The organism is Exiguobacterium sp. s192 (assembly GCF_018618795.1).
Classification (GTDB): Bacteria; Bacillota; Bacilli; order Exiguobacteriales; family Exiguobacteriaceae; genus Exiguobacterium_A; species Exiguobacterium_A undae.
Map to the genome: position 1 here is coordinate 115,344 of NZ_JACSMS010000003.1, position 54,135 is coordinate 169,478.

The 54,135-nt window shown below is 43.4% G+C and carries 78 protein-coding genes and 1 pseudogene (2 of these 79 running past the window's edge); 57 read left to right on the plus strand and 22 right to left on the minus strand.

The window, feature by feature from the left end; translation table 11 throughout:
• Both tnpB and KNP87_RS07745 read right to left on the minus strand, forming a co-directional pair.
• Positions 1-17 carry the start of an IS200/IS605 family element RNA-guided endonuclease TnpB gene (gene tnpB, locus KNP87_RS07740; protein ID WP_214721446.1) on the minus strand. 1,156 nt of this gene lie to the left of the window's left edge, so only the first 17 of its 1,173 coding nucleotides appear in the window; its start codon is at positions 15-17; the stop codon falls past the left edge of the window.
• A 653-nt stretch (positions 18-670) separates the two neighbouring features.
• On the minus strand, positions 671-1,639 hold the full coding sequence (locus KNP87_RS07745; RefSeq protein WP_214721322.1) for a DUF2268 domain-containing putative Zn-dependent protease: 969 nt from the start codon (positions 1,637-1,639) through the stop codon (positions 671-673).
• Positions 1,640-1,884: 245 nt separating this feature from the next.
• Between KNP87_RS07745 and KNP87_RS07750 the strand changes: the two genes are divergently transcribed.
• The 3 genes from KNP87_RS07750 (at position 1,885) to KNP87_RS07760 (ending at position 3,045) form a co-directional block, all read left to right on the plus strand.
• Positions 1,885-2,184 carry a hypothetical protein gene (locus KNP87_RS07750; RefSeq protein WP_214721323.1) on the plus strand — a complete coding sequence of 100 codons (300 nt, stop codon included), beginning with the start codon at positions 1,885-1,887 and terminating at the stop codon, positions 2,182-2,184.
• Between the two features lie 91 nt (positions 2,185-2,275).
• Positions 2,276-2,494: a hypothetical protein gene (locus tag KNP87_RS07755; RefSeq protein WP_214721324.1), complete on the plus strand. Its 219-nt coding sequence runs from the start codon at positions 2,276-2,278 to the stop codon at positions 2,492-2,494.
• Positions 2,495-2,568: 74 nt separating this feature from the next.
• Complete coding sequence (locus KNP87_RS07760; protein WP_214721325.1) at positions 2,569-3,045, plus strand: glutathione peroxidase; 477 nt, start codon at positions 2,569-2,571, stop codon at positions 3,043-3,045.
• 84 nt (positions 3,046-3,129) lie between these two features.
• On the opposite strand, the gene KNP87_RS07765 is transcribed toward KNP87_RS07760, so the two are convergent.
• Positions 3,130-3,594 carry a hypothetical protein gene (locus tag KNP87_RS07765; protein WP_214721326.1) on the minus strand — a complete coding sequence of 155 codons (465 nt, stop codon included), beginning with the start codon at positions 3,592-3,594 and terminating at the stop codon, positions 3,130-3,132.
• Positions 3,595-3,608: 14 nt separating this feature from the next.
• On the minus strand, positions 3,609-4,514 hold the full coding sequence (locus tag KNP87_RS07770) for an EamA family transporter (RefSeq protein WP_214721327.1): 906 nt from the start codon (positions 4,512-4,514) through the stop codon (positions 3,609-3,611).
• A gap of 171 nt (positions 4,515-4,685) precedes the next feature.
• Between KNP87_RS07770 and KNP87_RS07775 the strand changes: the two genes are divergently transcribed.
• The 4 genes from KNP87_RS07775 to lysS all read left to right on the plus strand — a co-directional run bounded on the left by KNP87_RS07775 (position 4,686) and on the right by lysS (position 8,669).
• On the plus strand, positions 4,686-5,627 hold the full coding sequence (locus KNP87_RS07775) for an SMI1/KNR4 family protein (protein ID WP_214721328.1): 942 nt from the start codon (positions 4,686-4,688) through the stop codon (positions 5,625-5,627).
• Positions 5,628-5,701: 74 nt separating this feature from the next.
• A complete protein-coding gene (locus tag KNP87_RS07780; RefSeq protein WP_214721329.1) occupies positions 5,702-6,118 on the plus strand; it encodes a hypothetical protein in 417 nt (138 codons plus the stop codon).
• Between the two features lie 24 nt (positions 6,119-6,142).
• Entirely contained in the window at positions 6,143-6,406 is a 264-nt protein-coding gene (locus KNP87_RS07785; RefSeq protein ID WP_251135500.1) for a hypothetical protein, read from the plus strand.
• Positions 6,407-7,109: 703 nt separating this feature from the next.
• The gene (gene lysS, locus KNP87_RS07790; protein ID WP_214721330.1) at positions 7,110-8,669 is read left to right on the plus strand and encodes a lysine--tRNA ligase; all 1,560 of its coding nucleotides are present in this window, start codon (positions 7,110-7,112) and stop codon (positions 8,667-8,669) included.
• Positions 8,670-8,673: 4 nt separating this feature from the next.
• Here lysS and KNP87_RS07795 read toward each other — a convergent pair whose 3' ends face one another.
• A complete protein-coding gene (locus tag KNP87_RS07795; protein ID WP_214721331.1) occupies positions 8,674-9,315 on the minus strand; it encodes a DUF3885 domain-containing protein in 642 nt (213 codons plus the stop codon).
• Positions 9,316-9,465: 150 nt separating this feature from the next.
• Here KNP87_RS07795 and KNP87_RS07800 point away from each other — a divergent pair, with 150 nt between their 5' ends.
• Positions 9,466-9,687, plus strand: coding sequence for a DUF2188 domain-containing protein (locus tag KNP87_RS07800; protein ID WP_214721332.1), 222 nt, complete (start codon positions 9,466-9,468; stop codon positions 9,685-9,687).
• Between the two features lie 159 nt (positions 9,688-9,846).
• Here KNP87_RS07800 and KNP87_RS07805 read toward each other — a convergent pair.
• A pseudogene (locus KNP87_RS07805) lies at positions 9,847-10,101 on the minus strand (GNAT family N-acetyltransferase); the annotation flags it as partial.
• A 4-nt stretch (positions 10,102-10,105) separates the two neighbouring features.
• Positions 10,106-10,510 carry a hypothetical protein gene (locus KNP87_RS07810; protein WP_214721333.1) on the minus strand — a complete coding sequence of 135 codons (405 nt, stop codon included), beginning with the start codon at positions 10,508-10,510 and terminating at the stop codon, positions 10,106-10,108.
• Between the two features lie 151 nt (positions 10,511-10,661).
• Between KNP87_RS07810 and KNP87_RS07815 the strand changes: the two genes are divergently transcribed.
• Positions 10,662-10,997: an NUDIX domain-containing protein gene (locus KNP87_RS07815; protein WP_214721334.1), complete on the plus strand. Its 336-nt coding sequence runs from the start codon at positions 10,662-10,664 to the stop codon at positions 10,995-10,997.
• Here the strand turns inward: KNP87_RS07815 and KNP87_RS07820 are convergent.
• A complete protein-coding gene (locus KNP87_RS07820) occupies positions 10,988-11,566 on the minus strand; it encodes a histidine phosphatase family protein (protein ID WP_214721335.1) in 579 nt (192 codons plus the stop codon). The two genes, KNP87_RS07815 and KNP87_RS07820, sit on opposite strands and share 10 nt — an antisense overlap.
• A gap of 231 nt (positions 11,567-11,797) precedes the next feature.
• Between KNP87_RS07820 and KNP87_RS07825 the strand changes: the two genes are divergently transcribed.
• From KNP87_RS07825 to KNP87_RS07835, 3 genes are all read left to right on the plus strand, one after another.
• Entirely contained in the window at positions 11,798-12,691 is an 894-nt protein-coding gene (locus tag KNP87_RS07825) for a Cof-type HAD-IIB family hydrolase (protein ID WP_214721336.1), read from the plus strand.
• Positions 12,675-13,646, plus strand: coding sequence for a LacI family DNA-binding transcriptional regulator (locus tag KNP87_RS07830; protein ID WP_214721337.1), 972 nt, complete (start codon positions 12,675-12,677; stop codon positions 13,644-13,646). Before KNP87_RS07825 ends, KNP87_RS07830 begins: the two co-directional genes overlap by 17 nt.
• A 76-nt stretch (positions 13,647-13,722) precedes the next feature.
• Positions 13,723-14,073 carry a cupin gene (locus KNP87_RS07835; protein ID WP_214721338.1) on the plus strand — a complete coding sequence of 117 codons (351 nt, stop codon included), beginning with the start codon at positions 13,723-13,725 and terminating at the stop codon, positions 14,071-14,073.
• A gap of 285 nt (positions 14,074-14,358) precedes the next feature.
• Here the strand turns inward: KNP87_RS07835 and KNP87_RS07840 are convergent, their stop codons facing one another.
• Together KNP87_RS07840 and KNP87_RS07845 are read right to left on the minus strand one after the other, a co-directional pair.
• Positions 14,359-14,985: an ATP-binding cassette domain-containing protein gene (locus KNP87_RS07840; RefSeq protein WP_214721339.1), complete on the minus strand. Its 627-nt coding sequence runs from the start codon at positions 14,983-14,985 to the stop codon at positions 14,359-14,361.
• A gap of 19 nt (positions 14,986-15,004) precedes the next feature.
• Complete coding sequence (locus KNP87_RS07845; RefSeq protein ID WP_214721340.1) at positions 15,005-16,882, minus strand: hypothetical protein; 1,878 nt, start codon at positions 16,880-16,882, stop codon at positions 15,005-15,007.
• Positions 16,883-17,870: 988 nt separating this feature from the next.
• On the opposite strand from KNP87_RS07845, the gene KNP87_RS07850 reads away from it, so the two are divergent.
• The gene (locus KNP87_RS07850) at positions 17,871-19,160 is read left to right on the plus strand and encodes a histidine--tRNA ligase (RefSeq protein WP_285801230.1); all 1,290 of its coding nucleotides are present in this window, start codon (positions 17,871-17,873) and stop codon (positions 19,158-19,160) included.
• 58 nt (positions 19,161-19,218) lie between these two features.
• On the opposite strand, the gene KNP87_RS07855 is transcribed toward KNP87_RS07850, so the two are convergent.
• Positions 19,219-19,440, minus strand: coding sequence for a hypothetical protein (locus KNP87_RS07855; RefSeq protein ID WP_028106489.1), 222 nt, complete (start codon positions 19,438-19,440; stop codon positions 19,219-19,221).
• Between the two features lie 140 nt (positions 19,441-19,580).
• Here KNP87_RS07855 and KNP87_RS07860 point away from each other — a divergent pair, with 140 nt between their 5' ends.
• From KNP87_RS07860 to KNP87_RS07880, 6 genes are read left to right on the plus strand one after another with little or no spacing between them, the layout of a single operon-like run.
• A complete protein-coding gene (locus tag KNP87_RS07860) occupies positions 19,581-20,264 on the plus strand; it encodes a hypothetical protein (protein WP_214721341.1) in 684 nt (227 codons plus the stop codon).
• A gap of 48 nt (positions 20,265-20,312) precedes the next feature.
• The gene (locus KNP87_RS07865) at positions 20,313-20,633 is read left to right on the plus strand and encodes a hypothetical protein (protein ID WP_214721342.1); all 321 of its coding nucleotides are present in this window, start codon (positions 20,313-20,315) and stop codon (positions 20,631-20,633) included.
• A 46-nt stretch (positions 20,634-20,679) separates the two neighbouring features.
• The gene (locus tag KNP87_RS07870) at positions 20,680-20,955 is read left to right on the plus strand and encodes a hypothetical protein (RefSeq protein WP_214721343.1); all 276 of its coding nucleotides are present in this window, start codon (positions 20,680-20,682) and stop codon (positions 20,953-20,955) included.
• A gap of 26 nt (positions 20,956-20,981) precedes the next feature.
• A complete protein-coding gene (locus tag KNP87_RS07875) occupies positions 20,982-21,638 on the plus strand; it encodes an SMI1/KNR4 family protein (protein ID WP_353049360.1) in 657 nt (218 codons plus the stop codon).
• A 48-nt stretch (positions 21,639-21,686) separates the two neighbouring features.
• Positions 21,687-21,851, plus strand: coding sequence for a hypothetical protein (locus KNP87_RS17260; RefSeq protein WP_251135501.1), 165 nt, complete (start codon positions 21,687-21,689; stop codon positions 21,849-21,851).
• Between the two features lie 12 nt (positions 21,852-21,863).
• On the plus strand, positions 21,864-22,451 hold the full coding sequence (locus KNP87_RS07880; RefSeq protein ID WP_214721344.1) for a hypothetical protein: 588 nt from the start codon (positions 21,864-21,866) through the stop codon (positions 22,449-22,451).
• 180 nt (positions 22,452-22,631) lie between these two features.
• Here the strand turns inward: KNP87_RS07880 and KNP87_RS07885 are convergent, their stop codons facing one another.
• Positions 22,632-23,039: a hypothetical protein gene (locus KNP87_RS07885; RefSeq protein ID WP_214721345.1), complete on the minus strand. Its 408-nt coding sequence runs from the start codon at positions 23,037-23,039 to the stop codon at positions 22,632-22,634.
• Between the two features lie 203 nt (positions 23,040-23,242).
• Here KNP87_RS07885 and KNP87_RS07890 point away from each other — a divergent pair, with 203 nt between their 5' ends.
• The 18 genes from KNP87_RS07890 to KNP87_RS07975 all read left to right on the plus strand — a co-directional run bounded on the left by KNP87_RS07890 (position 23,243) and on the right by KNP87_RS07975 (position 33,988).
• Entirely contained in the window at positions 23,243-23,812 is a 570-nt protein-coding gene (locus KNP87_RS07890; RefSeq protein ID WP_214721346.1) for a suppressor of fused domain protein, read from the plus strand.
• Between the two features lie 57 nt (positions 23,813-23,869).
• Positions 23,870-24,451 (plus strand): hypothetical protein, encoded by a 582-nt coding sequence (locus KNP87_RS07895; RefSeq protein ID WP_214721347.1) that lies wholly within the window; start codon positions 23,870-23,872, stop codon positions 24,449-24,451.
• Positions 24,452-24,621: 170 nt separating this feature from the next.
• The gene (locus KNP87_RS07900; RefSeq protein WP_214721348.1) at positions 24,622-25,161 is read left to right on the plus strand and encodes a hypothetical protein; all 540 of its coding nucleotides are present in this window, start codon (positions 24,622-24,624) and stop codon (positions 25,159-25,161) included.
• 30 nt (positions 25,162-25,191) lie between these two features.
• Entirely contained in the window at positions 25,192-25,848 is a 657-nt protein-coding gene (locus tag KNP87_RS07905) for a hypothetical protein (RefSeq protein WP_214721349.1), read from the plus strand.
• A 38-nt stretch (positions 25,849-25,886) separates the two neighbouring features.
• Positions 25,887-26,609 carry a DUF2750 domain-containing protein gene (locus KNP87_RS07910; protein ID WP_214721350.1) on the plus strand — a complete coding sequence of 241 codons (723 nt, stop codon included), beginning with the start codon at positions 25,887-25,889 and terminating at the stop codon, positions 26,607-26,609.
• 116 nt (positions 26,610-26,725) lie between these two features.
• Positions 26,726-26,962, plus strand: coding sequence for a hypothetical protein (locus KNP87_RS07915; RefSeq protein ID WP_214721351.1), 237 nt, complete (start codon positions 26,726-26,728; stop codon positions 26,960-26,962).
• 18 nt (positions 26,963-26,980) lie between these two features.
• Positions 26,981-27,373: a DUF5412 family protein gene (locus KNP87_RS07920; RefSeq protein ID WP_214721352.1), complete on the plus strand. Its 393-nt coding sequence runs from the start codon at positions 26,981-26,983 to the stop codon at positions 27,371-27,373.
• A gap of 29 nt (positions 27,374-27,402) precedes the next feature.
• Entirely contained in the window at positions 27,403-27,969 is a 567-nt protein-coding gene (locus KNP87_RS07925; RefSeq protein ID WP_214721353.1) for a hypothetical protein, read from the plus strand.
• Positions 27,970-27,995: 26 nt separating this feature from the next.
• Positions 27,996-28,682: a hypothetical protein gene (locus KNP87_RS07930; protein ID WP_214721354.1), complete on the plus strand. Its 687-nt coding sequence runs from the start codon at positions 27,996-27,998 to the stop codon at positions 28,680-28,682.
• The gene (locus tag KNP87_RS07935; RefSeq protein ID WP_214721355.1) at positions 28,679-28,849 is read left to right on the plus strand and encodes a hypothetical protein; all 171 of its coding nucleotides are present in this window, start codon (positions 28,679-28,681) and stop codon (positions 28,847-28,849) included. Before KNP87_RS07930 ends, KNP87_RS07935 begins: the two co-directional genes overlap by 4 nt.
• A 34-nt stretch (positions 28,850-28,883) precedes the next feature.
• A complete protein-coding gene (locus KNP87_RS07940) occupies positions 28,884-29,330 on the plus strand; it encodes a DUF4304 domain-containing protein (RefSeq protein ID WP_214721356.1) in 447 nt (148 codons plus the stop codon).
• Between the two features lie 68 nt (positions 29,331-29,398).
• Positions 29,399-29,923: a hypothetical protein gene (locus tag KNP87_RS07945; protein WP_214721357.1), complete on the plus strand. Its 525-nt coding sequence runs from the start codon at positions 29,399-29,401 to the stop codon at positions 29,921-29,923.
• Between the two features lie 153 nt (positions 29,924-30,076).
• Positions 30,077-30,556: a hypothetical protein gene (locus KNP87_RS07950; RefSeq protein WP_214721358.1), complete on the plus strand. Its 480-nt coding sequence runs from the start codon at positions 30,077-30,079 to the stop codon at positions 30,554-30,556.
• Between the two features lie 100 nt (positions 30,557-30,656).
• The gene (locus KNP87_RS07955) at positions 30,657-31,043 is read left to right on the plus strand and encodes a hypothetical protein (RefSeq protein WP_214721359.1); all 387 of its coding nucleotides are present in this window, start codon (positions 30,657-30,659) and stop codon (positions 31,041-31,043) included.
• Positions 31,044-31,077: 34 nt separating this feature from the next.
• A complete protein-coding gene (locus KNP87_RS07960) occupies positions 31,078-31,632 on the plus strand; it encodes a hypothetical protein (protein WP_214721360.1) in 555 nt (184 codons plus the stop codon).
• Positions 31,625-32,854: a DUF2716 domain-containing protein gene (locus KNP87_RS07965; protein WP_214721361.1), complete on the plus strand. Its 1,230-nt coding sequence runs from the start codon at positions 31,625-31,627 to the stop codon at positions 32,852-32,854. The genes KNP87_RS07960 and KNP87_RS07965 overlap by 8 nt, the downstream gene beginning before the upstream one ends.
• A 74-nt stretch (positions 32,855-32,928) precedes the next feature.
• Positions 32,929-33,546 (plus strand): hypothetical protein, encoded by a 618-nt coding sequence (locus tag KNP87_RS07970; RefSeq protein WP_119922729.1) that lies wholly within the window; start codon positions 32,929-32,931, stop codon positions 33,544-33,546.
• A gap of 46 nt (positions 33,547-33,592) precedes the next feature.
• A complete protein-coding gene (locus KNP87_RS07975; RefSeq protein ID WP_214721362.1) occupies positions 33,593-33,988 on the plus strand; it encodes a hypothetical protein in 396 nt (131 codons plus the stop codon).
• Positions 33,989-34,032: 44 nt separating this feature from the next.
• Here KNP87_RS07975 and KNP87_RS07980 read toward each other — a convergent pair whose 3' ends face one another.
• Positions 34,033-34,389 carry a hypothetical protein gene (locus KNP87_RS07980; RefSeq protein ID WP_119922731.1) on the minus strand — a complete coding sequence of 119 codons (357 nt, stop codon included), beginning with the start codon at positions 34,387-34,389 and terminating at the stop codon, positions 34,033-34,035.
• Positions 34,390-34,410: 21 nt separating this feature from the next.
• A complete protein-coding gene (locus tag KNP87_RS07985) occupies positions 34,411-34,833 on the minus strand; it encodes a hypothetical protein (RefSeq protein ID WP_119922732.1) in 423 nt (140 codons plus the stop codon).
• A gap of 103 nt (positions 34,834-34,936) precedes the next feature.
• Here KNP87_RS07985 and KNP87_RS07990 point away from each other — a divergent pair, with 103 nt between their 5' ends.
• The 16 genes from KNP87_RS07990 (at position 34,937) to sstT (ending at position 45,991) form a co-directional block, all read left to right on the plus strand.
• Positions 34,937-35,647 (plus strand): hypothetical protein, encoded by a 711-nt coding sequence (locus KNP87_RS07990; RefSeq protein WP_251135502.1) that lies wholly within the window; start codon positions 34,937-34,939, stop codon positions 35,645-35,647.
• Between the two features lie 70 nt (positions 35,648-35,717).
• The gene (locus KNP87_RS07995) at positions 35,718-36,419 is read left to right on the plus strand and encodes a hypothetical protein (protein ID WP_214721363.1); all 702 of its coding nucleotides are present in this window, start codon (positions 35,718-35,720) and stop codon (positions 36,417-36,419) included.
• Positions 36,420-36,451: 32 nt separating this feature from the next.
• Positions 36,452-37,144 (plus strand): hypothetical protein, encoded by a 693-nt coding sequence (locus KNP87_RS08000; RefSeq protein WP_119922734.1) that lies wholly within the window; start codon positions 36,452-36,454, stop codon positions 37,142-37,144.
• Positions 37,145-37,201: 57 nt separating this feature from the next.
• Positions 37,202-37,687: a DUF2691 family protein gene (locus KNP87_RS08005; RefSeq protein ID WP_214721364.1), complete on the plus strand. Its 486-nt coding sequence runs from the start codon at positions 37,202-37,204 to the stop codon at positions 37,685-37,687.
• Between the two features lie 66 nt (positions 37,688-37,753).
• A complete protein-coding gene (locus tag KNP87_RS08010; protein WP_119922736.1) occupies positions 37,754-38,323 on the plus strand; it encodes a suppressor of fused domain protein in 570 nt (189 codons plus the stop codon).
• A 319-nt stretch (positions 38,324-38,642) separates the two neighbouring features.
• The gene (locus KNP87_RS08015; protein WP_214721365.1) at positions 38,643-38,900 is read left to right on the plus strand and encodes a hypothetical protein; all 258 of its coding nucleotides are present in this window, start codon (positions 38,643-38,645) and stop codon (positions 38,898-38,900) included.
• A gap of 107 nt (positions 38,901-39,007) precedes the next feature.
• Entirely contained in the window at positions 39,008-39,634 is a 627-nt protein-coding gene (locus KNP87_RS08020; protein WP_214721366.1) for a hypothetical protein, read from the plus strand.
• Positions 39,624-40,307, plus strand: coding sequence for a hypothetical protein (locus KNP87_RS08025; protein WP_214721367.1), 684 nt, complete (start codon positions 39,624-39,626; stop codon positions 40,305-40,307). Before KNP87_RS08020 ends, KNP87_RS08025 begins: the two co-directional genes overlap by 11 nt.
• A 127-nt stretch (positions 40,308-40,434) precedes the next feature.
• Entirely contained in the window at positions 40,435-40,743 is a 309-nt protein-coding gene (locus KNP87_RS08030; RefSeq protein ID WP_214721368.1) for a hypothetical protein, read from the plus strand.
• Positions 40,744-40,836: 93 nt separating this feature from the next.
• Positions 40,837-41,004 carry a hypothetical protein gene (locus tag KNP87_RS08035; protein ID WP_214721369.1) on the plus strand — a complete coding sequence of 56 codons (168 nt, stop codon included), beginning with the start codon at positions 40,837-40,839 and terminating at the stop codon, positions 41,002-41,004.
• Positions 41,005-41,331: 327 nt separating this feature from the next.
• Entirely contained in the window at positions 41,332-42,081 is a 750-nt protein-coding gene (locus KNP87_RS08040) for a hypothetical protein (RefSeq protein ID WP_214721370.1), read from the plus strand.
• Between the two features lie 205 nt (positions 42,082-42,286).
• Positions 42,287-42,517 (plus strand): hypothetical protein, encoded by a 231-nt coding sequence (locus KNP87_RS08045; protein ID WP_235183976.1) that lies wholly within the window; start codon positions 42,287-42,289, stop codon positions 42,515-42,517.
• A 127-nt stretch (positions 42,518-42,644) separates the two neighbouring features.
• Complete coding sequence (locus KNP87_RS08050) at positions 42,645-43,496, plus strand: hypothetical protein (RefSeq protein WP_214721371.1); 852 nt, start codon at positions 42,645-42,647, stop codon at positions 43,494-43,496.
• Between the two features lie 113 nt (positions 43,497-43,609).
• Entirely contained in the window at positions 43,610-44,029 is a 420-nt protein-coding gene (locus tag KNP87_RS08055; protein ID WP_214721372.1) for a hypothetical protein, read from the plus strand.
• A gap of 16 nt (positions 44,030-44,045) precedes the next feature.
• Entirely contained in the window at positions 44,046-44,222 is a 177-nt protein-coding gene (locus KNP87_RS08060; RefSeq protein WP_167331060.1) for a DUF6440 family protein, read from the plus strand.
• Positions 44,223-44,719: 497 nt separating this feature from the next.
• On the plus strand, positions 44,720-45,991 hold the full coding sequence (gene sstT / locus KNP87_RS08065) for a serine/threonine transporter SstT (protein WP_214721373.1): 1,272 nt from the start codon (positions 44,720-44,722) through the stop codon (positions 45,989-45,991).
• A 138-nt stretch (positions 45,992-46,129) separates the two neighbouring features.
• Here the strand turns inward: sstT and KNP87_RS08070 are convergent, their stop codons facing one another.
• Entirely contained in the window at positions 46,130-47,035 is a 906-nt protein-coding gene (locus KNP87_RS08070; RefSeq protein ID WP_214721374.1) for a TerC family protein, read from the minus strand.
• Positions 47,036-47,192: 157 nt separating this feature from the next.
• On the opposite strand from KNP87_RS08070, the gene KNP87_RS08075 reads away from it, so the two are divergent.
• Both KNP87_RS08075 and KNP87_RS08080 read left to right on the plus strand, forming a co-directional pair.
• Entirely contained in the window at positions 47,193-47,456 is a 264-nt protein-coding gene (locus KNP87_RS08075) for a hypothetical protein (protein ID WP_214721375.1), read from the plus strand.
• Positions 47,362-47,895 (plus strand): class I SAM-dependent methyltransferase, encoded by a 534-nt coding sequence (locus tag KNP87_RS08080; protein WP_214721376.1) that lies wholly within the window; start codon positions 47,362-47,364, stop codon positions 47,893-47,895. Before KNP87_RS08075 ends, KNP87_RS08080 begins: the two co-directional genes overlap by 95 nt.
• Before the next feature lie 14 nt (positions 47,896-47,909).
• Here KNP87_RS08080 and KNP87_RS08085 read toward each other — a convergent pair whose 3' ends face one another.
• Genes KNP87_RS08085 through KNP87_RS08095 form a run of 3 tightly spaced genes read right to left on the minus strand, consistent with a single transcriptional unit; the run spans position 47,910 to position 50,367 of the window.
• Positions 47,910-48,188, minus strand: coding sequence for a winged helix-turn-helix transcriptional regulator (locus tag KNP87_RS08085; RefSeq protein ID WP_214721377.1), 279 nt, complete (start codon positions 48,186-48,188; stop codon positions 47,910-47,912).
• Between the two features lie 13 nt (positions 48,189-48,201).
• Entirely contained in the window at positions 48,202-49,152 is a 951-nt protein-coding gene (locus KNP87_RS08090) for a TIGR03571 family LLM class oxidoreductase (RefSeq protein ID WP_214721378.1), read from the minus strand.
• Between the two features lie 12 nt (positions 49,153-49,164).
• Entirely contained in the window at positions 49,165-50,367 is a 1,203-nt protein-coding gene (locus tag KNP87_RS08095; RefSeq protein WP_028106459.1) for an MFS transporter, read from the minus strand.
• 343 nt (positions 50,368-50,710) lie between these two features.
• Here KNP87_RS08095 and KNP87_RS08100 point away from each other — a divergent pair, with 343 nt between their 5' ends.
• Complete coding sequence (locus tag KNP87_RS08100; RefSeq protein WP_012370213.1) at positions 50,711-51,040, plus strand: winged helix-turn-helix transcriptional regulator; 330 nt, start codon at positions 50,711-50,713, stop codon at positions 51,038-51,040.
• An 81-nt stretch (positions 51,041-51,121) separates the two neighbouring features.
• Here the strand turns inward: KNP87_RS08100 and KNP87_RS08105 are convergent, their stop codons facing one another.
• Both KNP87_RS08105 and KNP87_RS08110 read right to left on the minus strand, forming a co-directional pair.
• Positions 51,122-51,415, minus strand: a complete 294-nt coding sequence (locus tag KNP87_RS08105) for a hypothetical protein (protein ID WP_214721379.1) — start codon at positions 51,413-51,415, stop codon at positions 51,122-51,124.
• 157 nt (positions 51,416-51,572) lie between these two features.
• The gene (locus tag KNP87_RS08110; protein WP_214721380.1) at positions 51,573-52,148 is read right to left on the minus strand and encodes a LysE family transporter; all 576 of its coding nucleotides are present in this window, start codon (positions 52,146-52,148) and stop codon (positions 51,573-51,575) included.
• A gap of 131 nt (positions 52,149-52,279) precedes the next feature.
• Here KNP87_RS08110 and KNP87_RS08115 point away from each other — a divergent pair, with 131 nt between their 5' ends.
• Positions 52,280-53,188 (plus strand): LysR family transcriptional regulator, encoded by a 909-nt coding sequence (locus KNP87_RS08115; protein ID WP_214721381.1) that lies wholly within the window; start codon positions 52,280-52,282, stop codon positions 53,186-53,188.
• On the opposite strand, the gene KNP87_RS08120 is transcribed toward KNP87_RS08115, so the two are convergent.
• Both KNP87_RS08120 and KNP87_RS08125 read right to left on the minus strand, forming a co-directional pair.
• Complete coding sequence (locus KNP87_RS08120) at positions 53,159-53,941, minus strand: phosphatidylserine decarboxylase (protein ID WP_251135503.1); 783 nt, start codon at positions 53,939-53,941, stop codon at positions 53,159-53,161. The genes KNP87_RS08115 and KNP87_RS08120 overlap by 30 nt on opposite strands.
• 172 nt (positions 53,942-54,113) lie before the next feature.
• Positions 54,114-54,135, minus strand: partial view of a PLDc N-terminal domain-containing protein gene (locus KNP87_RS08125; protein WP_214721382.1) — the 3' portion only. The gene runs 308 nt beyond the window's last position; 22 of the gene's 330 nt are visible here — the last part of the coding sequence; the start codon falls outside the window, past its right edge — the gene reads right to left on this strand; it ends in the stop codon at positions 54,114-54,116.

Below are 54,135 nucleotides of genomic sequence, written 5' to 3' on the forward strand. Positions count from 1 at the left end.
GCCTTGTGCTTCAACACCATTTTTCACCTCCTTTAAGGAAAATATACCCGAAAAGCAGGCTGGCGATTCCTTTCCCACTTTCACTTGGTTTAGAAGTGGAAGTATTCTCGCCTAATTTTGATAAATGTCATCGTTCATTGTTATGGTGAACGATGCTTCGATTGAAAGAATGGCTGGGATATCCTTTGCAGAACGATTTGAAAGAGCGGCAGGTTGATTTAAAAATGTATAAGTAAACATTACTTCATTAGGGGGACTACTCATATTTTACTGTCAGATCCTTTCAAAGACGCTTTAGTTACTTCCTGAATCGTTTGTCTTCTGACGTGGCTTGAAGGACATCGAGAAAACGATATTGCGTACGATTTCAGAGATGATAGACGTACAGATTTCGATAATCAATTGAATCTCTCCTCGTTTGTATTGATTTCTTCTTCAGTATAGTCATTTCGCTTAATCAATTTTTGATAATTATTGCTAACTTGTGATCACAGGATTTAAAAAAAGAAGTCCACACTTGAGGAATGATGTGGATTTCTTTCTATAGTAGTAAGTTGTGATGCTTGCTGCGTTAGAAATCAGTATCCTTCATGACAATCTTTAACTCAATGGTGAATCCGTTCGAAACAGCCTGATTATCATCAGATTTCGGAACAATACAAAATTGTCATCATTCAAGAAGATTTTGGTACTTGTAGCCCTTTAAAATGTCTTGTTGATCGGCAAATGTCCATTCCGATATGGAACGGTCAGGATTCGTTTTAAAGTAGTGATCCATGATATCCCGTCCTAAGATATAGTTACTCCATTGAGGAATATCCTTTTGTTGGTTACCGCCTGCAACTTCTTCATAAGTAGCTTCACCGCTCTCGATCAGACTTGCTACATGTTTCTTGATCTTGTCATCCATCGGTACGTTCCACGGCGTTGAAACACCCTTGACGACACGATCGGCAAAGGCATCCGCCTTGCCTTCGGTGATGATGGAATCAAGAATCGCATTCATTTTATATTCAGGTGTATCATGAAGGACCAAGTGATGGTATTCATGCGCGATTGAATAGGCAAGTATATTTTTATCAAAGTTTGTATCGAGATACAGAATGAACGTATCTTTATATGCTCCGGCAAATACTCCCTTCATGGATTCACTCATAGAAAAATACTCCGAGTTGGTAGGTGCGATGAAAATCGTACTTTTCTTTTTAGGAAGTATCTTATTTGCAGCGGTGTAGTTTTTTATAATGATATCTTTGATTTCGTCATGATGTTTCATCAACTCGTTTGTCCGATCCACCAGTTCTTGCTCGTAAGCAGTTGATTGCAACAAAAAGTAGCCTTTTAAACTGGTTGTATCAAAGTTTTCTTTCTTTCCGATCTCATCTATGTAACCAAGAACGTGTTTCGCGTAATTTTTTACATCCATTTCTGAAGTATCGGCTTTAAGAGATGCCTTCAAATACGTTTGATAGGGCGCATAAAGAGGGACGATATTTAATTCACTATCCTTACCGATCTTCACAGTTTCCGGTTTAAATTCTTTACTTTCGGAATGCGTCACTGCTTTTTCTTTTTCATCTGAACATGCGGATAACAGAAGGAACGGGACACAAAGCAAAGGAACGATTACTTTTTTCAACTGGATGACCTCCATTGTTTTTTAATTTTATGTAAAAATACACCATGTTTTCAATGCATATTCTCATCGTAAACGCAGGATTGAAGACTTCTGCGGTAAGCCTTTTGCTAAAGTGATACATTGTTATATTTTTTACGTTCACTATCGGATGAGGTTTCATATATTCCGTTTTTTTACAAAAAAGAAACGGGAAATAACAAATTCACGATACAATCCAAAAAGAATGCTCAGTAGGAGTTGGTGTCATGGAGAACGTTCAAATCAGTGAAATCATCACAAAGTTGGAAATGGTTTTAGAAAATCAGCTGACACGGGAAGAAGTGTCGGATTGGGCGTATGAACAGATGACGGCGATGGAATGGAGGGAAGAAAAAGAAAACCGTGCGCTGACAAAGGATCAGTTGGCTGTTTTTCATTGTCTGACGACAGTCTATGGGATGGATTTGCAGAATAGCCCGACCGAGTATTTTCATGTAGACGATGATTTTCGGAATTGGATCAAAGCGTTTCAGGAAGTAGAGAAAAGACCAAAGGCTAAGAAATGAGCGTATTTCGCTGATACACTCAACAAAAATCGTCCAAATCATGAAACCTTTGCTTGAAAAAACAGGTAAAAAGAGGAAAGGGGATGATGAAATGGTACGATGTACGAATTGTGACTACAAGTGGAAAAAGAAAGACGTGCTGGTCGTCGTTTTTGCAACGCGCGGAAAGACATGTCCGAACTGTGGTAAGAAGCAGTATCTTTCAAAAGATACCCAACATTATCTATCACTCGGATATGTCAGCCTGTTTTTTCTATTGATTATGCCGTTTGTCGTTAAGCTGAGTGACCGGGAAGAACACATCTGGTAAGCAACTGGTTGCATGTTCAAAAAAGACGGAGTTTTTTCATCGGCGTATACTGACGGCAAAGGGGGTGCGACGGGATGCCATCACTCTATGAGATTGAAGTACAGGATGCAACCGGACAGACCGTTTCATTACAAAATTATGCGGGAGAGGTACTTCTCATCGTCAATACAGCCAGCAAATGCGGGCTCGTCGGTCAGTTCGGAGACCTGCAACGGTTGTACGACAAGTATACGGATCAAGGCGTCAAGGTCCTTGGATTTCCGTGTGACCAGTTCAACAATCAGGAATTTGCCGATCCGAAAGAAACGGTGCAGTTTTGTCAGCGGAATTACGGTGTGACGTTTCCGATGTTTCAGAAGATTGACGTCAACGGACCGACGGAACATCGGTTGTATACGTATTTGAAACAGCAACAGGGTGGTCTATTGTCATCGAACATTAAGTGGAACTTCACGAAGTTTCTCGTTGATCGTCAAGGGCGGGTCGTCAAACGGTTTGCGCCGGTTGATTCGATCCAGACGATTGAAAAAACACTGGTGCGCTATGTATAATGAAACCACGTCCCGTCCGGCGCAAGCCGTCGGGCGAGACGAGTCGCATCACCCTACCTTTGGCGAGGTAGGGCTTTTTTTATGTCAACTCTGCTTTGGCAGATTAAAGGAATGTCGGACGGTAAAATCACTCATCTTGTGACCAAGATCCGTAAAAACGGGTGGACGCGGGGACAGGACATGAAAGTCCTGTTCGAAGGCTCGAATGGCGTAATGCGTCCAGTCTCGCGACGGGTCCCGCTTCAAGCCCATCCAGGCTGTCGCAAAGGTCAGAAGTGCGGAGTCCTGATACATGACGAGTGGAACCGTATTAAACTCCAGCCCGTCATCCAGTTCATGCAAATCCGACGAGCGGAGCAGGACGCAATCTGCTTCAAACAACAGTTCAAAATAATTGCAGGAATAGTCGCCGATGAGCACCATGACTTCGTCCGTATGACCGCGAAAATAGAGTGCCAGCCGATTGCCGTTTTCCTCGTTCATGACAATGTGATCGAGTTTAATCTGATAGTCTTCCCGGTACAACAGTTTCTCGAATGTGATATGCATGACGGATTCTCTCCTTAAGAGTGTTTTTCCTCGGCGAGTTCGAGGATGTCCGGCTGTCGTGTCGAACGCGACGACCAGACGAGCAGTCCGATACCGCAAAATAAAAGCGAAATGCCGACCCACGATAACAGACTGAGCGTTTCCCCGAGGACAAACACGCCGAGCAGGGCAGCGGTCAACGGTTCACCAAGCGACAACGTGACAGCCGTCGAAGACGAGACATGCGCAAGACCTCGTGCGAACAACAGATAGGCAACACCTGTTGCGAAGACGCCAAGATGCAGACTGATACCGGCACCGCGCAGACTGAAGACCCATGACAGATCAAACAGGAATAACAGTGGCGATAACAAGAGAGCACTGAGTGTAAACACGACTGCGACGACGGATAGCGGAGGGTGTGTTTTCACTAAGTCCCGGCTGACAAACGTGTAGACGGCAAAGGACATTCCGGCACCGAGTGCGAGTACGATCCCGAATGGATCGACCGAGACAGATGCTTGATTCATGACTAACAGTAAACAACCGGCAATCGAAAGCAATGTCGACAGCCACCAAATGGTACCTGGTCGATTTCTTAAGACAAGCCATTCAATCACTCCGGAAAAAATCGGCGCACTGCCGATCGCGACGACCGTTCCGACCGCGACACCGGTCATCAGGACAGCGGAAAAGAACAACGGCTGATAGGCGGCCATGCTGAGCGCAGCAAGAAAAATCGTTGGCAGCGGCCAATCTTTCAGCGTCAACTTGCCGGTCAATAAGACGAGACTGAGTAAAAATAATCCGCCGACCGCTAAACGAACGGCGCCGATGGCAATCGGATGAGCGGCTTCCGGCGCAAAGGCTTGTGACGTGCCGGTCGTCCCCCACAGCATTGCCGCCAGTAAGATCAGCAACATCGAAGATTGTTTTTGCATGGTTCACCTCCAAGTGAGTACATATATCCCATTCCCAAGACATTGTTTTGATTAGAAAAAGGATACCACAGAAACAGGAAGGAAGAATCGACCAAATTATTGGTAAAATGGTAGACTAAAGGAAGATGAGGCAAGACGGCTCATACATAGAGAAACAAAAGGATGGATATTATGAATCAAATCGCAGTTGTCCTCGATGGACTCAAACAGAAAATCAACCATGGATCGACGTTCATCCAGCGCAGTTACAATTCAATCGGCCAGGCTACGTTCCATCTGCCAAAACCAGTTAAACCGGAAACACTTCAAGCGTTCCAAACCGAGTTCAAGCAACCGTTACCAAGCGAATACCAGACATTTCTCGAACTGCATGACGGAGCCAAACTGTTTATGTTAGGTGACGAGGGGCTAGTCTTGTATCCGCTTGAGGAAGTGATCGAAAAGACGATTGAAGCAAAGGAAGACGGTCTGATTGATGAAGATTATGATCATTACTGGATCATCGGTGAGGTAAACGAAGGGTACTTACTGATTCATACGGAGCATGCAAAAACCGAAGATACACCCTACATGTACTGGAAGTATCACGAAGGGTCAACCGAGGACACCGATGCCATCGGTCAAAACTTTGGAACATTCCTTGAACGGTCGATCATCGCGCAAGGTGACATGTACTGGGAATTTAACATTTTTGATGTCCGGGAAGATGATTACTACGTCGAAGAAGAGACGGAGCACGAGCAGGCGGGTGTACCGATTGCGTCCGAAGAACGGGTCCGGATTGAAATTGAGTATCCGATTTACCGCCGGGGAGGTTTTACCGTCGCTTTTTATACATACGATAAAGACAAAGCCCAGTTGTGGTCGAAATCGAACGGGTTTGATAATTTTAAACAAATCCATCGTTATCTATTAGGTAAGTTGGACGAGCCTGGGTACTACTACTCTGAAATCATCGTGTTCCAAAAAGAAGCACCGATTTGGCAAAACGAAGATGCATCCGGTGAACAGATCGCGAAACGCGTCGAACATCCGCAAACCCAAATCATACAGTATGACGGTTATCAGGCCTTTGTTAATGATTTGCCGCGTCCGTTACCGGGTTGGGAATAAGCAAAGCATTACGTTCAAAGAGCACCTTCATTTCATCCACTCTTTTGAAATGCATGCTAAAAGGAGGAATGGAAATGAAAAAACTACTGATTATCCCATTGTTATTCAGTTTAGCCGGATGTATGTCCCTCGATATAAAGCCGAGCAGTCAGTCGGTCGAAACCGGCTATACAGGAAGCGTCAAAGAAGGATTTGTATTTGAATATAAACTGACGAACACAGGCGATTATCCGGTAAAAGTCGTCTCCCGTGCCGGTCATCTGCTCAATGTAAAGGTCCGCAAGCACGATACGCAAAAAGTCGTCTATGACTCTTATGAGGAAGTGGAGCCGAAACGGTTGTCGAAGGAAGTTCAACCGCATACAACGGTGACGCTGAAGAAAAAAGTCAAAGCCGGTGTCATTCCGGCAGGTGTCTATGACATCGACTATATCGTCCGTGATGATACAGGTGAAGGTACAGCCGGTGACGGCGAAATCAGATTAAAATAACTCAATACAGGAGGAATACACATTTTGAAGAATCCAAATTATCGTTACGGTACATGGGCTTTGATTGTCAGCTTTTTCTTGTTCTTTATCGTTCAACTGTTCAGTGCCTACATCGAGCTGTCACCGAATTTTGCCGGTGAGTCGCTCGATGACTATTATCTGAAATATTTTCCGATTGGTGCACTGATTGTTGGATGTACGTTTTTCATTAATGGCTGGTGGAAGGAAGACTTGAAACAACAGGTGCAAAAACAAGAGTTGCTTGAAACAAAAAAATCGGTCGAATAAACTTATTTCTTGAGATGGAGTGAAATGAAATGGTAAAGAATTTTAATTTTTTATTAATGTTAACGGTAGCCGGCATCATATTCATGCGTTTTTTGTCAAATACGGAAATGATTCCATTTTTGAAAATGATTTTGACACTTATCGGATTAGTAATGATCTTATGGGGAATCATTGGAATGTTATTACACGGTTGGGTTATGGGGTATGAGCGAAATAAGAAACGGATTTAAAAACAATTCAAAAAAATCCGGTGATTTCTATTTAGGGAGTATCACCGGATTTTTGATTTATATTTTAACTAAAATTAAAAAGTAAAATGGAAACTTGATAAGACAATCTATCAAAGTAACTGAAAAAAGATTGACAATCTATCTCCATTATTTGTATGCTAATCAAAATCAAATAGACATGGCTGTGAAGAGAAGAGTAGGAAGAAACTGACGGTGCCAAGCGAGTCCGAATTGGTGAGAGCGGATGACCGGGTTTCAATCTGAAAAAAGCCTCTGAGCTTCGTACGGATTCCGACTGGATGATGCTACGATGGATTCTCCCATTATCGAGAGCGTGTATGTTTGTACATGTAAAGGTTGATCTGGTGACAGGTCAACGAACAAAGGTGGTACCACGGGAAGCTGATTCTCGTCCTTTAGTGAAAACTAAACGGCGGAAATCAGCTTTTTTGCCGAACTCAGGAGGAATCAATATGCATTGGGCAGAAGAAACCGCACGTGCCATTATTACAAGAAATCCGGAAAAACAAAAGTATGTGTGTGCAGCAGGAATCAGTCCGTCGGGACCGGTTCACATCGGTAATTTTCGGGAGGTCGTGACCACCTACTTCGTCGTTCAGGCGTTACGGGACTTAGGAAAAGACGTCCAATTTTTATTCTCGTGGGATGATTACGACCGCTTCCGGAAAGTTCCGGCTGATATCGTAGGGCATGATCGTTATTTGGGACGGCCGTACAGTGAGACACCGGCACCCACAGGTGAAGGTTCATATGCACGTCATTTTGAGGAAATGTTCGAGAAAACGTTGCGATTGTTTCAGATGGAACCGGAATACCGGTACCAACACGTCGAATATCGGTCGGGCCGATATGCGGAGTTGATTCTACACGCTTTTCGGGAACGTCACGCAATTTATGAAATCTTGATGCGATATAAATCAGCTACTCCTTCTGAAGCGGAGCGGGTAAGTTATTTCCCAGCTTCCGTTTACTGTACGGCTTGCGGGACGGATGCAACGACAATCGAGTCGTTTGACGATCATGAAGCGACATACGACTATCGGTGTAGATGCGGGTGGTATGAGACGATTGATATGCGTAGCAACCATCAAACGAAATTGAACTGGAAAGTCGATTGGGCGATGCGTTGGGCAATGGAGGGTGTTGATTTTGAACCGGGTGGGAAAGATCATTCCGCGGCAAACGGAAGTTATGTCGTCTCATCCGAGATTGCACGTGAAATTTTTGGTGTGGAACCTCCATTGTATCTCCCGTACGAATTCATTCGATTAAAAGGAGAAACGAAGAAAATGTCGAGTTCGAGTGGTGGAGGGTTAACACCACAAGATTTGCTGCAGGTCTATCCGGCTCATCAAATCTTATTCCTATTCGCAAAACACCGACCAGAGCATGCGTTTCATATCGGAATAGACGAAGATGTGTTACGGCATTACGCGGAATATGAGCGGATGGTGATGCATTATGAACGGCAAACACCAGAAATCCAACAAAGTTTACGCTGGAGTCAGGCGGACTTGAAGAACGAACTGATCCCGTTTTCGCAATGGACGACCCTTGGTCCGATGGTTGATTTTAATGAACCGTTACTACGTCAATTACTGGAATGCAACGAGGCAGACGAGACAATTACCGCTCAAGTCGAGCGTGCCCGCCAATTCGTGACAAGTTGGTGTCCGGAAAGACAGATTCGGATTCGCGAGCAGCGAAATGATCAAAAGTTCGCGGCGTACTCGATGGAAGAACAAGACTGGTTAAATCGTTTCGCAGAAGCAGTGCGGGGAGAAGAAGATGTTCTGGCGGTCTTCTATCGTCTGACTCGGCAAGTAGAAAAGAAAGAAACGATGCGGATGCAAAAGATTCGCTCGACGATGTTGTACGAATTGACGATTGATAGCTCTTTTGGTCCTCGGATTCCGTTACTTGTAAAGGCTATCGGGCATGAGCGTTTTTGTTCGCTCTTATCATTTGATTTAATCGATACAGTAGGATTATCACAAGATAGGCTCAAATGATTCACTACTCTTCAAGTTGATTAGGAAAGCTTTCGGATAAATCAGGTGTATACTGTTCTTTCAAAAACTTAAATCTCGTTTTATTATTAGTTAAGATAAAACAGCCTCGGTCGTCAAAAATATACAGGATGATGTCTTGGTCCGGATTCACGAAAAAAATCTCAGGATAGTACGTCTGTCTCGATTTAAAGCGGGGATATAACTCAGGAAAGTCCTGATTACAGATCGCTTGAAGCAACTGTTTATAACGAATGACCTGTCTGCTCGGCAATAAGCGGGCGTATTGGTAAATGACTTCCTCGTCGCCGACATTCTTTTTTTCAAATTCAAGCGTGTATCGATTCTTATTATTTTTGAGATAACGCTCAAAAATCTCCGTACTTTTCGCCGGAGGAGAATGGCGTTCTTTTCGGACACGTACAATGAGGTACAGACGGTCGTTTTCCTGAAACAGATCTTCAAACAGAGTGAGGGACTTTTGGTAAACTTTCTCGAAGTACGCCCTATTCAGTTCATCGGAATCCTCTTGTATTTGATACAGTTCTTTTTGCAAGTCGAGACTCAGTGTCAGCGGACGCTCCGCAAACGGTTCTTCCAAAACATCCGGATTGTCAAAGTGGATCTGTAAATAATCGTGTAACTTCATGCGAATGCTCCTCTCCGGGCGGTTGTTGTGTACTGCTAAGTGAACAAGGTTTCGATGCGCTGGAGACTGTCTTCAGACGAATGAAGACTTTTAGTAAAGGGTAACATATAGAAGCAGGATAAAACGATCCATTAAAAAGGAAGTGAATTCATGGCGAATCAGCATGTTACACCACATCCGGATGGCGGTTACCAGGTCATTGAGGAAGGGGCTTCAAAAGCAACGGAACGGTTTCCGACACAAAAAGAAGCCATCGCAGCAGGACGGAAAATTGCGAAGGATCAACAGGTTGAGCTGATCATTCATAATAAGGAAGGGCAGATCCGAGATAAGGATTCGTACGGCAATGATCCGTTTCCTCCAAGAGGTTAAGAAAGTATGAAGCACGTCGCATTCAATGGACGTGTTTTTATTGTGCATTGAGCCGTCCTGCCATTCCGTCTGAAACAAGAAATGCATATACAAATCATCGAATTGACCACGTGTCTTCTCGTACTGACGCAGCAATCCTTCCTGTGGAAAGCCGAGGCGGTCGAGCAAGTGCTGAGAAACGGTATTTTCCGGCAGGACCAGTGCCTCGATCCGGTTCAGGTTCAACTCCGTAAAACCGTATTTGAGCACAGTAAGAACCGCTTCTTTCGTGAGCCCCATCGGTTTAACGACACGTTCATCAGCGAGATACATCAGGAGACTCGGAGCGTCGAGCGGTGTCACCTCGCGGAGTGTCAGTCTTGTGGTTTGCAGGATGGGAATGGAGAAGTAGTCAAAGTAATCCCTTCCTTCCATGGATTTAATATAATCCGGTCATGGTCAGCTTCAGAAGCATCGATACAATGTATTCTTTGGCGATCGTTTCGTCGCTGAACTTCTTTTGGTCAAACGTCATGCCACGTTCCCGAAAAAACGTGTACCACGTACCGCGTTCTTCATAATAATGAAATCCGTCCAGCAAACGATAGGATTCGGTCGAAGATTGTTCAGGTATGCCGTGTACCGTCGTATAAGCCAAGACTTCCGCTCGACTGACAGTAAAAACGTCTGCGTAGGAATGATTTCGCATATTCGGGACACCAAGTGTTTCGCAGGCGAACTGTAATGGATTTCCGTATAGAAGTATTTTGATCTGTGTATCCCGATTGACCACTTGTTTCGACTCCTGTCCTAAAAAATGACGATGCTGATGCTCAAAACGCATTCCCAATATTTTAACATTAGGATAATTGTAAAACTAGATGATGGTAAAATGTAAAAGAGAAAGATTTTATTCATTTAGAAGACACGTGATAATCAAAGCACAGTTTCTCAATAGGTTATGTACTTTATAAATGGAAAGAAGAAACAGAAGAATGAACCATATCATGGAACTTCGAAAACTAGTTTACACGCGTCCACTCGTCATACCCGGCGCCTGTGAACTGTTTGAAGAAACAGGATTGACAGCAAAACACCTCCAGTTACTCAATGTCTACTCAGGAAATGATTTTTATTACAAATATCCGCACGGAGATAAAGTTTATAATGTCATCTCGGCTTACGTCTGTCGAGAATATCGAGGGACATTGATTCAGGACGTTGAAGAAGTAGCAGCACTAAAGTTCTTCCGTCTCGACAATGTACCAGGCAGAATCAATCCGCCGGAACACCCGATTTTGCTCGAGTTCATCGCGTCTCATCAATCGTAAAGCGGTAACGTGATGCGTGACACGTTTACGAGCTCTGTCCCTCTAAAGGTAAGTTGATAGATATCCGGCTTTGTCGTTTGGCGGAGAAAATTAAAATCGTACATAGCATCAAAGTGGTGAAAAATCGAAGTCATGATGAAACCGTGCGTGCCGATGATGATCCGTTTTCCAGCGTTCTTTTGCAAAATCAACATCAATGCCTGAATTCCACGGTGCTGACACGAACGAAATGTTTCCGAACCGTCACGCGAAAAAGCATGATCGATAAACATCTGTTGGACGAGCGGATAGACGTCAGCTTGCGGCATCGTCTGATGTCGTCCGGAAAACGCACATTCCCGTAAGTCGTCATCAACCAAGATGTCTTTCCCGAAATGACGTGCTGCCGCTTCAATCGTCAACAACGAGCGTTGATAGGGACTGGAGAAAAACAAATCAATCTTTTTATCTTTTAAGTAGGTTGTGACGTGTTGTGCAGCCATTTGTCCGCCATCGGTTAAACCGCGTGTTCGTTCATCCAAATCGGTTTTCGGAGATTCAGCGTGCCTTATAAAGTAAACAGTTGTCATAGAAGAGGAACCCGCCTTTCTGTGCTGGAGTAAAGTGATTGGTGAGGTAAACATTAAAGGATGCAGCTGACAAAGCAGATTAAAGACTTACTTGATTTATTATGAGTCATTTCACAAAAAAGAGACATTCCTTTTAACCTGTGTGGAATAGGAATAAAGAGGTTGCTCTGGGATGCGTTTCAGAAGCTAAACTGGAAACGAACAGTACACCATCCCGTGAGGAGGAACACCATGCGCTTATTTGCCATTGATTTAGACGGTACCTTGTTACACTCAACTCATATAATTTCAGAACGAAATGTCACAGCCATCAAGCGATGTCAGAAGAACGGAGACATCGTCGTGATTGCGACAGGAAGAGCCGCGTTTGATGTAGCGCATTTGTTACGGCTCCACCAGTTGGATTGCCCGATTATCGGTTCAAACGGAGCAGAAATCAGGGCAGAATACGAAGGAGAACCGATACGGAAAAATGCTTATGTTCCATCTGATGAGAGTAAAGCCATCTTGAACTGTTTGCTGAAGCAGGACGTATATCTTCATATTTACTTGGAAGACGAAATTCTGATGACGTATGACGCGACGGATCAGTTGATGAAACAAATCAAAGAGGAACAGAGAATCAATCCGTCGTTTCAAGCTGACGAATTCCTTAAATCCGTGCAGCCGCAATTGACGCAATATGGCGTCCGGGAAGTAACGAATCTTTCAGACGTCGATTTAGCGAAAGTCATGAAGTTCATGGTTGTCAGTCCAAAAGCAATCGTACTCAAGCGGATCGAAAACGACTTATCGTCACGAAACTGCACCGTTACAAGCTCTAGCCCATTTAACATTGAGGTGACGACGAACGGAAGCGACAAAGGAATGGCGTTGCAACAATTTGCTGAACGGTTAGGGATTCCACTGACAGAAACCGTAGCGATTGGCGATCATCACAATGACCTGCCGATGTTTCGGGTTGCCGGGAAAAGTATTGCGATGGGGAATGCGGAAGACGCTGTTAAACGACAGGCGACGGACAAGACAGGACATCATGATGACGATGGAGTGGCCATGGCATTAGAAACGTTCTGTTCGATTCAAGTCGGACAGAAAGGAGTACAGGATGGCAAATATTACTGAAATCGCAAAGGCAGCCGGCGTTTCCCGCTCGACGGTATCCCGTGTGTTGAACAATCAGCCGTATGTCATTGCTGAGAAACGGGAGGCCGTCTTACAGGCAATGAAGCAACTGGATTATCGACCGAATCAAAGCGCGGTTCATTTATCCCGCGGCAAAACAAATGTCATCGGTGTGATGGTCCCGCAAATCAACCATCCGTTTTTCAGTCAATTGATTGAAGGGATTGGTATCGCCTGTGCCGAGCGGAATATCTCGATGCTCATTCATCAAACGTTTAATGACAGGGAACAGGAACAGCAGTCGTTTACACAACTGCGGCATAAGCAAATCGACGGGCTGATCATCGGTTCATCGGTCAGTCCGCCGGAAGTACTCGAACGTGTCCGACGCGATGGTCCGATCGTCGTCTGTGAACAGCGGGAAGAAACTCTCGCGCAAGTCTCTGTTGATCATCAAAGCGGGATTTTGGCAGTGTTGTCTCATATAGTGGAACGGGGACATACTTCTCTTGGACTGTGTCTCGGAAATCCGGTAAGCGGCGTCGGAATGATTCGTCGCAACACCTTCGATGCGTTCGTTCAAGAACACGATATATCCGTGTCGCCGGACTGGTATTTTGAGGAGAACTATTCCTTTGCCGATGGAAAAAAGGTCATGAATCAGTTGTTGATGCTCACAGACCGACCAACGGCGATAATCGTCGGGAATGATTACGTTGCTGCCGGCATCATTCATCAGGCGAAGCAAGAAGGGATTAAAATTCCGGAGATGCTTGCTGTGACCGGCTTTGACAATCAGGCGATTGCGGAGGCAATGGGGATGACGACCGTTGCCCAACCGATTGAACGACTCGGAAAAGAAGCCGTCCAAGTGCTTGATCAGTTGGCCCGGGGAAAAGAACTGCCCGTCAGTCAGCCGATGCCACTCGAACTGATCGTGCGTGAAACGACATGACACTTGAAGGTTGTAAAGCTTGGTTTATCTTCGCAAAGCGGTCGTACTTAAAAACGGTTGGTCAGGGGAGGATTATATGGAAATCTATCAATTTAAAAAAGAAGTGGGTAAGAAAATTACAAAGTTCGACTCAGATTTTGTGATGTCACGTATTACACAGACAGACAAAGTAGCACATATAGGATGTGTGCATTTAGATGAGGATGGATTAATTGGTTATCATCCAGCTGTTGTTCCTCAACTTCTTTTAGTTGTGCACGGAGAAGGTTGGGTTAGAGGTGAAACCGATGAATACATCAAAGTTCACAGTGGCGAAGCCGTGTTCTGGGATAAAGATGAATGGCACGAAACCAAAACAGATACGGGTTTAACTGCAATCGTTATAGAAAGCGAGGAGCTAATCACGTCATCATTGAGATCTTTATAGAGGGGATAGGTGATAAATTAATCTGCGTATTAATTAAAAGAATGGGGTCTGGACTGAGTTGGCGATACGAGACACTTTCAAAAACATCATCTCGTACTTCAAATTCAACTCGTTGTAGTCTGTAAGCGGGTTATACACTATCTAAAGAATGTATCCAAGAACAATAAGACTGCCGTTACACCGGTCAAATACGGTATAACGGGGCAGCCTGATCAAGGTATGGTATGGGTATTTTTATCTATGATGTGGATAGGAACGATTATTTCTAAAGAGCAACTCGTTCTATTATAAATTAACGATTCTACTGCAATAACTAAAGGCATTTTTATCGTGACTCACCATAACAATCGTTTTTCCTTCAGCATTTAATGTTTTTAACTGATTTAATATTAAATCACTATTCTCTCTATCCAAGCTCCCTGTTGGTTCATCTGCTAATATGATCTCACTTTCACTAAGGATTAATCTTACTAGTGCGACCCGTTGTTGTTCCCCTCCCGACAGTTGGTAGATGGGTTTATCTAAAACATGTTCAAGCCCTAATTTCTTTAATTCTTGATCCATTATATCTCTGCGTTCTTTTTTGCTTTTTTTATTAAAAACAATGTTCAGATTTTCATAAACCGTGAAATCATCTATCAACGCAAAGTTTTGAAACAAATAACCGATCTCTTTTTCAAGGACCTTTCGAGCACTCTTTGAATGAATATCGTTATATGTTTTCCCCTTTAAAATCACATCGCCCTCGCAATTCTCAAGCAGTCCTATTATATTCAATAATGTTGATTTTCCCGCTCCACTTTTTCCTGTTATGCCAAGAAATTCTCCTTGTTCAACAGATAGATTAAAACCATTGAAAATATGTTTACCTTCGAACTTTTTAGTAATATTCTCAAGCTGTATTATCGCCATTTTAATTCCTACCTTTAATTTATTCTCCTTTTAAGACGAGAATAGCTTTATTTTTCATATATTTATTAATAAATATAACGAATAGCATCATTTCGATTAAGAAAAGAATGATCAGCATCCAGTTAATTACTGCTGCAATCAATAGTGTAATTACTCCATTAAAAATCAAAAAACTCATTATTAGCGATTTCGGTCTTTTACCTAAAAGTCGATTCACCGCAAACTCCTTTTTACGAAACTCTAAGAAAATCGTAATGATTGAAAGGATACAGAGCAAGAATGAGAAACCGGTAATTATGACATGGAACAACGATTCTACAGTAGCAATCGAAAGATTCCCTTTGGCAAGATTGTATTCACTTTTCATCGATTTTACATCTATGCTGCCAGAATCATAACCTTTTGATTCTATCTCTTTCATTAATGCGGTAGCACTGGATGTATCAAAAAGTACTTCTCCTGAGTTCAAATACAAACTCTTCTGTAAAGGTGCGACATAAGTAATTGTGTCAAATAGGTATGAGCCTGGCCATAATAGATTTTCTTGTGTTTGACCGTTTTTAACATAATGTACTTTAGTTTTTTTACCTAGAGATAAAGACTTTAATACCTCTTTGATATTTTGTTCGTAATGAGCCGGCACCAATAAAGTAAAAGGCTGAACTTCATCGGATTTTAAAAGGCTTCCGTCCTGATCTTTAATCTTTACGACGTTTAAAATATTTTGAGAGACTATAGTCAAAGAAATGTTTTCGATATTTTGTGACATGCCTTCAGTCTCTAATTGTTTCAGTTGGTTGATATCTACTGTCTCATCTGACGGAGAGTAGTTGAAAATTCCTTCATCTTTTAATGATTCGATGTAATGGTCTAGCTCTTTATGAACCTTCTCTTCTGGCGAAGATGCAGTTTGGATTGTGTAAAACGTATTTTTCTCAAGCTGATTGATGGAATTTATCGCAGAATTCAGTTTGTTCATATCTTTTATGCTCGTATCGAGCGATAAGACTAACAAAGTTACAACGATTGCTTTGAAAAATAATAGAACATAGAACAACTTTTTATTATTTTTATTATTTTTGATCGCATTTACTTGGTTTAATCTAGAAATAAACAGTGAACCAATTATGCTGGATCCGATAAAAATAATGGCTAAAAAGAGATACAAGTAAATACACATCAGAGCATACGATCTTAATGCATTAAGATCAGTGACAGAAATGTATACAGCAAAAGGAAGAACGAACAACAATGCAGCTCCGAATGAATGAATTACAAGTTTTTTAATTAATGAAAACGAAATACGAAAATTATTCCATCCATTTAATTTTTTTATTCCGATTTCTTTTATGCGATGAATATAGTAAGTTGAAATGCTGAATAGAATCAAAAGAGTCAATAACGAGAAGAATTTAAAATTAAGTGATGAAAAGAGCATACTTACGTTAAAAGTTGTCGGTTCAGATGTGCTACTCACCATTTCGTATCCTGCGGTCGACAATTGCTCTTTGAAGTGATTAACTTTATGTTCATCGTTTGATTGAATAGTGAAGTACTTTATTTTCTTCTTTTCATTTGGCGAGTATGAAGAATAAATAATTTGATTTCCCGGAAAAATACTTGGCTGACGTCCTAATTTAACATCGGAAGTAGGATTCAACAACGTGACATCTAAATGATTTCTTCCGAAACTGATATCGTTGAATTTTACTAAACGAATCATCATATCCGTTTCGCTTGCGATTTGAGTAAGTTTTTCGCCGGAGATGTTTTTTGATAACGAGAAATCATACACAGTATCATCATTGAAATATACATCTTTGTCAGCAACTAATAAAAAGAAGAATACTGAAAATGCACCAACTAATAATCCGATTCCTAAGAATATTTTTTTCATAAGACTTCCCCATTTATAATATTTTACGATCGAATCGTTTTGAGAAAACAATTTAGAGGTTTTAATTGTTAAAATTTAGCGAGTAAAGCCCCAAAAAGCGACGCTTGAACGCTTTAATGGGGCTAAATTACTAATGAATCGAAGAAAGGCTCCTAATAAGTAACGATTTTAATTATTTTACAACTGAAAAATCGTTATATCCGGATCTGTTAGCTACGAATGGGTTTGAGTTAGTCGCCCCAACTGAAATTTTAACTTGTCCTGGAGCTCCTTTTCCTGTAGTCGTGCCTGTTTTTTCTGATGTTGTTCTTATATGACGACGTCTTAAAAAATGTAGCACCCTGTAGTGTGAATGTAAATCGTATTAATGCATTTTTTTACATTTCAAGATTTGTTTTTTACTTTTTTTACAAGAATGATTTTTCATATATTACAGAATAGATTAAGGGTCAAAATGGATGAGTTCCACTTGCACATTCTTTTTCTTTCTTACTCTATCTAAAAACTTAAGAGTAGAAAATTAAAGCTTTTGAAGCGGGAATCGTGTCTATAGTTCGTTTTAATCTCTCGAACTCCAACATTATGCAGCTCATTTTGTACATACTTTTCGGAAAGGTTACAGGCACAATGAACAATGAGTCCCAAAGCCTGCTATCGCGACATTGCATTCAAATTCGATTTGCTCGATGAGCATGGAAACGTCTATTTGATTGTTGAGGTTGAACGAGAAATGTAATCCAAAACTAATAAAGTAATTAATTGACAATTATGTATCGGATTCGTATGATTATCCCAATACACAGGAGGGGATCATATGCGAATGCCATCGACGGTCGTCACACATGTACATCAGCATACCGAGTAGTCTTGCTATGGATATAATGCATATCTAAATAGGAAGACTATTCATCGTGAATCGTATAACTAAGCGGACAAGGAGCTTAGGGTTATGCGGTTTTTTATTTTTTCACAAAAAGGAGAGAATATTATGCGGAAAATGGACTATCAAAATGTTAAGGGGACACAGGATTATTTGCCGGATCAGGAGGACGCCAAACGGACCATCCGGCGGACGCTCGAAGATACATTCATCGCTTACGGGTGCCGTCCGCTCGAAACCCCGATTTTGAATTATACTGAGTTGATGGCATCAAAATATGCGGGCGGAGCAGAAATTTTGCAGGAAATGTACCGGTTGACGGACCGCGGAGAACGGGACCTGGCGTTACGTTATGATTTAACGATTCCATTCGCGAAAGTCGTCGCCATGAATCCGTCGCTTGCAATGCCGTTCAAACGCTATGAAATCGGGAAAGTCTTCCGGGACGGGCCGATCAAAGCCGGGCGGTACCGTGAATTTACCCAGTGTGACGTCGATATCGTCGGTGTGGAATCCCAAGCGGCAGAGGCGGAACTGATGATGATGGCACTCGAAGCCTTCCAGAAACTCGAACTTCCGGTCGAGATTCAGTTTAATAACCGGAAGCTATTATACGGATTGTTGCAACAGTTCGCAGTGCCGGAAGAGAAAATGAATCGTGTGCTGCTCGTGCTCGATAAGATGGAGAAGGTTTCGATTGAAGCGATGATACGTGAATTGGTTGAACTTGAGTTGGCCGAGAAATGCCTTGTAGACATCCGGTCGTTCATTGAGTCGAAAGCGGAATGGACAATCGAGTACTTTACAGGACTCGAGCAGGACAATCCCGAACTGCAACAGGGCTTGATGGAACTAGACGAATTGTCGTCTTATCTGGTGCGGCTGGGCATTGCAGACATGTGCCGATTTAATCCGTTCCTTGCACGGGGGCTTGAGATCTACACGGGGACGATTTACGAAATTTTCTTGGAAGACGGGACGATTCGCTCGAGCATCGGCAGCGGAGGCCGGTATGATAATGCAATCGGAGGATTGCTGAAATCCGGACAGACGTTTTCGACCGTCGGCATCTCGTTTGGTTTGGACGTCATCTTGTATGCCTTTGAACAGTCGGGGCGCGTCGGGAAACGTGCGACGACGGATCTGTATATCATTCCGGTTGGCACGATTCCGGAAGCGATGAAACTGGCCGTCCGTTTGAGAAAAGCAGGGCGCCGCGTCGAAGTGGAACTGTCCGGGAAGAAGGTCAATAAAGCGATGGAGCGGGCCAATCGGGAACAGATTCCGGAAGTCATCGTCCTCGGCGAAAACGAGCTTCAAAACGGGTTCTTTGACATCAAAGACATGTCGAGCGGTGCAACGACACGTGTCAAATATCCCGTCAGATCCCTTATTTGATGTGAACGAAAAAAACGCAGATGCTCTGTTCTTCCGTGAACAAGAGGATCTGCGTTTTTCACATGAAAGTCTTTCGTTTGTACAGTTTATCTTCGATCCATTTCCAGACACGTGTGGCAAGATACACATTTGCAATCGTACTAAGCAAGAGGAGACCGAGCATGATGATGCCACTCTTATCAACAGCGAGGAGCGGTTGGAAGATTGTAAAGACCGCAATTAACTGTAATGGTACGGTAAGGCTGAGCCAAACAGAAAAAAACAACAGTGGTTTCCACATATAATTCATCCTTTCGTATGTCAGTTCTTCTTTTAGTATATCAAAATGCATACTGGATACTAGAAAAAATGGAAAGCCTAAGCCAGGTTCGTTATGCTTAAAAGAATAGAACGATACGATGATGGGGTGAGGAGAACAAAATGGCAGAAATCATGATTATGGAAGAAAAGATTATCGAAAAGGATGCGATGAACTTAGGGTACCCGCTTGAAATGGGTGGAGCGTTGAAGACAGCTTATTTCATTGATGTAAGCCGAATTGAAAAAGACGGAGCAGATGAAAACAAAGAGTTTTTAATCGAATTCTTAATCCATCAACAGGTGTTTCCACTCTATGTCAGTTTTGTGGATGAGTACGGGTTACATGAAGAACATGACGCGTTTTTCAAGCAAAACAAGCTTTCGTATGTCGTGTTGGATTTAGATACACAGTTTCGAAGTGGAGATGTGAAAGTCCGTTATAAGGAATACCATCCGTGTTATACGATTACCGTTCAAAATGCGGAAGAACTGCGTCTTGTCCTGAACAAAACCTACTGGCTGGCATCGGAAAATCTGTTTTACACGATCTCGTACTCAGACAATCTGTCATTTAAGTTGGGGGAGATAAAATGGTGGCGAATGAAACTGATTCGCCCGGTTGGTGTTCTGACCATGCACCCGAACATGACCTGTTTTAAAATTGCCCACGATGGCAACGGCTTTTACCTGCTATCAAACGATGAAAGCTATATACCAATCGACCACCTGGTGACCCGGCTTCCGAAAGGGACCGTCATTTCGCAAATCAATGATGACTGGTTACTGGATGACGAAACCGATTGATCCTAATATACGTAAAAGAAGGATAAAACTGAACATGGAGGAATAAGAGTGGAGCACGTTTTGTATTATCTGTGTATAGCAACCTGTATCGGAACGGTCGTGGCCTTTCTGTTTAATCGACTGAAACCGGGGAGTCGTATTCGGAAAATCAGCGTCAGTTTGACCGTCTTGTTATTGGTTCTGGTAAGTGCGACTGCACTGCTTGGATGGGATGCTGCTGAGGAACAGCTGTACCGGTCCTTTGGATGTTTAGTCATGAATATCTTTCCGCTCTGGTATGTACGAATTGAAGGGAACAATCGAAAAACAATCGTCTGGTCGCTGACGCTGGCCTTGGTCGTATTGGTGTTCGGAACAATTTTAGAATGACATATGATAGAAATCGTACATATACGTTAAAAAGGAGCTATTCATATTGAAGAAAAAAATGTTGATCATCTCCATTCTGTTAATGGTAGGCGGTGTATTTGGAAACATACTTTTTACCCGACTCGGTTATTTTCCGAATGCAGATTTTCGGATTATGAGTATTCCATTAGCAGCGGGAGCACATTACTTTAATCTGGGACTGGTGTTGCTTACCATGACGCTAATCGGACTGGTGTTATTCCCGTGGTTTCTGGAGAAAAAACAATTTTCGAAAACGGTGCTGGCACTTATATTAATTATTTGGTTGCCTGAAGCCGTCTAAACAACATGAACAGGAGCGATGATATCGTGAGCAAACTCACTAAACGCCTCCATCCCGATTCAAAGATGCCCGGGGTATCAGCCGTTGACCTGAAAAAAGCGGAACGTGCCTTAGGTGTTTTATTTCCAGACGAATACAAAGACCTGTTCTTACAGACGAACGGTGCACAGTTTGGCGAATGGAGCCTGTATCCTATATCAACCAAACGAACAGTTTCGATCGATCTCGTTCGTCACAATGAGAAGCGTCCGGCTGGCTTGCCCGATGACTTGATTTGTATCGGTGAAAATCTAACGGGTGACAAGCTGTGTTACCGGATTCGAAAACGTTTCCTGCAGGAACTCGTCTTTAGATGGAACGAGAAAACGGGAATTGCAAAATATCCATCGTCTTCTTTGAAAGAGTTCGTCGATTGGCATGTCCCGAAACGAAAAACGAATCAGGCCTACCGGCTTGGCCGTTTCACGGTCGAGAGTAACGAACTGATTGTAACGGATCCTTATTACGGACTAGAGGAAGACACGGATTCACAGCTGATTTTATCGAATGTGAAATCAGGCAGTTGGACCGCAGCCATCGTTTACACGAAAGACGAGTGGGTCAAGCAACTGCTTGTTTTTGAAGGGGACAAAAAGCGGAGCGGTAAATGGCACCGGCAGGAACAACCAATCGGCGTGGACTAGGCACTGGCCGGTATCTTCGATCGAACAGCTTATCGTCAGAATCAAGCGATGAAATTTAAGGCAATTGTTTCGTCCGACGACCAGGCCGGCATTGTCTCGTTTGGAGCTGTCTCGACGTCAGGTTTTGGAGATGGACTGTATGATGTTGACATACAGTATGATGTCTCGCGGCAAATCGTCGGCGTACGAATTGACTTCGCAGATGACGAATGAAGGAGTTGGATAATGGAATTGGATAGTATGTTGGTTGGTGAAGGAACTGCTTTTATCTTTACGTCCGAGGACAAAGGAAAAGTTCGTTTTCACTTTTATACGGATGATGAAGAATACGCAGGTGTCGATATGGATCAGCTGCTAAAAGAGTCATGGCAGGACGGGATGGCTCTTTACAGCAAGAACATTCGAGAATTTTTACTGGAGTTGAATCATTATCCACTGTACGTTCACAGTATGAGTGGTTCGGGCAAGATCAACATTGCGCACGACGCTGACAGCAGCACAAGATTTGACCGGGGAAATATCTATCATCGATTGATCATTACTTCAGAAGAAGCATTTCTTCATCACTTTCCCAAAGCTTATCAAGATGCATACAATAACGAGAGTGTATTGTTTTCAAGCGAGAAGACGATTGAAATCGATGAGACAAAAAATGACTTTTATTTCAAAAAGTTCAGATTGAACTTTTCGGATGACGAGCGGAATTGTTTCTTCCTATGGGTGAATCATGATGGCAATGGATTTGACTTTGTCGCGAATTTTTCAGATCATCCGTATCAACACGAGACGATTGAAATCGAGGACGTTGAATGAGCGGATATGGTAAAAGGAGTGCAAACGGGTGATGGAACAGACCCGGTTACACTCCTTTTGTTATTCTTTCACTTCTGCAATCGTCTTGAAAATCCGTGAATAGAGATCTTTGACATTTTGATCGTTCTTTTGATTGTTGTTTAATCCGTATTCCCAGAAGCGATAGCTATCTTTTTTCTCTTACAGATAACCGGATACATAGGCATCATTCACTTCGCTCGCATTGGCATACGTTAAATCTTCAAACACGAAGGGGAGAAACCCCTTTGTTGTCTCTAAGAAGAAGGTCGGAACATCAAGTTTCCGGTACACCTTCACGTACTTTTCTTCATCTGCCTGTTTTAGGTTATCTTTTGTAATGAACACCGCATCAAACTTTGAGGAAATCTGGTTCGTGTCCTCTAGTTCTTCAAATGAGAGTGTTGAAAACTTTACATCTTTCTCTTGTAGATCAGGCTGTTCTCCAATCACACCGATTTTTAAGTACGTTCCATCATAGGAAGTATCTTTAACTTGTGTTGATGCGTCTACACCACAACCTGCTAATGCGGTCGCGGCAATCAGTGAACCCATTAATAATTTTTTCATGGACACGTTCCTTTCACGTTCGTTTAATATCACAGTGGTTATACCAATTATTTGGAATATGCACCTAAATCGAAATGAAAAAACGAGATTTAACAATTAAAATAAAAATTCCCAATAATGTTATCTGATTATATAATATGAAGTATAAATGGAATTTCTTTTAGGCCATGTTTGGCCGGCGAAGAAAGTAAACGGGAGGACATATGAATTATATTGAGCATTTGGAAAAACACTGTGGTGAGATTAAAGGAAGTTTAGAACTAGAAGATATGATGCAAGAAAACATTCAATTCCTGAAGTTTGAGAACGCACCTATCGATAATACCTATACGGCGACAACACTCGGATTACTGTGGCGACCGCTTCAGTTTGAAGAGGAGCGATTTTATCATCAGGAACTGATGATGTCGGTCAAGCAGCCGGAAGCGGAGGAAGATGTCATCGAATTGCTATGGCGTCTGACGACCCATGCTCTGGAAACTGGACAGGCATTTGAATTGGGCGGATTTTACAGTATGCCTGAGACGGTGTTCGGACAATACGGCTTTGCAGGGGTCTACGTGACGGCACCGTTTTATTTTGACGAGAGTTTTTTCATCCATTATGGGGATGCCAGTTTTGATGAGCCGGAACACGTTTTGCCGGTCTGGTTTGTTCCGATTTTCGAATCAGAAGCGGACTATCTCGAGCAACAGGGGATGGATGCTTTCGACGAAATCATTGATGCAACAGAGGATGAACTGCTTGACTTAACACGTCAGCCATTGATTTGAGGATTATTCATAGAGTGTAAAGCAATTGTACGTTGCTGAAGAGAGGGAGAAAGTAACATGTTAGTCGATCACTACAAACAGGTTCATCATCTAGAAGTTGATATACCGAAGGATGAGCGTTTTCAAAAGTATGAACATCTCAATATTTATTTTGAGTGGGGATTCGCAATCATCCAATCAACCGAAGAAGTTGCCAGCGAGGATGCGGTGTGGTTGCTCGGGCAAACGAATGCATTCCCGATCTGCATGGTATTTGATGTATTTGATTTTTCCATAAATGAAACAATTGAGGTTCTCGAAGCCTTCGACATACCGTATCAGACGTCAATCAATAACGGAACAGAGCTCGTTGATGGAGGAGAAGCTTCGCGTGATATCAGCATACGGCTCATCGTTCATCAGGAAAAAACGTTGCGAGAAATGATTCCATTCCTGTACGCATGCGGATGTCACGGCCATAAAAATTATCTCTATTCCGTGATCACGGACGGAACAGATGTATTATCAGCGACAGAAGACTTTCCGGGAATCGATGTCTCATACGCCGTCGTTGCGGTCGGACCGGATGGAGAAGGTGTGGATGTCATCGGACCGAGGGAACGGATCATTCCGCTATATCGGCAAGTCCGAAACAGATAGATACAGAAAAGCACATGATCCCTTAACTATTTTATTGTGATTGACGAAAGTTCAAAAGGTTGGTCAAGCGAATACAGGATTCGAAGCAGAAAATTCGTGTGAATGGATGGAAATGAAAGATTTATCTCACCTCTAAGAAATCGAGCGAATATGAAGGAGAGGACGACAGGGTGCAAGTCATTCGAACGAAAGATGGTCGTGATCATTACTGGATGTATGTCAAGGACGGCCGGACGCTGTACACGTTGCAAGGTATTGTTGGAGAGATAGCGGAAGAACCGGAAAGTGAACAGAAATTCTCCCGTTTTTTCAACATGGATGGCTATATCCGGGAGCTGGTGGAGGCAAAGGTTGCAGATGGCTACCGGTTAATCCATGAACAGGACTTTAAGGAAGTCGTCGTTGAGCTGACCTGCAACGAGGAACAGTATGATGCCGTTTGGAAGAGTCGTACGAAAATCGAGGAAGATCTCGACGAATTTCTCGGGGGGACCGGAAACGGCTATTTCTTAGAGGATGACTATGGACCGGAAGCAATCGAATTCGTCCTCTATGTCCTCGACCCGTCTCATATCGTCGAGGCAGTCATTGGATATTTCGAAGAACAGTATGGTGTGTCTCGAATCCGAATAGGTCAGGCAAAAGTTCATTATGGCAGACGTTTGACCGGCCTCTATCCTACAGGAAAGAACTTTAATCGGAAAAATTGAACAATGACGAATTTTAAGGGAGTAAAAGGCGTGAACGAGCTGACAATCTTCGAAATCCCTTTTCAGACAAAGAGTATCCAGCGGACACTTCAGACGTATGAAATCAACGTGCTTGGTCAAATGCAAACCGTCTATGAAGTCATGTGTTATGACCATGCAGTAGGCAGCTACATGAGTGAACTGACAGAAGAAGTGTTATGTGACGCCCTAGTGCGCTATGATCGTTTTCCCTTATACATCACGACGAGTTTTGATGTGATTCAAGAGGATGAGTTGCATATTCTGGAGCATTTAAAAACGCGGCCACTCAGTTGCTATGAACATCCACGATATGAAGGCGATCAGCGTCGCACGGATTTTTATTGTTGTATCGAAGTGTTGAATGCGAATGATCTACATTTCGTGTTAGCCCAGACATTTTTTCGAGCCGCTTGGAGTGAAACATTTATCATTACGTTCACACGACCCGCGTATCAATTAAAGACCTCAGGAAAATGGATATTCAAAGAAGCGAAATATACGCATGTACTCGATGTACGTGATGGATTGCCGTTTATTCTTCCTTCTCATGACGCGCTCGGTTTCATGTGGTTCGCAAATGGAGATGCCTTCAAGACGGTAGATCAGCTAAAAACGATATTACCGGATAATTATAAGATGGATCACATCATTGATACAGAAACGTAAATGGAAGAAACGAAATTATACATAAAGGAGTAGTGAAAATGGAACACCAGATCGGATTACCAGGCATTACAGAAGAACGGTTACAGGAAGTCGAGGCAGAACTCGGATTTTCGCTGCCGCCCGAGTTGCGGTCGTACTTTAAAAAGGAAAATAAGTTTGAAGCCGGTGAGTGGCAATTCCACCCGATCAAGGAAGAACAGTATATCAAGCGGACATGGGAAGACATCGTCCGTGTCAACTCGACGGATGCAGAAGACTATCCGGACGGTTTTTTCCGGATTGCTGCGGACGGTTCCGGGGATGAGCTCGGCTATCTCTTGCCGGACGCAGAAACCATCGTCCTGTGGGATCACGAAGAACAGGAGTTGTTCCCGGTCGCTTCGACGCTCGAAGCCTTCATAGAACAAGAGCAACAGCTGTTAGACAGTGCCATGCAAGCGGATGAATTCTTTGAAACCGTACTCGAGACAGGATCTGTCTACGGATTATCGAAACTAAAACAGTCGGGTTGGGCCTATTGTCCGTCAAACCAAGATGAATCGGATGTGTTATTGTTCTTCTCGACGGAAGAAGGCGCACGTGCCTGCCAGACAAACGGATGGGAAAAGTATCATCTCATTCGCCTCGATCTCGATGTCTTTACAGACGGCTGGTTGCCGAACATGATTCAGGACGGTTTGTATTGCGGACTGAACTGGGATGCCGATTTACAGGGACTCGAGCTGAACCCGGAGAACGTTTTGGAGGAACTCGAAGGCTGACGACAGAGTAAGCACAACTTTTCCGGCCGGACGAGCGGAAAAGTGGTTTTTTAATGAAACCGACTTTTGGAGCGAGACGTATTTGAAACTATTAGTTCACGAAACGAGGGGAAAAAATGATCCTATCATTGATTGGAATCGGAGTCGTACTTGCTTTATTTGCACTGGGTCTGAAATGCGTCCGATCCAAACACCCGGATGAGACACCTTTTTTGGACGCGGCTAACGGAACCGATTCAGTCATTGGATCGGTCGTGATGTTTCTCCTTTGTTCCTTATCCGTCAAACAGTACGGCTATCTTTGTTTTGTGGGTGGCTTTCTACTGCTATACGGGATCAGTGCGTCATGGTAAAAAGCAAGAGAAGAGGAAATGAACGTGTGGAAAAAAATTAGAATCATCGCGAGTCTACTTGGCATACTGCTGGCGGGATATTTGGCCTGGCAAATCTACATTTTATTATTCGCCGTAGATATCAAATATGTACCGCAAGGCGATTTATACAAGACGGTCACCTCTCCGGACGAGCGGTATACGTTACGGTTTTACCGTTCGAGCGGTGGGGCGACGACTGGATTTGCGATGCTCGGCATCATGGAAGATCAAAAAACAAAAGAACAGCGCCGCGTCTACTGGGAATATCCATGTAGAGAGGTAAGTGTGAAATGGCGACGGGACGTTGTCATCATCAACAAGACCCGTTTAAACATTTGGACCGAGGTGTATGATTTCAGATTGGATCAACCGATTTATCCAGCAAAATAGAGTTCATGAAGGGAAGATGAAATATCCTGATGATCATACTTAGAAAACAAATCGGCAGCTTGATGTATTCCTGGACCATTTATCGCGACGGCCGGACGGTTCAGGCATTTTTTGGAGTCAATGAACCATGGATGCTTGATGAAGATATTGATGAAAAAACGGAAGAACGGTTTACGTTTCGTTTTCAAGCCCGACGTCGCGTGAAGGAACTGATTGCCGAGAAGCAGGCGGACGGATATCAACAGGAAATCACACCGGATCCGGTGCCGAGTCAAGAAGAACAGTTGACGTTTCACAAGAGGGCGACATGGTTTGCGTATGTACTTTTCGGAGTGGGATTGATTCCGATTGTAACACCCTGGACTTTATCTCCGTACGGGATAGTCATCCTTGCAGTACCCTTCCTCATCATGTCGACGAGCGGAAAAATGCTGCCGTTTTGGGTCAAAACGATGTGCTTTATCAGTTATGTCCTGATTAACATCAGTTACAGACATGCACCGGACATAAAATATCTGGACGCCGGTCTGTTACTCGCAACGGGCGTGTTACTGTGGGGCTACATGAATAAAAGCAAAAAACGTTTTAACACGTAAGCTGACAAGGAACGGGAGGGTCAGGCATGCCGACAACATTTTTAAAGCAGTTGTTGCAAGAAAAAGAGAGTTCAGACTTCTCATCATTACGTTCCGCTTATCTTGCGAAACAACAGGGATTGCGAAACGTGTTTTTACAGCAGATGAACAAATTCATAGCGGAAGCACTTGTATGGGACATTCAGCGACAACGGCAGTTCACGGACTGGTTGCTGACCGCATGTGAACGAGAAGAAGATGTGCATGAACTGCTGATTCATCCCTTGAAAGAGCGGTTATTGAAACCTGTCCTCAAGCAGTGGATGAATGATCTGCCAAAAGACGTACGACCGTATCGGTGGTTTGGCGTCTTCTCTTTTGAAGAAGACAACCGTCTTGAGTACCTGCAGACGGCGATTGACCGCGGCGGTCGGCAGGAACAACTGGCAATCGAGACGATGATTCGTCATATGTTGAATTGGCTGTGGTACGCCTTCCATCATCTCAATGAAGATTTGTATTTAAGTGAGACGGAGGACGATGCAGAGACGCTGAAGGAAACCCGTTTGTTGATTGATCAACTCGATGATTCGGTTCAAAAGACCGAGTTCATGGAGGAATGGCAGGAACACGCCCGGACGTATGAACTTTGGTTGCGCTTTTTAAAAGAAGAGACGGAAGGGTTCATGGAGTGGCGGGAACGACAAGAAAAGCAGGGAGAGAATAAGCTATGAAAACTCCTTACGATCCATACAAGAATACGGAACTGTGGAACGTCATTTCGGAAGCGATTGACGAACTGATTGAAAATGATGACTTGAAAGAACGGACGACCCATGATCATATCGTCGGATACCTCTGTCAAAAAATATCATTTAGCCTAACGGAGAAGGGAAACTGAGCAAATGGGAATCGTACCGGTAGGAAATCGAAAGATGATGGCTGAAGCCATTAAAAAAATTATTGTCCCTGAATTGAGGAAACAAGGATTTAAAGGGAGCTATCCACATTTCAGACGGAAACAAGATACGCATCAGGAACTCTTGATGTTTTATATTACAAAGTACAGTGAAAATTTTTATATCGAGACGGGAGTCATCCCGTTAACCGGTTATCTTAACTCTGAAGGAGACCTCATTCCTCCAAATAAAGTGACAGTCTTTTCTTTAAAAGGGAGTGAACGATTTACAGTCGGGTCAGACGTTGTAGCCAATCATGATGGAATGTATTTTGTAATGAAAGGACTATTTTCTGAAGAAGAGCACGAACAACTGGCTGAAGAAGCTTTTACATATCTAAAAACGAGTGAACCGGACTGGATAGCCCGTTGCTCCGAATGGAATAAAAAATTGTATGAATCGTTTGATAAGGACGACGCGTAAAAAGAAAACAGTTATGTTTAATTCTAAGAAGAAAAATCAATTTATTGAATAATAAGGAGTGACATAAGATGAAAAAACTAGGGACTTTTCATAATCAACAAGGTAATATGATCGTTTCGGACCCAGCTTTTCTCGAACCGGATCCGGAATTTAACATCACGATTCCGGTTGCACCTGATTCGACATGGACGGTCTGGTATAACGAGGACGACCAGCCTGAAATCAATCTGGTGTACTTGACGATTGAGGATCACGCAGATATTGCAGCGGATGACTTTGACATTCTTGAAGGTTTTGCGGTGGTGGATTCCTCACAGCTCGTCGTCATGAATACAGCGAATTACGGGAAACGCGAGGCTATTGACTGGGAAATTCGGAACACGCTTGAGCTCGACGACGAAATCGATCCATTTTATATCGCCATCTCAGATGAATTGATGGAGGAGGAAATCTTTCTGTTTCCGTTTGGCGTTGCCGTCCAGTTGATGGGAGACGGCCATTACAAGGTTCGCGTACGACGAGATGCGGATCAGGTCACCGGTATTTTGCTGGTCATCGGGGAACATGAAGATTTTGAAGAGGACTTCGAATAATTCAATACCAGCGATTGAAAGCGTCTCACCTAAACTTGTTGAAGTAGCAATTCAAGTAGAAGGTGAGATGTTTTAGTATCCATATCCGAAAACTTGATCACAGGATGTTAAAGAGCATTTAAAAGACGAGCTGATGAAAGGAGGACTATTTCCATGAAGACAACGTATTCCCGGGCAGAGCTTCTAAAAATCGACGACCCGTTTGAATATGAATTTGGTCTCCCGTTGAAGATCAACGACCTGCCCTCATCCTTGATGGAAGAGGATATCCCGGACAGTAAAACGAAACTACTTGAGAAGCTGGCGGAAGGTTACTCCTTAATCATTCAAAAACCGCGGATTCCAAACGAAAAGGTGTTTACTGCGTTTCAACTGTTGGATGAAAATGAGTTCATGAAACTGTATGCGGTAAACGAAACGACCTTTACTGAAGAATTGTGGAATCTTTTGTATGAGAGTGAATACGACCTTCACCGGGCATTCTTTTTACTAAAAGAGATGAAAGGTGTCGTTTTCGAATTGCCCTATACGGGTGGAGGGACTCGCTCTTTGACTCTCTCAGGTCTGAACGCAAATACCCTGATTCATCTACGGCTTGAAGTAGACGAAAGCGTGACCTGTCGGTGGGATTGACTAAATAGAATAATCAGAATCATGAAGGACGAGGTATGATGGGACGTTCAAGGCTAGAGGTATGGCTTTGATTCTATCGATTAAAGAGGAGGACAAGAAGATGAGTCAAGACATGGAAGCGTTCATTAAATCCGTCTATCAAACTGTCGTACAGGAGGGGATGGCTGATTACAAAGAAATGTATCAGGAGAACGTAGATCCCGACGCCAACGATTATACAGCTTGCATCGCACTATATCAGAAGTCGAGCGAAGCGGATCAAAAACGAATGATGCAGATGATGGAACAGACAATCATCGACACGGTCTCTCACGTCTTTGGTATTATCGATGGAAGTTCAGAACTGAGTGGATCCGAGCTTGAAGCGAAACTGACTCTCGTCCGAGTCGACGAAGAGGGAGAACCGCTCGAGACGATTGAAACAGATGGTGAACTGCAAGATACGTTCTTAGGCTATTTAGAGGACCATGATTTGCATGCGCTTTAACCTGAGGGGACAACGAAACTAGAGGAGGAATCACATGATACAGCTGACGAAACGGAATGGGTCAGATACTTTCTACAAGACCATTTATACGGAAGGACGCGTGATCGTCCAGCATCAAGGAATCGTTGGAACGTGGGTGCGAGAAGAAGACGTGAAAGAGATACGCGTCTCTCGCTTCAAACGCTTAGGTAGACAGATTCTGCAACTGGTCGAGGAGTTAGAACATCAAGGATATCGAGAGTTACAGGAGACAGATTATACAGAACTGGTCGTCCAGTTTCGATATGACGCTGGTCAGGAAGAAGAAGCGCTGGAACGACGTCATATGATGGAAGAGATGATTGATGAAGGTCTGCTTCACACTGGAAACGGATCCTGCGAAGGGGGAGAGATCGGTAGCGGTACGACGAACATCTATTACCACGTCGTTGATGTTGAGGCAGCAGTCGCGTTGATCTTTGAGGGGATGAAAGAACATGATGTCCGTGGTGTCCCGAAAATTGCGGTGCAATCAGCAGAAAGTTATACCGTCCTGTATCCTCCGGGTGCAACGTTCGAGCTGATGGAAGATAGCGTTCCAAATGAATAGTCGGAGCTGGATTCCGATAACGGGAGCAGAAGATGAACAGGTATGGAACGTCATGTGTCGTCAGTTTAACTTTTCGCCAAGCACGACTGAATTTCCGTCCTTTCAAGTGCCGCATCCATTTGTGACGTATTCGACCCGTGATGTGAAGTGGAAAGAAATTGAAACGGTGCTGTCACATATTCTGATTACGTTGACAGATGAAGGCGAACGCATCATGGCGCTCGACTGGAATCATCAAGGCTACTGGATCGATCCAAGACAACCGTTTGAACGGGACGAAGAGGGCACCTGGATCATCCCGGCCTTACCGGACGGGGATTATAACTTTTTCATCGCCCGAGATTTTCAGTGGGGCTACCTTGGCCATCCGTGGGAACAGAGCGTGACACTGTTTGGTGAAAATTTGATGACAGCCTTTGAGGAAAGCAGAGTATTTCCAGATGTAATTCGACGAGGGGAGCGACAAATGACATTTCAACCAAACGAGTCAGTTAATGTTTACCGGCAACTCTTACCTCGTGATGACTGGAAAGAGCTTGTCCGCATTCAGCTGAATCAATACAGTTATCCGTTTGAGATCAAACTGCTGGCACGTCCCCGGAACACAAAACAGCAGCATGATTATGAGGAGTGGGGAGCCGCATCCCATTTCATCGCGACGGAAACTATACAACTGGAGCGGTTTTTAGAAGGCTTGACGATTCCTCCGATGGATATGCTCTCTGAAGAATTCGATACGGTATTAAGGATACGTAAACAAGGACAAGATATCGTCCTGGTTTCGAATCAAGAGGTGACCATGCACGGTGTCATCTATGAAGAATTAAAGGACTGGGGAACGGAGTATCAAAACTTTTTTGATGCCATATTGCCGCATGCGACGTTCCCGTTGGAAGTCGTTTTTTGTGGCAGGGGTACGCTCGACGATGAGGATTCCATTCATGCGATGACGTTGAACGATACAAATTGGCAAGCGGTCTTCGAAGATCGTCTCTTACACCTGTTGAACCGAAAAGAAATCACCTCTGGATTCCTGCCAACGAATTACTCAAAGCCCTCTCAACGAACGCTCGAGAACTTCATGACAGAGTTCATGTTGATGATTCCCTATAATTTTATATTGACGCGTGACGCGACTGGACGCTTTGGCATGTTCGATCATTTTTGTACGAATGAAAAGATTGCCCATTTTGGAAATATAGACGATATTCAACATGCGTAAATAACTGAATCACGATGTATAGGGAAGTTTCGTTTAGTGAATGTGGAACAAGTAGGATACGTGGAGGGAGACTTATGCTGTATATCTATCTCGAGGAGCATATCGATCATCCAAAAGTGATCAAGGACCGTTACCTAGACATCGACGAACCAGAACGCATCAAGTCGATTTATTCGATGGGTTGCATCCCGAACGATGAAAAAAGAGACTATCAAGCTGATTCGAACGATGTATTGAATTATTTTTTGAAACGTCTGAATCGATTCCCAATTTTCGTGACGTTCGGTGGCGGCTTTACAGATGAGGAATTAGAACCGTTTTTACAAAGGGAAGACCTATCATATACAAAGATTCAACCATATAAGCGCAGATCTTATTGCAGCGTTCAAGTGAACGATGCTAGCGAGCTGGAACGTCTGTTGGACGAAACATACTGGTACGCTGCCGCTAACGATTTTTACTTCCTATCTTTTACGAATCTCCTGACGTTTGAGATGAGAATGGTCAAAGGATGGTTTTTCAAAAAAGAACGTGTCGTTCCTGTCATTAATACGACGGAAGAAATGTCATTCATTACGATCGAGCATGATTTCATGGGCTATTATCTGTTCTCGAACGAAGCCTGTTTTGATACCGAGGAAAAGGTGAAAACATTTCTGCCTGAAGGTGAAGGCATCGACTACTATGAGTAAGGGAAATTAAAAACGGCAAATCTTTAAAGAAAGGCGAGGCGAGAATATGTTTGGGATCAGTACGAGTTTAAAAGAAGTTCCGGAAGAAGAAAAAGATATTCTCCGTTACCCGAGTCGCGTCCATATTTTTTTAATTCAAGACTTCTCCAGCGTTTCGGATCGTTGTGATTTGCTGATTCATCTTGATTCCTATACTGATAAATTGTTTGTAGCAAGAGAAGTAAACGAGCTGATTGGAATCTGTGAACTGCTCATTCAACGGTATTGTACACCGAAGGAACCGTGGTTAGTGAATCAGGCACATTATTATACAAACGAACCTTGGCTGATCCATCAATCAGATGAGTTGATAATGGAACTGCATCAATTTTTAGAATTGCTTAAGCGAATGTGTATCGAGTCTGTATACCAGAACGCGTTGATTTGTTTTTGGGGTGACTGATTAACTAGAATGTCATCCGAAAATTAGTCGTTTAAAAATCAGTATCAGGATAACCCTTGGAAGAAAATCAGTCGATCTTGATAAACAGCCTGTATACACATGCTTTTTAATTTTTGCAAAAAATAATGCAAATCTTGAATGAGGGGGTCTGCTGACTTCAACTTCCATGGTTCATGAGGGAAACAATGTCGATGAGAAAGAAACTCACAAATACCAAGAAGTTCAAGGACTTCAGTGGGCTTGAATAGTTTGTCTTCGTATTCATCCAGTTGGATGAGTAAAGCGCAGCGGTGCTTAATGACCTCAGCATCCCGATATAAAAAATTCTGTAGGTGATCGGGATAGATTAACGTCTCCTCTTGATCTGAACTGTCGATTAGATTGTTTCTGATCAAAAACATCTGTAAGTCCTCCTTCGTGTTTTAGTGATTAGTAGGTTTCTTCAGTAAATAACGGGGCGGGGCTCCGAATGACTGTTCTGCTTCAAAGTAAGCGAGTTCACCGGGAATGCAGGAAATAATGGAAGAAAACCCAAATCCGACGGCGTGTTCAAGCGCTTCTTTCAGAGGCAATTCTTTTCCATTGATCACTTCATTCTCTGACAAACAGTAACAGGTATCCGGCGCACCATGCTTTTTTAATAGCTCGTAAATGTCTTCGTACCAAGAATTGGGTGGAGTGATTTCAATTAAGTACTCGTTTTTGAGCATATTTTTATAGAGATGATCCAGTCGATAGAGGGCTTGATCCCGTTTTTTAGGCGAAAACAGTTCATGGAGTACACGCTCTTGTACCCGTTTGACGAAGAATGATTTAACCAAAAGAATTTCTTGTTCTTTATTCATATCTCGACTTCCCTTCTATTCAACTAATCCAGCTTAAAGATTCATTAATAGTTAAATACTTTATGATTATTATAGCAATCCCGTATGAGAAGGAGATGAACATTTGAATTACATATCTGCAGGATATTTTCTTGTTATGCCAACACCCCGTAAAGATTACATGGATGAAAAGATTGTTCCTGAAACCGTGTTATCAGTGAGTAGTTGTCTCTGTAAGCAATATCCTGATACGAGTATCTTATGGGGAAATTCTGAAGTGAAAAAAGCACGCTATATGGATCAACTCGGTCTTTCGCTTAACACTGTTCAGTTATTCGAACAATGGATAGAAGAACATAGAAACACTGGTGATGTTTTGTTTCCTCAAGTATTTTCCAGCCTACATTCTGCACAAGATTTTTTAAATCGTTTTTTGATCCAACATCCTGGTATACGCATCATCAGCATTGGATTACCTGAACGTTATAAATCAGATTTTCTTGAAGATATAGAATTGTTTAGCAGTAAAAATCCTGAACCATATGGAGTGGAAAAAATGTTGTTACAGCACCACCCACCTGAGAAGGATGGAGCAAAAAAAGTAGGATACGAAGTTTTGGGATTTGACTCTGGCTCGTTTCATTCTTATTTGTGTAATGGATTAGAAAGTGATTTCCGTCAACATTTTAATTTTTCACCAAATCGTTATGGGTTGATTGACTCGATAGAAGAAGCTGATCGTTATTCAGATTATTGTAATGAATTAAGCGAAGAAGAGACAGAATCCGTACTATGGCTTCCATGGGCTATTTTTGAACACAAGAGGAGCAAATAAAAATAAATGGATACTATAAATTTTTAAGCTGGCAATGGCTTTTAATCTAATTTATAAGGAGGATTAAAAAATGTTGAAATCTAAAGATCAACTGGAACAGCATGTGAACCAATTTAGAAATACACTCTATCAATTCGAAAAGGAAGTGGATTATGAATTCTCAGTTGATGAATGGCGTTATCTTCTTGAGCATGGACTAAACAGCCTCCTGAGTACACGAAAAGATGAACAAAAAATGATTTCAAACGTCTCCATTCGTACGAAAAAAAGACCTTCCCGGTGGAAGCTATCATCAGGAGTCGTATACGCTATTCCGTTACCTCGACTCGGTGGTTATGGGTATGCAGAAATGAGAGTCTCTAAAGATGAAAATCATGAGACTGGGCAATTAGATTCCATGAAGTATATCCAGTATTACAATATTAGAACTGAAACAATGCTCTCGCTTCAAGAACTAGATGAAAAAAAATCTGATCCTTGTATCATTATTGATACTGGATACTACGGAATTACCGAAGGGGAATGGACAGTACTCGGAAAACGGCATCGGGAAGAAGAGACTTTCGAAACGCCATTACTTTTTGGAAGTGTACCTAGCTTAGATTCCGATGAAGAACACTACTACATTACTAGAGGCATATATGGGGAAAGATTTTTCGTGGAGGAAGAAGAGGCACGATTGGTCATAAATCCATCTGGGACATGTGGTGATTTATCTGCTGTTTACAAATACGAAGAACGATTGAAAGAAATTAATAATAAGTTGAAGTAGTAGCTACGAAATAAAGTGAAGAGGATTGAATAATGTTGAACCCTAAAGCAGAACTAGAACAGCATGTGAACCAATTTAGAAATAGACTCTATGAATTCGAAAAGGAAATGGATTATGAATTCTCAGTTGATGAATGGCGTTATCTTCTTGAGCATGGACTAAACAGCCTCCTGAGTACACGAAAAGATGAACAAAAAATGATTTCAAACGTCTCCATTCGTACGAAAAAAAGACCTTCCCGGTGGAAGCTATCATCAGGAGTCGTATACGCCATTCCGTTACCTCGACTTGGTGGTTATGGGTATGCAGAAATGAGAGTCTCTAAAGATGAAAATCATGAGACTGGAAAACTAGAATTTATGGACTATATCCAATATTATAATCTCAGAACGGAGAAGGTTCTCACACTACATGAATTAGATCGGAAAAATCCTGAATCATGCATTGTAATTCGAACGGGTTACTATGGCATAAAAGAAGGGGAATGGATTGTACTTGGAAAACGGCATCGAGAAGAAGGTACGTTTCTAACACCTTTATTTTTTGATACTTTAGAATCCAATGAGGAAGAATACTTTATTACGAAGGGTTTATGGGGAGCGAGAGTTTTTGTGAATGAAAAAGAGGCAAAAGCGGTCATAAACCCATATGGCTCAAGTGGTGATGTAGCTGCTGTTTACGAATACGAAGAACGACTGAAAGAAATCAATGACAATTTGGATTGAACATCTATTCTGTAATCGCTGATCTGTTTAAATTTTTTTAGAGATGAGGTGGATGACGTGAAAGTTGGTATCGAATTTGAAATACCTAATAACTTTGGTAAGTATATCAATTATATCTTAGCTCCAATTGATATAACGCAGTATAAGTGGAAACTAGATTGGATCGAAATGTACATAAGAGAAAATAGAGATCGAAAGAATCACACTTTTGAAGATCTAAAAGATTTCAATATTCCGGATTATGAGGTCGTGGAAGGAAGCGAATTAGAAAGAATACTAAATATTGATGAATACTATATAATATTTTGCGGCTTGCAAGCATTTCATGATTCTCTGCCGGTTGAAGTAAATACATACAGTGAATATTTGAATAGTGATTGTACATTCTGTCTGACCATAGACGATTGTACAAATGTCATATTGTTATGTAAGGATGTCGATTTATTAGAACAATTGTCTGATAATGCTATACAGAATGATTTCAAAAACATAGAGTACATACTCGAGGATGATCCGTACTCTAAAAGAGTAGCAATCCCTTGATTATACATTTTTCGGTAGAAGCTTTATTCACTCGTATCAAAACGAGTAACACATGGAGGTTAAATCATGAATTATCTTGATCATTTAGAGAAGCATTGTGGACGTTTTACAGAATCCTTTCCAATTGAGGAACTTGAAAAGAAGCATGTCCAAATCTTGAGATTCAAAGAGGCACCGTTCAAGGAAACATATACGATTGCATCCCTTGGATTATTATTTCATCCCCTTCGATTTGAGGACAATTCACCGATTCATCAAGAAATCATGATGTCAGCTAAACAATCAGAAGTTCAGGATGAGATTATTTTTCTGCTCTGGCAATTGGCTGAATATGCTATGAGGACAGGAAATGCCTTTGATGCAGCAGACTATTATCCTCTTCCGGAGGGGATATTTTCAAAATATCAGTTCTCATCAGTCTATGTAACTAGTCCTGTTTACTTTGATGAATCGTTCTCGTTATTTGAAACAGATTCCAATATTGGGGGAGAACCTGATTTAGTATTACCGATATGGTTTGTACCTATTTTTGAATCTGAGGAAAGATATATCGAAAAGCATGGAGCGGATCAATTCGAAGATCTTTTATTCGAGACGGATGAATTAGTAAACTTCAACCGTAAGCCTTTCGTATAAGGGATTTTAAAACTTCATAATGGATTGTTGCGATCAAGAGAAGTAGGGTCAATCCATTAAAACTCACGATAATCAAACGAAGCCCACATCCAATCAGCGATGTAGGCTTTTTCTGTAGGTGTCATTGATAAACATCTTGCTGATGCTTGATTTGGAGAATCAAGTTCCTGAATCATGCTGCCTAAATATTTAATTTGGGAATTTTTTCATTGATGAAACTTAATAAAGGAAAATATCGTATTTATTAGTAGTATAATATCGGTATAAAAAAAACCATGCTACCTAAGAAAATTAAATACATATCTTGGAGGAACCGCTCGTGATTTTACCATTCATCGGTCTTGTTGTCGGACTCTTTTTATTGATACTAGGAACGTACTTCATCCGATCGAAACACGCGAAGAAAACGCCGCTATCGGGACATGGAGATGCGGTCGATCATGTCGATTCATTTGTGCTTAGTCTCCTCTTATCGATTGGCGTCATCCTCTTTAGTTCATTATCCGTCAGACAATACGGTTATGTATGTTTAGCAGGAGGATTGCTTTTACTGTATGGTGTCAACGCAGTCTGGTAAGGAAAAGAGAAGAAACAGAAGGCTGGCATCATTCATCGAATCCAATTGAAGGTCTGGAAGGCAGTCTTGAACAATTCATATAGAGCAGCGTAAAGGGAGATACCAGCATGATTCAATTATTAAAACAAATCGACGATGAAGTCTATCACATCGTCTATCACCAAGAAGGACGTACGTTGTTCGTCAGGGAAGGCGTTGCCCGGAAAGAACCTGCCTTGGATAGTGAGGACATGATTGAAATTAACGAAGAGACGGCGACTGTCCGAATGCTTTTTAAAAATACGTTTGCCGCCTATCGTCAGAAAAAAGAATGGATGCGTCAAAAGATGGAGGAAGGATATTTAAAATCACATTTACCCCAATCTGAGGCGATGGATTACCGTGCAGATCGGCGCAACATCAAACTGCGCCTCCTGAGTGCTCTATTACTCATGTTGTGCGGATTATCGACATTGACCGGTCTGTTACCGATCTCGGGATATATTCCGCTTGTGTTCTTACCTTTCTTTTATCCAATCTACATCGAAGGGAAAACAGCCCGTGCCCGCTTCTATCGTTGGTCGGGAGGCATATTCCTGTTCATATTAGCCGGCACGTCAAAAGATTATTTAGAACCATTTAATCTTTCTGCCAACGGAACCGTCTGCCTCATCGCAGGCTTCATCCTCTTGCTGTACACGATTCACCAACTGAAGGAACTGACGACGAAGGAGATCACGCAACATGAAGGATAAACAAGCACCACTGATTCAATTAAAACGAGAGATCAGTCAAACCGCCGATTATTGGGTCTGTTACCGGGTGGGGCGGACGCTTTATCAGGTCTCCGTCCAAGAGCAGGTAAATGGTCAAACGAACGAAGGAGAGGTCACGACAGAGCGGTTCCCGTTCTATTTTGGCATGAAACAGCGGATGCGCCAGTTGGCCGAAGAAAAAGAAGCACTCGGCTTTCGACCGTTGACAGAGGAAGAACGGGCAGCGCACGTCATGGAAGCACCGGAAGAATCAGCGCTTGATCCGGCCTTTTTTAAGCCGGCCATTCGTTTGGCGTGGCTGCTCCTTGGAATCGGGATCCTCTTGTTCGTCCTTCCTTACGAGAGGCTTAATAATTTTGCATTCGGTTTAGGACTGTACGTCTGGTATGAAACGTTTCGTCAAGCCGGTCTACCAAAAATTTTCCGACGGTATTTTCACGGAATGTTTGGTGCATTGATGGTATTGCAGGTCCTGTCCGCTTTTGAACTGGAGCGGGAAGTACAGGCATACTATGCCACTTTATCTGTTTTGTCCGCGGTCATGTTGCTGTTACTTGTCGTGCAGTACCACTGGAAAGAAACAGACCAAATCGCACAGGGTGAAAGCGTTCGTATACGAAAAATCAAAGAATATACGGATTTCGATGAGTGAAACTTAAAATCCGATTCACTCAACTTTCGGAAGACTTGTGGGTTTGATGATCCTGTAAAATAGAGGTATCACATTAATCGGCACGATTCATGAACTGAATCAGTCGATCGGAAAAGGGAGCGATGTCATGGACGTACAGCGGAATCCTGATTTTATCTTTGAGCTTTTTTTAGTCATCTGGGCGATTGGAGCAATTGGGATTCTCTTCACCCAAGCTCGAAATAAGCGAAGTCTTAAATCTAGTCTATTGACGGGTACAGCAATCAATGTAATTTATACAGTGACGGTTTCATTGATTTGGTTTTTTTCTGTCGCAATTGATGGGGTCAGTCAGGTCCTAGTCGTTTATTTCTTCGTAAGCATTTTTCTGATTCTCGAGGTTCTTTTGTTGATCGTTCTTTTGATTGTCAAACGTAAAAAACAAACTACTTTTTAAAAGGCAAAGGAGTGAAGCAGGAATCGTTACACCTAAGTCGCCCATGACGCTACACAACTATCGATTCTCGATATGAGACGACGAGCGATTGTTTTGTTAGTGAAACACGTCGGGCGTCTTAAAGAATCGATAGCAAAATCGAGTATGTTACTCCATATTGGTATGCTGTATCTCGAACTCGGTGAAGAACAAGAAGCGAGCCAACACTTTATAAAAGGATTGACGATTGTCGAAGCGATGGAACTCAAATATGCCCCATAGTTTTTAGCGATTTTACAAGTCATTCAACGACAAGAGATACCGATGGTTGCAGACTACTGGATTCAAAACTTTACGGATTGGATGGTAGATCATCCAAAGTTCAAGCGGACGATTGCTGGTCTTGCGCTTTAAAGAAAGTGAAATCGTAAGGGGGAGTGTCGTGCGTTATGTCCGCTATTTTTTGTACTTCATGATTCTTGTCACGGTCCTTTAATATATTCCGGGGTATCTAACGCATGACGAAAAGCCGTTAATAATGGAACATTTTTTAATACTAATAGTGCTAGAGAATTATTTTGACTGTTCAAAAACCGAGGAGCGAGATAAATGAAACAAATTTACGCTTTTGAAAACAAACTGGAATATGAAAAGAATGAGGAAGTTATTTCACGTTTTAATGAACACTTAGTCAAATATCAAATGATTTTAGAAAAAGAGTATGGTCTCGTCGATTATCCCAAAGGAATCGTTTGGACTTCAGCAGAAAATGCAACAACAATTTTTTCCTCATTACCGATTCCTGCATTCACAAATAAGGATTTAATATACATATCACCGGACCTTGATGGTTGGAAGAAGCTGTTCATTAGTCAACTAGAAGGGAAGAAACTTCCGCATATTAAATCGTTTTATGAAACACTCTCCGAGAATCATGTTTTGACAATTGTTGGACATGAACTAACTCACCATTCTGATTTGTTTTTGGATGAATTTGGAGAGGAGCGAGAAGAATCAATTTGGTTTGAAGAGGGCATGTGTGAATATCTGCCAAGAAAGTATCTATTGACGGATCATGAATTTACTGAGATTTGTAATGTTGAGAAAGAACTAGTGGATGTCTTTTTCAGTGAATATGGAAAACGGTCAATCGATTCGTTTGGTAGCGCTTCTTATTCAGAGAGTTTGTCGAGTATAATGTTTGATTACTGGCGTAGTTTTTTGTATATCAAATATCTAATTGAGGAACGCTTCAATCATGACATAAAGCAGGTATTTGAAGAATATCAAAACTGGCATCAGGAAGGGCGAATAATTCCACTTTCCAAGTATTTTGACTTAGAGCGAATCAAGCTATGAATTTTTTAATTAAACACGTGTTTACGCTCGTACCGTTACATCTTGCTGTTGAGGAAAGGTGTTTCAAAGTTGTGGAAGCGTTGCTGTCGGTGGGAGTAAATCGAAATCATCAAAGTGAAAAAGGCGCTCGGAATTTCGGTGAAACACCGTTTTCTAAAAATTCTCGAACTGTTAAAAACATGCTAAACATAAGGAGATCGCTACCATGAAAAAATGGATTGGAGTTCTGATCATCGTACAGACTGTCTTGTTTGGCATGCTGATGATTCAGCTGGAAAAAATAATGAATAAGATTGGGCAAGTGGGATCGGTTGTACTAAGGAAAGAAGGTACCATCGTCTCAGGAGAAGGACTTCCTGTAAGTAACTATGTCTTATTTGGCATTTTGATTATTTTAGGAATCTATCTGCTCATACCGGAAGAAAAATTAAAGTAATTACCGGCATTTCTTTTATACAATAATTGCGTGTGAACATGATAAGCTAAATTCATGGAATATATTTACTTATTTCCTTATGCAGAAACTGACTGGAACACAACCCACATAAAAAGGACGTGACATGATGAAAAAAGTAACGGTTCGTAAAGTGGTGGCAAGTACGCTCGTAACGGCTTTCGTATTAACGGGTGTCGGAGTAAACGGTGGTGTGGCGGATGCGGCGACAAAGACGACGCAAGTCGCGAAGAAAAAATTCGACTATAAAAAGTACCGTGCCAAACAAACGAAAGTCGTAGCATCATACGGCAGCACACTCTTCCATATGGGGAATCTGGGCGGAATCAAAGTACCGGAATACATCACGGATTCTGTGTACCGCGCCAAAGTGGAAGCGAATAACAAAAAATCAAAACAGTATATGACGGACCGTAAGAAGGCACGAAAAGAAGCGGAAGCCCTGAAAAAGCTGATTAAAGAAGTGAACACGCAGAAGGAAAGAAAGGCTGCGGACAAGCGGATTGATGCTTTGAAAAAAGAAACCATTCGTTTGACGAAGGCGGAAAAGGTGTTGACCAAAGAAGGACAGGCTCTGTACAAAGTAATCGTTGACTACGAAAGTAAGCAAATCAAGTTATTTGAAGGTCAATACGGATCCATCACAAAAGCCTTAACGGTTCTCGACTATAAGGACTACGCCGATCGTTTGAGAAGCTATCTGAATGCGAATAATTTTAGTGCGGATGCAAAAGCCGAAATTATGGATCAAGTCAATGATCGGCTGCTTTATGCTCGTGAAGACTCATCGGAAATCGTCGGAGACAAACGCGGTGCAATCAGACTGCTGATTTATGCCGGGAAATTTGAAGAGGCGAATCAACTGTTTGTGAATACAAAAGAAACGATCCTGGTTGAAGAAAACGCGAAATTAGATGCGTTATACACAAAAATTATTGGAGTCTACATGACGAAAAAGTAACAACAGAATTGCTTTACAATGCACAGCATCCTTTTCGGATGCTGTGCATTGTGATGCTTATTTTTATTAGTTTCTAAAAAACGAATCATTCGTAATGAAAGGTGAAGATTTAATTGAGCTTAGCGTCTTATATCGGAACAAATATTAAAATTCCACAAGTGGATATTAACGAGGACGAAGGGTACGACGAGGATTTTTACGTCGGACAATGTTTTGCAGACGAAACCTGTTTATATTCCGTTCAAGCGACCCAGTTTACGACAGCCCATGTGTACGAAATTTCAAGTCACTGGGGGATTGAAATCGTCGAACCGTTTGATTCAAAGATTTCTTTAGAATCTAAAGAGAAGTTACGCCGACTGTTGGAACTGATGGATTCCTATCTTGCAGAAGGGGATTATTTTGAGCTCTATTCGTGCTGGGTCGGAGAAGAGGGGGATTCGAGAGAACATGCGTTGACGTTAGAGATGAAGGATTTGGATATACATAAACTTGAAATTCCCGAGAAAACGTATGTCTTGATCAAAAAATGAAGCAAGGAGTGGTGGAATGAAGAAACGGTTTGTCGTGAAATCCAAACAACACCTGAGCGGAGGAATCATCAAAATCATCGTTGATACAGAGACGGGTGTGAACTATGTAATGACAAGTGGTCTTGGTCTCAGTGGAATGACTCCCTTATTGGATCAAGAAGGCAAGGTCGTCATCGACAGAAAGAAGAACTGATGTACTCGCAACAAACGATTTAGTCTTCACATGCACAGGCAACAGCATTCAGACAAACCGCTTCAAGATAGAGCATCACTAACTGTTTCTCATGTCAAAGATGATAAGAAGTTATGATGCTTGAATAAAATGATTCCTGTATAACAGGGGTCATTTTTTCATGTTCCACTGAAATTCATTACTGGACATAGTTCCTTGATACAAAGCCTTTTTTAAGGTCATTTCTAATGGGACGGCATTCTGAGACGGCTTCTCTTTTCCTTAATTATGCAAGCGATTGCATACCTATTCGATTAAAGAGTCATCAGAAACGAATCATATTTCTTGCAAAAAACTAGTTTTTATTTCTTAGGTTTTATGTAAAAATAGAGAACAACAAACTGAGAGAATTTTTAGAAAAATGAACGAACAGACTATCTGTCTTTTGGATAGGAGAGAGAACTCGTCGTTTTTCAAATTCTAAATAACTTATTCGTTTTAAGCCTGGAGGGGAAAGTATGAAAGTGTTGAAGATGTGGAACCAAATCAGTTTAGTAAAACAAATCGCAATCGGCTTGATTGTTGGGATTCTTTTAGCCGTAACGATTCCTGAAGCGGCAAAATCCTTGACCATCTTCGGGACACTGTTTGTTTCCGCGCTGAAGGCCGTTGCGCCTATTTTAGTCTTTTTCCTGGTCATGGCAGCGATTGTCCAGCATAAAAAGGGACAGCAGACAAACATGAAATCTATTATCTTCTTGTATCTTCTCGGAACATTTTTAGCCGGAGCCATTGCTGTTGTTGTCAGTTTCCTGTTCCCTGTGACCATTACACTGACTGAAAGTACAGAGAAATTGGCTTCTCCGGATAACGCCATCGAAGTCATCCGCACACTCGTCTTGAACATGGTCGATAACCCGGTCAATGCATTAGTCCAAGCGAACTACATCGGTATTCTCACATGGTCAATCATTTTGGGGTTAGCGCTTAAAAATGCATCCGATACAACAAAGACCTTTATCTCGAATTTTTCAGACGCGATTGCGAAAATGGTCGGATGGATCATTAAACTTGCTCCTCTCGGGATCATGGGAATCGTCATTGGTTCTGTAACGGAGAACGGTCTCAAATCTTTACTCGATTATGGTAATTTATTATTGGTTTTGATCGGCACAATGCTTATTGTTGCACTTATTGTCAATCCATTGATTGTTTTCATCAATGTCCGTCAAAATCCGTATCCATTAGTCTTCAAGTGTCTTCGTGAGAGCGGAATTACCGCTTTCTTCACACGAAGCTCGGCAGCGAACATTCCCGTTAACATGGAATTGTCTAAGAAGCTGGGACTCGATAAAGAGACGTATGGCATCTCGATTCCACTTGGCGCGACAATCAACATGGCGGGAGCGGCAATCACGATTTCCGTCTTAACGCTTGCGGCGGTAAACACGCTTGACATTCAAGTCGATCTTCCAACGGCCATCATCTTAAGCGTTTTGGCTGCGGTCTGTGCGTGCGGAGCTTCCGGTGTCGCCGGTGGATCACTTCTCTTGATTCCGCTCGCCTGCAGCCTGTTCGGGATTCCGAATGAGATTGCCATGCAGGTCGTCGCAGTCGGACTCGTCATCAGCGTGTTACAAGATTCATTTGAAACAGCGTTAAACTCTTCGACGGATGTTCTGTTTACAGCGACAGCTGAATACAGAAAACGTTTAAAAGAAGGGGAACAAGTGTCGATCAACCGTTCAGTTATGGCGGCAGAACCGACTGAAAAAGTCGTCAACAGCTGATTGGTTTACGTTTCGCTTACAAAAAGATCAAAGGCATCCCGAATGACTGGAAGCCTTTGATCTTTTTTCGTTGTGTTGGTCTAATCAAAAACAGGGAGTGAATCATGTGATTCACTCCCTGCGTGCTGTCATATAAAGTTATTTTCCAGGCTTCGTTTTATAGAAGCTGTAGAAGACGCTGATCAAGATGACGAGGACGATTGTTCCGAGCGACATCCAGATTGGCATTTTGTAGACATCACCGAGAATCATCTTTGCTCCGATGAAGACGAGCATGAAGCTGAGACCGTGTTTCAAGTAGTAGAAACGATCAATCAGGTTCGCAAGGACGAAGTAGAGACTACGGAGTCCGAGGATGGCCATGATGTTCGCATAGAAGATGATAAACGGATCACGCGAGTACGCGAAGCTTGCGGCGACCGAGTCGACGGCGAAGACGATATCCGAAATCTCGATGAAGATCAGTGCGATCAGTAACGGTGTGAAGAACAACTTGCCGTTAATCCGCTGTGTAAACTTACCAGACGAGATGTCTTGTGTGATCGGCAATCGTTTTTCCAACCAACGGACTGTTTTGTTCTCTTCAAGCGACGTTTCCTGCCCGATGTTCTTGAACATCATGTAACCGGTATAGACGAGGAAAGCACCGAAGATGTAGTACACCCAAGCGAAGTTCTCAAGAAGCGAAACCCCTGCGACGATGAATATGACGCGGAAGAGAATGGCACCAAGGATTCCCCAGAACAAGACTTTGTGCTGATATTTTAACGGAATCGCAAAGTAAGCAAAGACGAGTGAGAAGACGAAGACGTTATCAATCGCAAGTGCCTTTTCGATGAAATAAACGCTCGTGTATTCAATTGCAGCGTCGCTGCCTTGCGCGTAGAATAACCAACCGCCAAAGGCGACAGCGAGTCCGATCCAGACGAACGTCCAGGTCCAAGCTTCTCGAAGCGAGACCTCATGGGCTTTCCTGTGAAATACGCCAAGGTCCAGTGCGAGCATGATGAAGACGATGGCTAAAAATACAATCAATAGTGTCAACAGCGCTTCCTCCTTTTAAGTGGTGTTCTGTTTATATTTTGATTATAAGTTCATAAGAACTCAAAGTAAAGCATTAAGTGTGCTGTTTTTTTAGAAATAACACATTTACCACGTTTTCACTTTATAATTCAATGGAGGACGAGAAGGAGTTGATGAGATGAAACAACAGAGTGCGATCAACAAAACTGCTTGGGAATACCGGGCCTATGAATTTTGGAATCAGCGTGACGGGGCGCCGTCTGACAAGGCAAAAGAAATCATGGCCGACCCGAAAGCAAGTCTTAAGAAACATCAGGACTATTTTCAGGAAGTGACCGGCAAACGGATTGCCAATCTGTGCGGACGTCACGGTCTTCGACATCTCGGAAGCCAACCGGCGCTATGCCCTCGAGCTTGCTGCCTGTGCCGGAATAGAAATTGAGTACATCGTCGGTGATATTTATGAGATTGATGTGAATACGTATCAGCATCAGTTCGATGTCTTGTATCTTGAAGGCGGGATTCTGCATTATTTTCATGACCTTGAGGCGTTCACAGCGATTTTGTTTGCCTTGCTCAAACCGGGCGGAAAATTGATTTTGAGTGACTATCATCCGGTCAAACATTGTATCAACGAGGAGTCACACTACATCCCGCGTTATTTTGATCAGGATACATATGAAGAGAACATTGCGTACCAATCGCATTTTGATCCGGCTGAACAAGCGGATTTTCCGAAAGTGATGTTGCGGCACTATACGATGAGTGAGATCGTGAACACCGTCATCAGCAGCGGCTTCACGCTCGCACAACTGGACGAACATCGGGGGTGGAACGGCGAAAACATCCCGTGGGAATTTACGATTGTCGCGACGAGATAAAACCCAGCCTCCGCTTACGGATGCTGGGTTTGTTTTTCGATGGCGTGAAAGATCGGCTGCAAACTCTCACCGATCGGTGTTAGGCGATAGATGGTTGCCGGTCGTTCGACAACTCCGCGTTGTTCGAGTCGTGACAGACAAACGGTCAACTCATGCATGGAATGTCGTGAGCCGGCAGCTGTCAGTTGTTCGAAGGAACAGGGAGCCTGCAACAACAGCCGGATGATTTGCATCTCGAACACGCTCCCAAGGACCCGGACCGTATAGTCAAGTGCAAGTAAATCAGACGTCATGTAAGGCACCTCCTCAACGTAACGGCGGGAAGTGCGGCAAAACATACGTTCCAAGCTCATCGATGACGTCTTCCGCCGACCGTTCCCCGTCAAATAAGGCGAAGAAAAGATGATTGACGCCCAGATCACGGTAGAGATGAAGCAGTTCGATCAAACGGTTGCGACCGAGTCGGAATCCAAGCCGGATCGGTGTCGGTGCCTCGTCCGGATCCGCCGAGAGGTCGAGATGCATCGGCATCGAAAACGGCCGGAACCGGGTTGTGCCGGCGTCTTGACTGACGCTGCGCCAGTTTTCGATCGCATTTGCCTGTTCCAATGGTCCTTGCGGATAATACATCCAACCGTCCCCGTTGGTTGCGAGCCAGTCCATGTCTTGTTGCGCAAACCCGGTAATCATTGTCGGAATCCGTTTCTTTGGTCGCGGCACCAGCGTCGCACCGGTGACGTCACCGTAATCGGACTGAATCGTCGGATAGTCCGTATACAACGCTTGCTCCATCACGCGTAACGCTTCTTTGAACTGGGCACCGCGACTCGGATGATCGATGCCGAGACCGTGAAAATCCGCTTGCCGATCGCCGGATGAAACACCGAGTATCAACCGTTCCGGAAACAAAGCATCAATCGTCGCGAGTTCCTTGGCAGACCGTAACGGGTGACGGAGCGGCAGGACCAAAGCGGATGTCCCGAGGGCAATCTGTTTTGTCTGACCGAGCAGGTGCGTGCCGTAAATCAACATGTCATAGATTTGACCGACAGCAGGATCAAGGAAATAAGGGTCCTTCAATAGCACGTCCCGCAACCAAAGGGTCGTGAAACCGTACTGATCGGCTTTTTGTGCCAGCTCGACTTGCTTCAAAAGCGTTGGCGTCTGCCGCTTAAAATTCTCGAGCGGAACGTGAAGACCAAGCGTCAGTTCACCTTCCCGGTACATCCGTTGGTAACTGGCATGAGTATCAAACATTGAATCTCCTCCTTACTGGTGTTCGAGACGACGGGAGACTGCAGTCAAAATGACGGCCAGAATGACCATGATGCCACCGACCCACGGCGTGTGGACGAGTCCGATTGTGTCGGCGACGAGTCCGCCGATCGTTGCACCAAGTGCGATCCCGATGTTAAAGGCAGAGATGTTTAACGCGGATGCAACATCAACGGCAGCTGGGACATACTTTTCCGCCAACTGGACGATATAAAGCTGGAGTCCCGGGACATTCATGAAGGCGAGCAGCCCCATCAAGATGATCCCGATGATTCCGGCAACTTTAAACGGAATCATGAACGACAAGGCAATCATGACGATGGCGTGGAGAATGAACATATAAAACAATGCTTTGATCGGGTTACCGTTGGCGAGTTTTCCGCCGACCGCATTGCCGATCGCGACGGCAATGCCGTACACGAGCAGGATGATGCTGATCAGGCTCGGACTGATTTTTGTGACGTCCTGCATGATCGGCGTCAAGTAGGTGAAGGCGACGAATGTTCCGCCGTAACCCAGTGCCGTGATCAGGAAACCGAGCATCAAGCGTCCGTTCGTCAACAGTTTAAACATATCGGAAAACTTCGCCGGTGGAGATTGTTTCAAGTCTTTTGGAATCAAGAAGAAACTGGCGATGATTGAGACAAGACCCAATGCGGCAACGGCGAAGAACGTCGCGCGCCAACCGAATGCTTGACCGATGAACGTGCCGAGCGGGACACCCGTGACGGTTGCGACCGTCAGTCCGGTGAACATCAAAGCGATGGCACTGGCTTTTTTATCCGCCGGTACGAGCTGAACGGCGATTGTTGCGCCGATCGAGAAGAAGACACCATGTGAGAAGGCGGTGATAAAGCGGGCGACAATCAACAGTTCGAAGCTCGGGGCAATTGCTGAGACAAGGTTCCCGGCGATAAAGACGACCATCAACGCCATGAGCAACGTTTTCCGGTTCATCCGGTTCGTCAAAGCAGTCAAAATCGGAGCCCCGACAGCGACACCGATAGCATAACCGGAGATGATCAGACCGGCCAGGGTGATGCCGATGTTTAAGTCGCCGGCGATGGCTGCGAGTAAGCCGACCGGAACAAATTCCGTTGTTCCGATTCCGAAGGCGCTAATAGCAAGTGCGAGCAGGGCGAGGCGACCGTTTTGCGGGACCTGCTCCTGTTCGGCACGCGGGTTTAATTGATTCATGATGATTCCTCCTAAAGCGAGATGGATGATGAAAGTAAATAACGGCAGTCTTCCCAAACGACCGGGCCCGGTGCGCATTGAATGATGAGGGAACGTTTCTGAGTGATCCCATCATAGAGCGGGAAAATGATTTACGGAAGTACGTACTTTCAAGTACCATAGGCACTAAAAAGTACCTTACCCCCGTCGGATGAAGCAATGGACGAAGGCGACTTGTACTTTCCGCTGACAGTTGTTATCATAAACCCATCAAATTCACTTGAGAAGTACGCACTTTCAAGTGCGATAGGCACTAAAAAGTACCTGTCCCGCTGTACTTCAAGAATCGAAAGGAGGAATCAGCATGGCCTACAATATTCCGGTCGAAGCGACCCTGCAAGTCATCGGAGGCAAATGGAAAGTCGTCATCATGTGTCATCTCATCAAAGGCGAACGCCGGACGAGTGAGTTGAAAAAGCTGATGCCGAACATCACGCAAAAAATGTTGACGCAACAACTGCGCGAACTCGAACAGGACGGTGTCATCATCCGGACGGTTTATGAACAAGTCCCACCTAAAGTCATCTATTCCTTATCCGACTACGGTTGGTCGTTGCGCCCGATCTTAGACGCGATGTGCGCCTGGGGCGAAGGACACATCGATTTGACGGGCGAGGAAGTCGTGTCTTCTTGAATCAACTAAAAAAAGAAAAAGACCTCATCATTTGGATGGGGTCTTTTTCTATAGTAATGACGGACAGTGCAATGGTCCGTACTATTTGTCATGTTTTGATCGTTTCCCTTCAATTCCGATGAAAGTGATGAACAGTCCGACGGTGATGGCAAATGCGAGCATCGCATTTTGGTACCATCCTCTCGGGAAAAAATCGACGAGGAACAACAACAGGAACAAGGAGGAGACAATTAACCGTGCGTCCCGCGTTTGAGGACGGAGCGATTTCCAGTGGATCAACAGCAACAAGGAGGCCAAAGGAGCAACAATATAGGAAATCACAAAAAACGGAAAGCGTTTTAAGTAGAACGGTAATCGTTCAACGGGATCGCTCATGATGTTCTCCTTTCCTCACGAAAGGTTTCAAATACGATGGTTTCTTCTTTCCAACGGATCGGCATGCTCGAACCACTCCTTTTATCCTGAAATTCCCATATTCATCATAACAAAAAACGGACGGATGCTCATCTGACAGGAGCATCCGTCCGTTCAATTAAAAGATCGTCACAGCCGAGTAGACCAGTAAGGCGGACATCGTGAATCGGAAAAGGCGGTCATACCTCGTGAAGAAGCTGCTGAACAGGGAGCCGAAAGCCGACCATAATAAAAGAGCCGCCCACCCCAACAGAATTGTATACCCCAGATAGACGATCGTTTGCACAGCCGAGCCGCTGTGGGGCAGAATGAAGGTCGACAGGACCGTCAGAAAAAATAAGATGCTTTTGACGTTGATCATCTGAAAGACAAAACCGGATAAAAACGTTGCCTGCACATCGATCGTTTTACCGCTGGTTGGTTTCGGAAAACCGATTTTCCACGCGAGATACAGTAAATACGCCACACCCACCAGCTGCAAATAGGGTTCCAGCATCGGCAACAATTGATCCAAACCTGCTGTGAAACCGGCACTCAGCAGTCCGAGAAAGGCGAAACCGGTCAGGATGCCGCCGTTGAATTTCCACGCACCGACGAATCCGAAATGACGTGCTTCGTTCATCATGAGCAGGTTGCTCGGACCAGGGGTAATGGAAGTGATGATGACATATGATAAAAATGCTGCTACGTTCATGAAAATTCTCCTTTGATCGCTATCACTCTATTTTTCATTATTGTATGATGAACCTATAGATTAATAAAATTGAAATAAAAAATGGAACCATCATTTATTTCGATGGATGAACGAAAGGAGTGTTTAATTGAATGGAGATCAGGCATCTTGCCACGTTTTTGAAAATCATTGAAACCGGCAGTTACACGGCAGCAGCTGCTGAACTGGGGTACACGCAGTCGACGATTACCTCCCATGTGCAAACTCTGGAACAAAGTGTCGGGGGCGAAGTGTTCACATACTTCAATCGGAAATTACAGCTGACCGCCTTAGGAAAAGAAATGATTCCGTTAGCGGAAGACCTGCTTGCGACTCATGACAAGATTAAAAACATGCAAAAAACGGACGGATTGCGCGGAACGTTGCGTGTAGCCGCTCCGGAATCCTTGACGATCTCCCGCCTCGGTCCCGTCATCAAACGATTTTCGCAACATCATCCCGATGTCAAACTGATTTTGACGAACGGGACGTGCGGCGAAAACCAGGAGGAACTTTTGAATGGACGGGTCGACGTGGCCTTGATGCTGTTTCCTGCCATGGCAGTCGAAAAATGTCTCCATCATGTTTTGACCGAAGAAAAAATCGTGATGGTCGGTGCCCCGGACGCACCTGAACAGTTTAAGGACATCCAAAAAAAGCAGTCGGACCATGTGTATATCACCAATGAACAAGGATGCAGTTACCGGACGATGTTTGAGCAACACCTGACCAAACAAAATCTGCTTTCTTTTCAGACGATGGAGTTATGGAGTATCGGTGCCATCAAGAAAATGGTCATGAGCGGTCTTGGATTCGCCGTGTTACCGTATATCACGGTCCAAGAGGAACTGGAGAACGGCAGTCTGAAAATCATCAAGCAAGACGAGGCGTTCGAACCGATCTATTCGCATATCCTGATTAAGAAAAAGAAATGGGTCTCACCCATCGCCCATGCGTTTATGGAAGCGGTCATCGATTCGATTCCTTCAACATCACTCCGACCCGTTCCATTGGCCGAGTGATTGTCCCATCCGGACAAATCCCTCGACGTTTTGTTTCAGTGCCAGTGCGTCGGCCGGACAAATCAAGATGACGGTGGAGCCGAACGAGAAATAGCCGAATTCCTCTCCCTGTTCAAGGGAGGACGTCTTATGTGTTTCGACAATCGTATTGACGTTCAAAGCGCCGACCATGACATGTTCAAAGGTCTGTTTCCCGGAGCGGATCCGGGTGACGCGGCGGTAATTCCGGGTCAGCGGTCGCTTGAAATGGGTTAATCCGTATGTGTTCACAGGAACGGACTCTTTGCCGAGTGTATAGCTGGTCTCGATTTCTCCGCTGACCGGTGTATGGACGCGGTGATAATCTTTCGGGCTGAGATAAAAAATCAGAGCGACCCCGTTGGCATAGGTGTCCGCCTGTTGCTTTGAACCAATCAGTTCCGCAACCGTGTAATGTTGTCCTTTGACGATGAACCGACTTTCAGGTGTCAAGTCCGGCACAACCGACAGCACGGCATCACAAGGGCTGACGAAGGCGTCGTCTTCGATCGCGACAGGACGGGCCTCCGCTTTCAATTCACGGACAAAAAAGTCATGAAGCGAGTGGAAGGCGGGCAACGGCAATAATGCTTCCTCGAGTCGAATGTCATACGTACGGATGAACGGTTTGATCAACGGGCGGCTCCAGCGGCTCATGGCGAACTTCTTTAGCGACCGGGCGACGACGGGCCGTGCGTTTAATTGAACGATTGTGTTGAAGACTGCTTTTTTCATGATAAAAACTCCTTTAAATAGATGTATCTGGCTCTGTCCTTTACTCTACAGAGCAGTTCTTTCCAACCGACGCCGCTGTTTCTTAACGAATTCTTAATCGTTCCGTTAAATTGACGAAGGCACCAAAAAAAAGCCTGGCTGACCAAGCTTTTTCAAAAGGATGTTAACCTGATTAACGGACTGTCGCCGATGAT

Coding starts and splice junctions, on each gene's coding strand:
- KNP87_RS07750 (WP_214721323.1), top strand. CDS start 1,885: ATGGAGAACGTTCAAATCAGTGAAATCATCACAAAGTTGGAAATGGTT.
- KNP87_RS07755 (WP_214721324.1), top strand. CDS start 2,276: ATGGTACGATGTACGAATTGTGACTACAAGTGGAAAAAGAAAGACGTG.
- KNP87_RS07760 (WP_214721325.1), top strand. CDS start 2,569: ATGCCATCACTCTATGAGATTGAAGTACAGGATGCAACCGGACAGACC.
- KNP87_RS07765 (WP_214721326.1), bottom strand. CDS start 3,594: ATGCATATCACATTCGAGAAACTGTTGTACCGGGAAGACTATCAGATT.
- KNP87_RS07770 (WP_214721327.1), bottom strand. CDS start 4,514: ATGCAAAAACAATCTTCGATGTTGCTGATCTTACTGGCGGCAATGCTG.
- KNP87_RS07775 (WP_214721328.1), top strand. CDS start 4,686: ATGAATCAAATCGCAGTTGTCCTCGATGGACTCAAACAGAAAATCAAC.
- KNP87_RS07780 (WP_214721329.1), top strand. CDS start 5,702: ATGAAAAAACTACTGATTATCCCATTGTTATTCAGTTTAGCCGGATGT.
- lysS (WP_214721330.1), top strand. CDS start 7,110: ATGCATTGGGCAGAAGAAACCGCACGTGCCATTATTACAAGAAATCCG.
- KNP87_RS07795 (WP_214721331.1), bottom strand. CDS start 9,315: ATGAAGTTACACGATTATTTACAGATCCACTTTGACAATCCGGATGTT.
- KNP87_RS07800 (WP_214721332.1), top strand. CDS start 9,466: ATGGCGAATCAGCATGTTACACCACATCCGGATGGCGGTTACCAGGTC.
- KNP87_RS07810 (WP_214721333.1), bottom strand. CDS start 10,510: ATGCGTTTTGAGCATCAGCATCGTCATTTTTTAGGACAGGAGTCGAAA.
- KNP87_RS07815 (WP_214721334.1), top strand. CDS start 10,662: ATGAACCATATCATGGAACTTCGAAAACTAGTTTACACGCGTCCACTC.
- KNP87_RS07820 (WP_214721335.1), bottom strand. CDS start 11,566: ATGACAACTGTTTACTTTATAAGGCACGCTGAATCTCCGAAAACCGAT.
- KNP87_RS07825 (WP_214721336.1), top strand. CDS start 11,798: ATGCGCTTATTTGCCATTGATTTAGACGGTACCTTGTTACACTCAACT.
- KNP87_RS07830 (WP_214721337.1), top strand. CDS start 12,675: ATGGCAAATATTACTGAAATCGCAAAGGCAGCCGGCGTTTCCCGCTCG.
- KNP87_RS07835 (WP_214721338.1), top strand. CDS start 13,723: ATGGAAATCTATCAATTTAAAAAAGAAGTGGGTAAGAAAATTACAAAG.
- KNP87_RS07840 (WP_214721339.1), bottom strand. CDS start 14,985: ATGGCGATAATACAGCTTGAGAATATTACTAAAAAGTTCGAAGGTAAA.
- KNP87_RS07845 (WP_214721340.1), bottom strand. CDS start 16,882: ATGAAAAAAATATTCTTAGGAATCGGATTATTAGTTGGTGCATTTTCA.
- KNP87_RS07850 (WP_285801230.1), top strand. CDS start 17,871: ATGCGGAAAATGGACTATCAAAATGTTAAGGGGACACAGGATTATTTG.
- KNP87_RS07855 (WP_028106489.1), bottom strand. CDS start 19,440: ATGTGGAAACCACTGTTGTTTTTTTCTGTTTGGCTCAGCCTTACCGTA.
- KNP87_RS07860 (WP_214721341.1), top strand. CDS start 19,581: ATGGCAGAAATCATGATTATGGAAGAAAAGATTATCGAAAAGGATGCG.
- KNP87_RS17260 (WP_251135501.1), top strand. CDS start 21,687: ATGAAATTTAAGGCAATTGTTTCGTCCGACGACCAGGCCGGCATTGTC.
- KNP87_RS07880 (WP_214721344.1), top strand. CDS start 21,864: ATGGAATTGGATAGTATGTTGGTTGGTGAAGGAACTGCTTTTATCTTT.
- KNP87_RS07885 (WP_214721345.1), bottom strand. CDS start 23,039: ATGAAAAAATTATTAATGGGTTCACTGATTGCCGCGACCGCATTAGCA.
- KNP87_RS07890 (WP_214721346.1), top strand. CDS start 23,243: ATGAATTATATTGAGCATTTGGAAAAACACTGTGGTGAGATTAAAGGA.
- KNP87_RS07895 (WP_214721347.1), top strand. CDS start 23,870: ATGTTAGTCGATCACTACAAACAGGTTCATCATCTAGAAGTTGATATA.
- KNP87_RS07910 (WP_214721350.1), top strand. CDS start 25,887: ATGGAACACCAGATCGGATTACCAGGCATTACAGAAGAACGGTTACAG.
- KNP87_RS07915 (WP_214721351.1), top strand. CDS start 26,726: ATGATCCTATCATTGATTGGAATCGGAGTCGTACTTGCTTTATTTGCA.
- KNP87_RS07920 (WP_214721352.1), top strand. CDS start 26,981: ATGAACGTGTGGAAAAAAATTAGAATCATCGCGAGTCTACTTGGCATA.
- KNP87_RS07925 (WP_214721353.1), top strand. CDS start 27,403: ATGATCATACTTAGAAAACAAATCGGCAGCTTGATGTATTCCTGGACC.
- KNP87_RS07930 (WP_214721354.1), top strand. CDS start 27,996: ATGCCGACAACATTTTTAAAGCAGTTGTTGCAAGAAAAAGAGAGTTCA.
- KNP87_RS07935 (WP_214721355.1), top strand. CDS start 28,679: ATGAAAACTCCTTACGATCCATACAAGAATACGGAACTGTGGAACGTC.
- KNP87_RS07940 (WP_214721356.1), top strand. CDS start 28,884: ATGATGGCTGAAGCCATTAAAAAAATTATTGTCCCTGAATTGAGGAAA.
- KNP87_RS07945 (WP_214721357.1), top strand. CDS start 29,399: ATGAAAAAACTAGGGACTTTTCATAATCAACAAGGTAATATGATCGTT.
- KNP87_RS07950 (WP_214721358.1), top strand. CDS start 30,077: ATGAAGACAACGTATTCCCGGGCAGAGCTTCTAAAAATCGACGACCCG.
- KNP87_RS07955 (WP_214721359.1), top strand. CDS start 30,657: ATGAGTCAAGACATGGAAGCGTTCATTAAATCCGTCTATCAAACTGTC.
- KNP87_RS07960 (WP_214721360.1), top strand. CDS start 31,078: ATGATACAGCTGACGAAACGGAATGGGTCAGATACTTTCTACAAGACC.
- KNP87_RS07965 (WP_214721361.1), top strand. CDS start 31,625: ATGAATAGTCGGAGCTGGATTCCGATAACGGGAGCAGAAGATGAACAG.
- KNP87_RS07970 (WP_119922729.1), top strand. CDS start 32,929: ATGCTGTATATCTATCTCGAGGAGCATATCGATCATCCAAAAGTGATC.
- KNP87_RS07975 (WP_214721362.1), top strand. CDS start 33,593: ATGTTTGGGATCAGTACGAGTTTAAAAGAAGTTCCGGAAGAAGAAAAA.
- KNP87_RS07980 (WP_119922731.1), bottom strand. CDS start 34,389: ATGTTTTTGATCAGAAACAATCTAATCGACAGTTCAGATCAAGAGGAG.
- KNP87_RS07985 (WP_119922732.1), bottom strand. CDS start 34,833: ATGAATAAAGAACAAGAAATTCTTTTGGTTAAATCATTCTTCGTCAAA.
- KNP87_RS07995 (WP_214721363.1), top strand. CDS start 35,718: ATGTTGAAATCTAAAGATCAACTGGAACAGCATGTGAACCAATTTAGA.
- KNP87_RS08000 (WP_119922734.1), top strand. CDS start 36,452: ATGTTGAACCCTAAAGCAGAACTAGAACAGCATGTGAACCAATTTAGA.
- KNP87_RS08010 (WP_119922736.1), top strand. CDS start 37,754: ATGAATTATCTTGATCATTTAGAGAAGCATTGTGGACGTTTTACAGAA.
- KNP87_RS08020 (WP_214721366.1), top strand. CDS start 39,008: ATGATTCAATTATTAAAACAAATCGACGATGAAGTCTATCACATCGTC.
- KNP87_RS08025 (WP_214721367.1), top strand. CDS start 39,624: ATGAAGGATAAACAAGCACCACTGATTCAATTAAAACGAGAGATCAGT.
- KNP87_RS08030 (WP_214721368.1), top strand. CDS start 40,435: ATGGACGTACAGCGGAATCCTGATTTTATCTTTGAGCTTTTTTTAGTC.
- KNP87_RS08040 (WP_214721370.1), top strand. CDS start 41,332: ATGAAACAAATTTACGCTTTTGAAAACAAACTGGAATATGAAAAGAAT.
- KNP87_RS08045 (WP_235183976.1), top strand. CDS start 42,287: ATGAAAAAATGGATTGGAGTTCTGATCATCGTACAGACTGTCTTGTTT.
- KNP87_RS08050 (WP_214721371.1), top strand. CDS start 42,645: ATGAAAAAAGTAACGGTTCGTAAAGTGGTGGCAAGTACGCTCGTAACG.
- KNP87_RS08060 (WP_167331060.1), top strand. CDS start 44,046: ATGAAGAAACGGTTTGTCGTGAAATCCAAACAACACCTGAGCGGAGGA.
- sstT (WP_214721373.1), top strand. CDS start 44,720: ATGAAAGTGTTGAAGATGTGGAACCAAATCAGTTTAGTAAAACAAATC.
- KNP87_RS08075 (WP_214721375.1), top strand. CDS start 47,193: ATGAAACAACAGAGTGCGATCAACAAAACTGCTTGGGAATACCGGGCC.
- KNP87_RS08085 (WP_214721377.1), bottom strand. CDS start 48,188: ATGACGTCTGATTTACTTGCACTTGACTATACGGTCCGGGTCCTTGGG.
- KNP87_RS08090 (WP_214721378.1), bottom strand. CDS start 49,152: ATGTTTGATACTCATGCCAGTTACCAACGGATGTACCGGGAAGGTGAA.
- KNP87_RS08095 (WP_028106459.1), bottom strand. CDS start 50,367: ATGAATCAATTAAACCCGCGTGCCGAACAGGAGCAGGTCCCGCAAAAC.
- KNP87_RS08100 (WP_012370213.1), top strand. CDS start 50,711: ATGGCCTACAATATTCCGGTCGAAGCGACCCTGCAAGTCATCGGAGGC.
- KNP87_RS08105 (WP_214721379.1), bottom strand. CDS start 51,415: ATGAGCGATCCCGTTGAACGATTACCGTTCTACTTAAAACGCTTTCCG.
- KNP87_RS08110 (WP_214721380.1), bottom strand. CDS start 52,148: ATGAACGTAGCAGCATTTTTATCATATGTCATCATCACTTCCATTACC.
- KNP87_RS08115 (WP_214721381.1), top strand. CDS start 52,280: ATGGAGATCAGGCATCTTGCCACGTTTTTGAAAATCATTGAAACCGGC.
- KNP87_RS08120 (WP_251135503.1), bottom strand. CDS start 53,941: ATGAAAAAAGCAGTCTTCAACACAATCGTTCAATTAAACGCACGGCCC.